Below are 57,671 nucleotides of genomic sequence, written 5' to 3'. Positions count from 1 at the left end.
AAACAGGGATACATGCAAGACCAGCAACTTTATTAGTACAAACGGCTAGCCGATTTGATTCTGAGATTCATTTAGAATATAAAGGTAAAAAAGTTAATTTAAAATCAATTATGGGTGTTATGTCTCTAGGTGTTGGCCAAGGTGCAGATATTACGATTTCAGCAGAAGGAAACGATGCAAACGATGCTTTAAATAGCCTTGAAGAGACATTGAAAAAAGAAGGATTGGCTGAATAATGACTTTTTTACATGGGATCGCAGCATCAAACGGTATCGCAATTGCGAAAGCTTACCGTCTTGTTGAACCAGATTTATCTTTTGAACAAAAAACAATTGACGATGCTGCTGCAGAGGTTGACCGTTTTCGACGGGCAATGGAAAAATCTAAAGCAGAACTCGAAGCAATTCGTGACCGTGCCAAAGTTGACTTGGGTGCGGATAAAGCAGCAATTTTTGAAGCACATTTACTTGTCCTAAGTGATCCTGAATTAAATACACCTATTGAAGAAAAAATTCAGTCTGATAAAGTGAATGCTGAATCTGCTTTAAAGGAAACGGCAGATATGTTCATTATGATGTTCGAACAAATGGATAATGAATATATGAAAGAACGTGCAGCAGATATTCGTGATGTAACGAAGCGTGTATTAGCCCATTTATTAAGTGTTCAACTGGTTAATCCAAGCATGATTGCTGAGGAAGTTATCATTGTTGCAGAGGACTTAACACCTTCAGATACAGCACAATTAAACAGACAATATGTCTTAGGATTTACAACAAATATTGGTGGACGTACCTCACATTCAGCAATTATGGCTCGCTCTATGGAAATTCCAGCAGTAGTTGGAACAAAAACGGCTACTGAGGAAATCAATAATGGGGATCTAGTTATTGTTGACGGTTTAAAAGGTGAAGTACATATAAATCCTACTCCAGAGCTTGTTGAACAATACCGTAAAGTTCATGATGAGTATGAAGTACAAAAAGCTGAATGGGCCAAGCTTGTTAACGAACCAACGGTAACGAATGATGATCATCATGTAGAATTGGTCGCCAATATTGGTACTCCCAAGGATTTAAAGGGAGTAATTGAAAATGGCGGAGAAGGAGTTGGTCTTTACAGGACCGAGTTCCTATATATGGGAAGAGACCAGCTTCCAACTGAGGAAGAACAGTTTGAGTCCTATAAAGCCGTTTTAGAAGGATTAAAAGGAAAACCTGTTGTAGTTCGTACCTTAGATATTGGTGGGGATAAAGAACTGCCATATTTGGACTTACCAAAGGAAATGAATCCATTCTTAGGCTTCCGGGCAATTCGATTATGCTTAGAAGAGCAGGATATATTCCGCACCCAGCTTAGAGCCTTGTTACGGGCAAGTACCTTTGGGAATTTAAAAATCATGTTCCCGATGATTGCAACCCTGGATGAATTCCGTGCAGCAAAAACGATTCTTGAAGAAGAAAAGCAAAAGCTTCTTGCTGAAGGTCAAAAAGTTTCCGATGAAATTGAACTTGGAATAATGGTTGAAATTCCTTCAACTGCTATCTTAGCTGATCAATTTGCAAAAGAAGTTGACTTCTTTAGTATTGGAACTAATGATTTGATTCAATATACGATGGCTGCCGACCGCATGAACCAACGTGTTTCATATCTGTATCAGCCCTATAGCCCATCCATTTTACGATTAGTAAAAATGGTTATTGATGCAGCACATGCAGAAGGAAAATGGACAGGGATGTGTGGAGAAATGGCAGGAGATGAAACGGCCATTCCGGTTCTTTTAGGTCTTGGACTTGATGAATTTTCTATGAGTGCAACTTCAATTTTAAAAGCTCGCTCACAAATCAGGAATTTGAAAAAATCTGATATGGAAAAGCTTGCTCAACAAGTTTTAAATATGCAAACAACTGCTCAGGTTATTGAAGCAGTAAATGGTGCCACAAAGTAAACACAATACTCAAAAAAGACCGGCTGATGATTAGCCGGTCTTTTTCTGTCGTTCATTTATTTTTTGATTTTTCACAGTATTTTCTTTTTTATTATGGATTTTTGAGTATAATAATAAGTGATACATAGTACCTATTTTTTGACCAGTACTTTAGAATGATAGATGGACAGGAATAGGCAAGTATTTTATTGGACATGGTAAATTTGAAATGGTGGAGGTGAATGAAAGTATGGAACAAAAACCTGTACATTTTGATGGAAGTTCACTACTAGGTCAAGCAACCAATGAAGCATTGTTAAATGAACCATTCCAGTTGACTGATGAAATGAGAATTAACATTGGTCACAACCCTTACTCTCTTGATACAAATGAATAAATGATGCATGAAAAGGATTTGTCTTCGGGCAAATCCTTTTTGATTATTTTCTCTTATTTTAACTAATAATATTATTGTCTTTATTCAAAGGAAAGGTGGAGCTTAAATGGTACGTGTTTTGTATATCACGGCACATCCTCACAATGAAACACAGTCCTATAGTATGGCGGTAGGTAAGGAATTTATTGATAGCTATAAACAAATCAATTCCAGCGATGAGGTAATACATCTAGATTTGTATAAAGAACATATACCTCACATTGATGCAGATGTGTTTAGCGGCTGGGGAAAACTTCGTTCTGGTCAAAGCTTTGATGAATTAACAGCGGAAGAAAAGCAAAAGGTTGGTCGGCTTAACGAGTTAAGTGAGCAGTTTGTTAGTGCGGATAAATATGTGTTTGTCACGCCTTTATGGAATTTCTCATTTCCGCCAATTATGAAGGCATATCTTGATTCTGTATCAGTTGCTGGCAAGACATTTAAATATACGGAACAGGGCCCAATAGGTCTTTTAACGGATAAAAAAGCATTGCATATTCAAGCCCGGGGTGGATTTTACTCAGAGGGGCCTGCAGCACAGATGGAAATGGGACACCGATATATCAGTGTGATGATGAGTTTCTTTGGAGTTCCATCCCTAGATGGGTTGTTTGTGGAAGGCCATAATGCAATGCCTGACAAGGCTGAAGAAATAAAAGAAAATGCGATGGCACGTGCAAGGGATTTTGCACATACATTCTAAAAACTCAGTATAGGTACAGAGGCAGATTAAATCTGTCTCTTTTTGTATGATTTTTTGGCAAGTATTTCCTCAATTTATCCTGTATACTAAGAATATATTTATGAAGGAGGAATTGTAAACAATGGAGTTGAATTTAACTGGTAAAACAGCTTTGGTGGTTGCTTCCAGCCAGGGCTTAGGGTTTGCAATAGCTGAACGATTAGTAAGAGAGGGAGCAAATGTTATGATTTCTGGCCGGGAAGAGGAAAAGCTGAAACATAAAGCAAGTCAGCTTGAATCTCTTGGTATGGGAAAGATAGCCTACCAAAAAACTGATATAACTAATGTAAATGATATTAATCAGCTGGTAAAAGTAACAGCAGAATCGTTTCAAAGAATTGATTTACTAGTTAATAATGCTGGAGGCCCTCCTGCAGGGGCGTTTGAGGAGTTATCAGATGAGGAATGGCAAAAGTCCTTTGAATTGAATTTATTATCATATGTTCGAATGATCCGGGCTTCATTGCCCTATTTAAAAGAGCAGGGCGGGAAAATTTTGAACATCGCCTCTACTTCGATTAAAGAACCAATTCCAGGCTTAATACTCTCGAATACATTTCGGACGGGAATAGTTGGACTAGCAAAAACTCTTGCTTCAGAACTGGCTCAATATAATATTCTTATTAATACCATTGCTCCTGGCCGGATTGCAACTGACCGCGTCAATCATTTAGATCAAGTAAATGCAGATAAACTTGGAGTCGATCGGGAAACTGTCGCATTGCAAGCAAAGGAGGGAATTCCATTAAAGAGATACGGAACACCAGAGGAATTTGCAAATGTTGCAGCTTTCCTATTATCTGATGCTAATTCCTATATGACAGGCAGTTCGTTTTTAGTAGATGGAGGGATGATCAAAGCGATATAATAAGCCAATTATTTTTTCCTATATTAACCTTTCTTTACGTTTATTACCGATGTATTTTGGCTATGGTAAAAATATTAAGGGAGTGTTATAGATGCTGAAAAATATTCGATTCATTACTGTATTGATCTTAATAGTATGCAGTTTTTCTCTGCTAAGCGGCTGTAGTTTGCTCTTTTCCAATGAATTAATTGTTAACCGCTATGCCGACGCCTTGTTAACAAAAAATAATGAACTTCAATTCCGTTTTCGAATTAACAATGAAATATTAGCAGGGCAACAATTATATAAAGTGAAAGTTACGATTCACGATGACAAATTAGCTGCCGCAATCGGTAAACGAGAAATAGTATACGGAGATGATCAAGTGTTGAACGGTGAATATTTAGAAGTAAAAGGAAAAGGTGAGAAATATATTTTTATGGAACCGTTGCCCCTAAGAGAAGATTTACATATTCTTGACCTTAAAAACATGATTGAAAAGGATAATGCTGTTTCGATTGAAGTATTTAATAATCAAGAAGTATTCGGTCGAGCTTATTTAACAAATTTTTCTTCAGAGTTATAAAAAGTGATTATGTTCTCGGTTGAAAGGGCAAAATATATTTGTGCATAATTTTGGAGATGGAGCACGAAAACCGGAGCGACTGGGACGTTCCGGTTTTTTTATGCATAATTTTTTATCAAACTAAATTTAAATGCTAAAATATATAAGGAAAATTCCAAAGAGAGGGAAGATTAATTTGCTTACTCCAGAAAATACGGTAATTGGATTTATTGGCACAGGTGTAATGGGAAAAAGTATGGCAGGACATTTATTAAAGGCGGGCTACTCTGCAGTTGTTTATTCAAGGACAAAGGAAAAAGCACAAGACCTATTGGATAATGGCGCCGACTGGGCCGCAACGCCGAAAGAGGTAGCTGAAAAAGCATCTGTAACTTTCACAATGGTCGGCTATCCAACCGATGTGGAGGAAATATATTTCGGCGAAAATGGCTTAATTCACAATGGGACATCTGGAAGCTATCTTATCGATATGACAACCTCTTCTCCGTCACTTGCCATTAAAATTTATGAACAGGCTAAAAGGAAAGGAATTCAGGCGATTGATGCACCTGTTTCTGGTGGAGATGTAGGTGCAAAGGAAGCTAAGCTCTCCATCATGGTTGGCGGTGAAAGTGAAGCGTTTGAAGGGGTTCGTCCTATATTGGAGTTGCTTGGAACTAACGTGGTCTACCAAGGCAAACCAGGTGCTGGCCAGCATACAAAAATGTGCAATCAAATTGCAATTGCTTCTAACATGATAGGTGTTTGTGAAGCAATTATATATGCTGAAAAAGCTGGGCTGGATCCAGAAAATGTCCTGAAAAGTATAACAACTGGAGCTGCTGGAAGCTGGTCTCTAAGCAATCTTGCACCAAGAATGTTAGCCGGAAATTTTGAACCTGGTTTTTACATAAAGCATTTTATAAAGGATATGAAAATAGCGATAGATGAAGCTGAACGAATGGGAATGGAAGTACCAGGTCTCTCATTAGCTAAATCTTTATACGACCAATTATCCGAAATGGGAGAAGAAAATAGCGGCACACATGCGCTTTATAAATATTGGAAGAACTAATAGTTGAATAAATTCCTCCTATCTTCTTGAAACTATAAGAGAAACCTTGAATTAGGAGGAATTGTTAATGGCTAAACGGACAAAAAAGAACGACGCGGAACAAAAAAACAAAAAGGGGTTTGATTCTGCAGTAGCGAACGAAGAATTCGCCAATGAATTTGGATCAGCTGCAGCAAATCAAGCACATAAAGAAAAGGCTAAAAAAGAAAAGGCTCCTAAAAACAATGGGAAATATAAAGGCCAATAATTTTTAAAATTAAACCCTCACCTTAAATGTGAGGGTAAAATTCGTTTAATTCCAATTTCGTAAATATTGTTCCAGCCGATTTAGGCCAAGTTCTAATAATTCCATAGAACAAGCAAACGATAACCGGAAATAGCCTTCTCCATATTCAGAAAAAGCACTGCCAGGTACGACGGCCACTTTTGTTTCTTGAACAAGCTTAAGGGCAAAGTCAAAGCTGTTTAATGCGATGGTATCAGGGATTTTCACAAAGAAATAAAACGCTCCGTCCGGTTTGACGGCATCAAGTCCCATAGCAGATAATCGCTTGAAAACATAATCCCTTCTTTTTAAATATTCCTTTTTCATCACAAGCGCATCATCAATACCTGTTGTAACGGCCGCCAAAGCTGCCTTTTGCGCAATCGAAGTGGCACAAGAAATGTTATATTGATGGACTTTTAAAATATGTTTGGTGATACCTTCAGGTGCAAATAAAAAGCCAATTCTCCATCCTGTCATTGAGTGGGACTTGGATAACCCATTTATTACGATGGTTTGTTCTTTTAGAAAGGAAGCAATCGATTGATGCGGCTGATCATAAGTAAGTTCGCTGTATATTTCATCAGCAAGGATAAAGATATCTTTATTCTTAATATATTCTGCTATTTCTATTAGCTCTGACTCTGAGAGACTGACTCCAGTCGGGTTCGAAGGGTACGGGAGTACAATGCAGCGAGTTTTCTCAGTAATAAATGGTTTGATCATTTCTAATGTAAAGCGAAACTGGTTTCGGCGAATATCGACATGCACTGGAGTTGCCCCCATCATTCGAATAATTGGTTCATAGCCTGGATAAATTGGACCAGGTAATATGACCTCGGAACCTTCTATTAAAATAGACCGAAAAGCAATATCAATTGCCTCACTTGCCCCTGCAGTAACAATCACTTCTGATTCAGGCTTATAATGCAAGCCATATTTTTTTTCTACAAAATTGCACGCCGCTTCCCTTAATTCAATCGTCCCTGCATTATGGGTATAGGAAGTAAAGTTTTGTTCAATTGCTGCAATACCTGCATTTTTTACATGTTCTGGGGTCGGGAAATCAGGTTGTCCAATTGTAAATGAAATCAGGTCATCAACATGCGCAACCATATTAAAAAACTTTCTAATTCCCGAGATTTCAATATCTTTTACTCGTTGATTAATTAAATGCTCCAATATTGTCCATCCTTCCGACAGGGTTTTATCTGTTATGAATATAATGATTATAGACTATTTTTATCTAAAGTTACCACTATGTAGAAATAAAAAACGATCTGAGTTTTTATCAGACCGCTTTTTGGGGAAAGGGAGTTTCATTCAAATTAAAGTTTTTTAATAACCATAGTCCCAATCAACTTCGTCCTCGTGCCAAAAAACGGGTGACACAGAACCAAAATTAACTATTTTACTTTCCAGCATACAAGTACAATGCTCGCAGCCACATTGCTCTTTAATTTCTTCATAAATAGAATGATCAACATCTTCAATAAATGTAACATTTTGTTCCTGAAAAAGAATCGCTGTTCCTTTCATTGGTCAAGCACCTCTTTTAAAAGTATATTCAACTAAAGATTAATTGACTTATAACTATATTGTAAATCTGCATTTATTTACCGTCTATATATTAGTGAGGTTGTTCACAAAATCATCACGAAGCATGAGCAAAAATAAGACAAATCAAAAAAGCCAAGGATGGCTTTTTTGATTTTTAAGAGTACCTTTCGCCTAATTTTTTAAAAATAGGTTTTTGGTAAGTTTTGCTCTTTTTATGATTGCTTGGGGGTTGATCGAGTTCTGAGATGCCAGTATATAGTTGAAGTAAGGCTTTTGATGAATTAAGTGAGAGTGTTGCCTTTGGATTTCGCACCCGTTCATCTAACTTTCCAAAATGAGGTAGTTCAAGAAAATCTGATTTAGTTGGAGGAATATGAAATGTGTATCTTCCACATTCAACAAGGACATCAGACTGCTGCTGACTATTGCGCGGATTTCCTGAAAAATGAAGACCAACTTTTTTTGCTTTGCCTTCTTCAATCAATTTTTTTAACGTTTCTTGTTTCAATCTGTACAATAATTTGGGATTTGTAGCCGTTTTTGCATGGCGATTCACAATAAAGATAGCTTGAGCGAGGTTTTCGATGGTTAGATTTAAATTTATTAGGGGGCCTTTCTGATCATAATTCAAAATATGTTCTCCTTTCAGTTATATAAAACATCTATATTATACCCCTTTTTTTAAGAAATAGGAATAATCCAGTGCATCTTTTTGGCTACTATGATAAGAAAATGATAAAAATTCTTCTAATCTTACGAATAAAAGAAAGTTTAGACTGTTAACCTAATCCTACACTATAAAAAGAATTAAAAGAAATTTTCGTGAAATAATCTTTATTTTCTATAAATTACTTTCTTTCAGAAAATTTAATTGTAAAATAGAAATAAAAGAAAGTAAAAACATTATTTGTATATTATAAGATCTTTTCAAGAAAGCTCTTTTTGTGAAAGCACCGATGGAATAGAATGCTAGGCTGTATAAAAAAACCTTATCTATAGCTGATAAGGTTTTTTCGTTTTCTACTTTTCTGATTTTAGAGTAAAGACAGTTAATTCAGGTTTTGACATAAAGCGAAAGGGGAGACGTGTTGTGCCAATTCCTCTATTTACATATAGTGAGAGGGGATTATGCTCGCCGATTGAATAAAGACCCTCTGGATATATTTGGCCAAAGGGAGGAGTCACAAGAGCCCCTAAAAATGGGATTTTAATCTGTCCTCCATGGCTATGACCACTTAGCTGCCATTGGACTGGATACAATGAAGCTGTTTCTGCAAGATCGGGTGCATGGGATAATAATATTTTAAACGAATTTTTAGGAACATTTTTTAAAGTCAAAGGTAAATTAGGATTCCCTAACATCGCATCATCAATCCCAAGCAGATAGATTATGCTTCCATCACTTAATTTAATTGGTGCTGAATCATTCAAAAGTACGGAAAAATCAGTTGTTTCCATAATATTCCGGTAAATATCAGACCCATAGCCGCCATGATCATGATTACCAAAAATGCAGTATTTTCCAAGCGGAGCCTGTAATTTCTTCAAAATAGGCATCAGTTTATTAATTTCTGTATATTGGTTTGGCTCGTCCATTAAATCTCCAGTAAATAAAATAATGTCTGGCTTAAGACTATTAATTTTTTTAACTAATTGATTAAATTGATGAAGATTATATTGAAAACCAAGGTGGGTATCACTAAATTGAATCATTTTTATTCCATCAAAGCTGTTAGGGATTAGTGGATGTTTGATTTGATGTTCTTGAATATCGAGTAATGAGGGTTCAATTCGATTGGCATAAAGATAGCCTCCCGAACTTAATCCGAGAACGGTAAGAAATGAACCCAATGTTCGTTTTAGAAAGGTTCTCCTCGTCTGATTTTTAGCCATTTTTTCAACCAACCTATCTTTTATTCACCTTCAAAAAAAGAAGGGTCCCTTTGTATTTTCATTAAAAACTTTCGATAATGCAAGTGAAAAGGTCCATTGTTATTTCTTATTCAATAAAAAATAAAACATGCATAAAAAGCAGCCAACAATGTGGCTGCTTTTCCTACTTATAGCTTACGGCACGGCTTTTTAATGCTTTCCAAGAAGAAATAAATTGTTGTTTACCTACTCTTACTTGTTTTTTTCCAGAAAGTGGATCGTTTAAATAGATATAATTCGTGTCATAACCAACTAAGACGACAGCATGTAGATCAAGCGGTGTTTTAATGTATTGTTTCCCGTGATACCAGCCCTCCCAACGGTCTGGAAGACGGTAATCCCCAGTTGTCCATACAACCACTGGATATCCGGCAGAAACATGCTCTAAGACCCGTTCAAAGGGCATATTTGTTAAATTAATGGCTCTTCCAGGGAGCTTTTGGTTGATTAGGGCAATCATCGGTTGGTCAAAGACTGCATACCCTGCTCTTCTGCCTGTCATATCCCCAACAAAACCATATGCTGGGTTTCCCCAACGTACTATATCTCCCTTTGGAGATCTAATGAGCGGGTCAACATCCTTCCGGATAGACCGGTATAAATCCATTTTACTTGTTTTAACACCTGCAAAATTTAGCACCATTGCTAGGCTTGTGACTTCACAGCCGTATCTAAGTTCAGGGTTTTGCTTAATTAATACCACATTTAGCATAGCAGAATTCTTTTTTGGAGTAGTACTAACCGAATCACTCTTATTGGCTTCATTTTTTCCGTAAATCACTTGTTGATTAAGTTCTTTTATTGTAAATCGTTTATTTTCAAAATCGACGGATGATGTGGATTGAGAATTCTCTTTCACGGATATCGTGGAAAGAGGCTGTTTACTTTCTGTGCTAGAATGTGTATCAGCATTAAAGTGGCTGCATCCAAGCATGGGAAGGATCGAAGCTAATAAGCAAAGTTTTTTCAATACTTATCCTCCTTATATAACAGCGTAGGTATAGGATATGATTGTTTATAAGCGACTATAATGGTATCCTTTTGGAAAAGAACGAGAAACCGTCATTGAGCGTATGGTATAATGAGAAAAAAATTTTGGAGGTACTTGGATGGACGCATTGGAAATACTATCGGATCTTGAAAATGTATTTCCCTATTTTCAACCGATTATTAGTGCCGATGAACAACGCATAATTGCTTATGAGGTATTGGGGAGATATGAATCAGAAGGGAATATTATTAGTTTAGGGAACTTTTTTCAGGATGATCAAATTCCTGATGAATATAAGTATGAAGTGGATTTGTTAATAGTCAAAATGGCACTTGAAAAAGCATTAGATCTAGATGAGGATGTAAGTATTTTTCTGAACCGGAATGCTGATTTATTAATGTATGGACATGGTGAACCTTTTTTACAAGAGCTCCTCTCATTTGAAAAAAAGGGCTTGATGTTAAATCGAATTGTTCTAGAAATTTCAGATCGAAATTATACAGGGGATTTAGACCAATTTGATCACTTATTGCAATATTATCGAACATATGGGATTAAAATAGCGATAGCAAGAATTGACAGTGAAAGTAACTATTTTGAACGAATAGGACAACTTGAACCAGATATACTGAAAATTAACCTACAGGCCTTAAAATCGACGTCAACTGGTATAAATTATCACGATGTCTTGTTTACGTTGTCTCTTTTGGCAAGGAAAATAGGTGCCACACTCTTGTTTGAAAATATTGAGATGAGTTACCAACTGCAGTTTGCATGGAAAAATGGCGGTCGTTATTATCAAGGTTATTATTTACACCCGCCAGCAGCAGAGTTCATTCAACGTGATTTCCTAAAGGATCGCTTAAAAGAGAAGTTTCATGACTTTATCTCATATGAAAAAAAGAAATTAGAAGCAGTTTATACAACTGCAGAATTTTTTCAAGCAAAAGTTCAAGAAATTGTGATTAAGAACAGAAATGCAACTTATCAAAACCTTTTTCAAGTACTAATAAAAGAATTGGATCAGATTGCCTTTAGAATGTATGTTTGTGATGAGGACGGCTTCCAGAAATCTGCCAATATATTTAAAGGAAAAGAGGGTTGGAGTATTCAATCCGAGTACATTCAAAAAAATTGGAGCTGGCGGCCTTACTTTTTAGAAAATATTATCAAAATGAGAAATGAACGAAAAGGAATCTTATCTGATTTATATTGTGATATTGATACTGGGGAAACGATTCGTACTTTTTCATTCCCAATGAATGGGGAGGATTATTTGTTTATCGATATATCCTACCAATATTTATTCCAACATGATCAATTACTTTAAAATAGACAGAAATTGCTAGCTTTTATCTTCTTTTTTAGGGAAGTGTATTAAAAAATTCCTTATTTTTTTATTTTTACTTGGACAAATGGACAGCGTTATTTTATTCTTTTAATATTGGCATAAAAATATTGCGGTTGGAAAATTATGAAAGTAATCCACTCGGATAGAAAAATGCCAAATGAGAAACATAATTGTAGATGTTTTTTTGGGTTTGAAAGGAGACGGAGCATATGTCACAGCTTCAAGGTATATTAACAAGATTAAAAAATCTTCAGGAACAAGCTAATAGTGGTGAGCCAGCACAACGCTATTTCGAGGTAAACGGTGATAGAAAGTGTCAAGTAACATTTCATCCGAAAACGGAGACATTTGAATTAGAAGTATATAATGAGAAGGAAAAACCAAAAAGATATCAATTTGATAATGTTGATATGATTACAATTGAAATTTTTGATTTGATTCAATAAGGGACCTTTTGGGTTCCTTTCTTTTTCGTGTCTACGATTGCGGAGGTTGTATTTAGGTTTCTAACTATACGTTACCAAAATTAGCACAGACTCCCGAATACTATGGTAGAATGTAACTGTAGAAAAACAAATTTTGAGGAGTTTTCGGCGATGATCAGTCTTCCCAACGGTGAATTTTTAAAATTAACGATAAAAGAATTAATGATCCCTTCCGAAAGGGTAGCGCATGTCCAAATGGGGAATAATCTCGAACATGCCTTATTAGTTTTAACTAAAAGCGGGTATACGGCTATACCGGTCTTAGACCCTCATTACAAGCTTAATGGGTTAATTAGCACCCCGATAATTATGGATTCTATCCTTGGGCTTGAAAGAATTGAATTTGAACAACTTGAGAAAAAACGAGTCGAAGAGGTAATGAAAAGCTCTATTCCACGAGTTAAAATTACTGCATCCATACAAGAATGCCTTGAATTACTTGTTAACCAGCCTTTTCTTTGTGTTGAGACTGAAGATGGTTACTTCGAAGGAATTTTGCCAAGAAGTACGTTATTAAATCAATTAAATAAGATAATAAAAAAAAATGAAAAATGATGCATTTAGGCTCCCAAGAAGGGGGCTTGATTTTTTTTAAGTTAGAGGTGTGAATATGAGTACATCTACTGAGAAGATATCCGAAGGAAAGTCCAACAGCAGGCAAACGAAAAAACCACTAGTTCTAGCCGCCGTAATGTTAGCGATGTTTATGGGGGCGATTGAAGCAACGATTGTTTCAACCGCAATGCCTGCAATTGTCGCTGATTTAGGCGGGTTTACACTATATAGTTGGGTATTTTCTGCGTACTTGTTAATGAATTCTGTAACCGTTCTTATTTATGGTAAATTATCTGACTTATTTGGTCGAAAACCAATTCTTACGATTGGAATATTAATTTTTTTATTAGGATCCATTCTTTGTGGATTCGCCACATCAATGAAAATGTTGATTATTTTTCGTTTGATTCAAGGGGTTGGAGCAGGTGCTGTCACGTCGATTGCAACAACAATAATTGGCGATATCTATACTGCAGAAGAAAGGGCTAAAATTCAGGGATACCTAGCAAGTGTATGGGGTGTTTCGGCAATTACTGGACCTGCTGTCGGTGGTTTACTTGTCCAATACGTAAGTTGGCATTATGTTTTCTGGATTAACATTCCGCTGGGGATTCTTTCTTTAGTAGGCCTATGGCTGTTTCTACATGAAAATGTCCAAAGGAAAAAACATCAAATAGATTATTTAGGTGCTGTTTTGTTAACGATGACTATTTCTTCGTTAATGTTTATCCTTGTAGAAGGGGGAAGTCGCTTTCCATGGGGATCTTGGCAGTCAATATGCTTTTTTGCTTTCAGCGCTGTCACATTAGTTGGGTTTTTACTTCAGGAAGGACGCGCTAGTGAACCGGTTATGCCATTTTCAATTTGGAAGGAACGCTCCATTCTTATTGCCAATACTACGTCGCTTACTACGGGAATCATGTTAATTGGAATATCGAGCTTTTTACCTACATTTGTGCAAGGTGTTATGGAACAAACACCCATTGTTGCTGGTTTTACGTTGACAGCTATGTCAATTGGTTGGCCAATAGCATCCACACTTGCGGGACGGTTATTGATAACGATGGGTTATCGAAAAACATCTATTATCGGTGGTGTCTCGTTAATCATTGGCAGCATTGCCTTCTTGACGATGTCAGCCGCATCAGGGCCTTTATGGGCAGCAGTGGGTTCTTTTTTCGTTGGATTAGGGATGGGCTTAACATCCACTGCCTTTATTGTCTCGATTCAAAGTACGGTAGGTTGGGAACAGAGAGGCATCGCAACTGCATCTAATATGTTTATGAGAAATCTTGGAAATACAATTGGTGCAGCATTACTGGGGGGAATCCTTAATAACAGGTTGAGTCAATATTTAAGCGAGAATGATCATTCCTTATCAATAGATGATGTCAATTTACTCTTAAAATCTGCTGAGCGAGAAAATCTCTCTGAATCAGTCCGGAGTTTCTTGCAGAATGGGCTAACCTTTTCCCTTCACTCTGTTTATTATGTTGTCTTCGCCTTGGCAATCATAAGTTTACTGTTAATATTTTTTATACCGAAAAAGAACGATAGCTCTGTGTAACTTCACAGAGCTTTTTTAAGGAGGGGAACAATCTTGTCCTCATTATCAGAATTTCAATTATTATCCGTTTTAGCTCAGGAGATGAATATGCGGAAGGCATCGGAACGGCTGTTTGTTTCACAGCCAGCCCTTTCGCAACGATTGCAAACTATCGAAAAAGATTGGGGAACGAAATTATTTATTCGCTCGCAAAAAGGTCTAGCTCTAACCCCCTCAGGTGAGCATGTCATCCAATTTGCAAATGAAGTACTAACTAAGCAAGAAAAGGTGCGTGAAACCATTCATTCCCTTCAATCAGGTGTGTCAGGTACTTTGAAGATTGCTGTTGCTTCGATTGTAGGCCAAAACTGGCTCCCACAGGTTTTAAAGAAATTTATTGATCGATATCCTCAAGCCAAAATTTCATTAGTAACTGGATGGAGCAGCGAAATTTTAAAATGCTTATATGATGATCAAGTTCATATTGGGATTATCCGTGGTACACCCGATTGGAAAGGAATTAAGGTTCATTTATTTAAAGATCCTCTTTATTTAGTTGACAGGGAAATTACCAGTCCGGAACAAGTTTTAAATACGGACCGCCCCTTCATTCAATTTAAAAGTGATTCTAATTATTTCCAAGAAATTCAAGATTGGTGGATGCGCAATTTTAAGACTTCACCCAAGAGGACCGTTGTGGTTGATCAAATTGAGACATGCAAGCAGATGGCTTTCAATGGCATTGGCTACGCCATCCTGCCCGCCATAACATTAACTAAAGCAGAAAAGGAAATTTTCAAAATACCGCTTTTAAATGAGAATAATGAACCTCTAAATCGTGATACATGGCTACTAGGCTATGAATCGGCCTTTCAATTAAAGCAAGTTTCAGCCTTTGTGGAATTAATTAAGGAGCATATCGCTGAATCTTCAGGAGATTAGGGTAGTTTTTCTTGTTTTCGTTTCTTTTGTTTGTTAAAGTATTTTTTAGTACGAATACATAGGGGGTAAAATAATGAAGATGATGGATGCAAATGAAATTATTTCTTTTATTCAAAATAGTAAAAAATCTACACCTGTAAAGGTTTATTTAAAAGGTGAATTAGCAGGAATTGATTTTGGAAACAATACAAAAACTTTTATTAATGGAAATACGGGTATCATTTTTGGTGAATGGTCTGAAATTAATGAAGTGTTAGAAGCACATAAAGAAAAAATTGAAGATCAAGTGGTTGAAAATGACCGTCGTAATTCTGCAATCCCATTGTTAGATAATAAGTATATTAATGCCCGAATTGAACCAGGTGTTACTATTCGTGACCAAGTGGAAATCGGTGATAATGCCGTTATTATGATGGGAGCCGTTATCAATATCGGTGCCGTTATTGGTGAAAAATCGATGATTGATATGGGTGTTGTTCTAGGTGGAAGGGCTACTGTCGGGAAGAATTGTCATATTGGGGCGGGAACTGTCTTGGCCGGTGTTATTGAACCACCATCTGCGAAGCCTGTTATTATTGAGGATGATGTTCTTATTGGAGCGAATGCCGTTGTTCTTGAAGGGGTTACAGTTGGAACAGGTTCAGTAGTCGCTGCAGGTGCAGTAGTCACTCAAGATGTTGCTCCTTATACAGTTGTAGCAGGGATGCCAGCAAGAAAAATTAAAGATATTGATGAAAAAACGAAGTCAAAAACTGAAATAATGCAAGAACTTCGTCAACTTTAAAAGCCCGCTTCCTTTGCCCGAAGTACTCTAGCTGCTGGGCGCTGGAGCTAGATAGTTCTCTAAGTATAAGCAGAAAAGCGTGGAGCATATCCACGCTTCTTTTTTAAAAGGAGAGTTAATAAATGAATCCATTGATTAAAATCCGCCGTGACCTTCATCAAATTCCAGAAATAGGATTTCAAGAGTTTGAGACACAAGCCTATTTATTGTCTTACCTTGAGTCTTTACCACAAGATCGTATCACGATAAAAAAATGGAAGACAGGGTTGTTTGTAAAGGTTCATGGCTTAAATCCCCAAAAAACGATTGGTTATAGAACAGACATCGATGGACTTCCAATTAGCGAAGAAACAGGATTACCTTTCTCATCGACCCACGATGAAAAGATGCATGCATGTGGGCATGATTTCCACATGAGCATCGCTCTTGGGGTACTAACTTATTTTACGAATAACCCAATTGCAGACGACCTTTTGTTTGTTTTTCAACCTGCAGAGGAAGGACCTGGCGGAGCGGAACCGATGTTAAAATCAGAAGAAATGCTTGAATGGATGCCTGACCTGATTTTTGCCTTACATATTGCACCAGAGTATCCTGTTGGAACTATCGCGCTTAAGGAAGGGTTACTATTTGCTAATACTTCTGAACTGTTTATTGATCTAAAGGGTAAGGGGGGGCATGCCGCTAGACCACACGAAACGAATGATATGGTTGTCGCAGCATGTACATTGGTAAATCAGCTGCAAACGGTTGTGTCAAGGAATGTCGACCCCTTAGATAGTGCGGTTATAACGATTGGAAAAATCACTGGCGGTACCGTTCAAAATATTATTGCTGAAAATGCAAGGCTTGAGGGAACCATCAGGACGCTTTCTGCTGAATCGATGAAAAAGGTTAAACATCGCATTGAGGCGCTTGTGAAGGGAATCGAGGCAGGTTTTGAATGTGAAGCTGTCATTGATTATGGTTCGATGTATCATCAAGTCTATAATACTGAATCTATTACAAGAGATTTTATGAAATATCTTCAAAACGAAACAAATGTTGAAGTAATCGAGTGCAAGGAAGCGATGACGGGAGAAGACTTTGGGTATATGCTTAAAGAGATTCCTGGGCTTATGTTTTGGCTGGGTGTGGATTCGCCCTATGGTTTACACCATTCAAAATTAAATCCACAAGAAGGTGCGATTGAAGTAGCTGTTAAAGTAATGACAAGCTATATCTCTAATCTAGGGAATAGATTAAATCTTAAATAAGAAGGCGTTTTATTTTGTTCTGATTAGCAATCATGATAAAATTAAAGAGAATTAAAAGGGAAATTGTTACATATCGTCGATTATTCTCACACAATTAGGGAAAACTTATGAAGGGGAAATAAGGTTATAATTAATAATAAGTATTTAATTAAATTAATTATAATTTAACATTGACTCAAAATAAGATGTGTCCTATAATTAGAATTGTGAAAAGGATAGCAAATGAGAAATGCTATAAATACTCATTTATTAATTATTTGGAGGGATTTGAATGCCAGAACGTATGGTAGGTAAACAAGCACCACGCTTTGAAATGGATGCTGTAATGCCAAACAAAGAATTTAAAAAAGTAAGTTTAGAAGAAAACATGAAAAACGATAAATGGACTGTGTTGTTCTTTTATCCAATGGACTTTACATTTGTTTGTCCAACTGAAATTACAGCGATGTCCGATCGTTTTGAAGAGTTTGATGATTTAGATGCAGTTATCGTTGGTGCTTCTACTGACACAATCCACACTCATCTTGCTTGGATTAAAACAGATCGCAAAGAAAATGGTCTTGGCGATTTAAACTATCCTCTTGCTGCAGATACTAACCACGTGGTAGCTCGTGATTATGGAGTATTAATTGAAGAAGAAGGTATCGCACTTCGCGGTTTATTCATTATCGATCCTGAGGGTGAATTAAAGTATTCTGTTGTAAATCACAACAATATTGGCCGAGACGTGGATGAAACTTTACGTGTTCTTCAAGCATTACAAACTGGCGGTCTTTGCCCAGCAAACTGGAAGCCTGGACAAGCTACATTGAATGTATAATTTGTACAAAACAGATAGACCTAACCTTTTAAAGTGTTAGGTCTTTTTAATAGGGGGATTATCGATGAAATTACGTGAACCAATGCCAGAGTTAACTGGGGCAACTGAATGGTTAAACGGTGAAGTGACAAGAGCAGACCTAATCGGAGAAAAACCAACATTGCTTCATTTTTGGTCGATAAGCTGCCATCTTTGTAAGGAAGCGATGCCTCAGGTAAATCAATTCCGGGATGATTTTAAGGACAAGTTAAATGTGGTTGCTGTTCATATGCCGCGTTCTGAAAACGACCTTAACCTAGATGAAATTAAACAAGTGGCAGCTGAGCATGGAATCAATCAACCGATTTTTGTCGACAGTGATCACAAGTTGACAGAAGCCCTTGAAAATCAATATGTACCAGCTTATTATGTATTTGACAAAGAAGGCAAGCTCCGCCATTTCCAAGCAGGCGGAAGTGGCATGAAAATGCTCGAGAAGCGTGTAAACCGAGTGTTGGATGAATTGGAAAAAACAGAATAAAAAACAACCTAAGTGCTGTCCGTTATATTCAACGGGCGGCATTTTTATTTTTTTTAACCTGTAACCTTGCCTCCTTTTAATCGTCGGTATTTATATATACCCAGCTTTAACCATTAGAGAAAAAAGGGGTGTCAAAAGTTGAAAAAGCCAAAACGTTTGTTTTCTATTTTTTTCATTATCCTATTAATTTTTATTACTGGGTGCAGTTCCAACAGCGAAGATAAAAGTGCAAAAATGAGTGAAAGTAATGATGTATCTAAGGATACAGCAGAATCTGACAGCGGGGAGCAAGCAGACTTTTACTCGGGTGAAACAGAAAAGGCTGAAAAAAGTTCCGTAACTGAAAATATAAAAATTCAAAACCAAATGGTCATTTATCAAGCTGATCTACAATTGCGAGTAAAGAAATTTGATCAGACTGTCCGTATCCTTGAAGAAAAAGTATTAAAATATGGGGGCTATATAGCAGAGTCCAATGTGTCAAAAGAGGGCAACGAGCAGGTAAGTGGCAGCATTAAAATTAGAATACCACAAAAGCACTTTCAGACCTTTTTACATGATGCTGAGAGTCAAGCGGCAGAGGTTTTGCAAAGAAGTATAACAGGGCAGGATGTAACCGAGGAATATGTTGATCTTGAGTCCAGATTAAAATCAAAAAAGGTGGTGGAAGAACGGTTACTCACTTTTATGAAAAGTGCAGTAAAAACAGAAGATTTATTGAAAATTTCTGCTGATTTAGCATCAGTACAAGAGGAAATTGAACTCATTGAAGGAAAGATGAAGTTTTTAGAAAACCAAACCTCCCTTTCGACAGTTAACATAACCCTTTACGAAAAAAGCGTAGTTGTACCTACTATTAATAAAGATAAATTAAATACTTGGGAGAAAACCAAAAAACAATTCATGAACAGCATCAATATGTTATTAGTTGGTTTATCAGGCTTGGTTGTTTTTATCGTTGGTAACCTGCCAGTTCTAGCCATATTATTTATTATAGTATTTTTACTACTTTACTATCTTAAAAAGAGGAAGTCCAGACAGAGGCAGGAATAAGAAGGGATAGCTCTCTCTATTTAAATCTGACGAATGATGCTAAAATCATAATAAGATAATGATTTTAATTTTACCGGGGGAGTTATTTATGAAGAAAAGTTTCGCAGTCATTGGGCTTGGTCGATTCGGTGGAAGTATTTGCCGAACTCTTACCGATGAGGGAATGGAAGTTCTTGCTATCGATAAAAATGAAGAACGAGTAAATGAATATGCAATGATTGCTTCTCATGCGGTTGTAGGGGATACAACAGACGAAGCAGTTTTGAAAAGCCTTGGGATTCGTAACTTCGATCATGTGATTGTAGCAATTGGCGATGATATTCAATCAAGTATACTTACAACTCTAATTCTTAAGGAATTGGGTGTAGTGCGTATTACAGCTAAGGCTCAAAACGATTACCATGAAAAAGTTTTGAGGAAAATTGGTGCAGATAGTGTTGTTCACCCAGAAAGAGACATGGGAAAACGGATTGCTAACAATATGGCTTCGAGTAATGTGGTCGACTATCTTGAACTATCTGATGAACACAGTATCGTTGAAATTGTTGCGAATGGAAAACTTAGTGGTCATACGATTATGGATTTGGATATTCGCAAGAAATATGGTTTGAATATTGTCGCCATAAAAAGAGGAGAAGAAATTATTGTTTCTCCACAAGCCAAAGAAACTTTTCAAGTTAATGATGTTTTAATCGTGATTGGAACCGACCAAGACATCAATCGATTTGAAAAAAAAGTATTAGAATAAGGAAAGCGGAAGCGCCTAGGCGCTGGCGCTAGACAATAAGAAAAGCGGAAGCGCTAGAAGCGCTTCCGCTTTATTTATTCTTACACTTCCATTATGATTGGTAAAATCATTGGTCTGCGCTTTGTTTTTTCGTATAGGAAAGGCGCTAATGTATCTGTAATTTCATTTTTAATTTCAGACCATTGGCTTGTCTTTCTTTCCATCACTTTATTTAAGTGCTTTGTGATTAGATTTTGAGCATCGTTAATTAAATCACCGGATTCTCTCATATAAACAAATCCTCGAGAAATTAGGTCAGGTCCTGAAGCAATTTTAAATTCTTTCATATTAATACTTACGACCACAACAACTAATCCTTCCTCAGAAAGAATTCTACGGTCACGTAAGACAATATTTCCAATATCGCCTACTCCACTGCCGTCGATATAAACAGAACCAGATGGAATCTTTCCAGCAACCTGAGCAGTATCCTCAGAAAGAGCTAACACTTCACCATTGTCCATAATAAAACAATTTTCTTCTTGTACTCCGCAATCAACCGCGATCTTAGCGTGCATTCTTTGCATTCGATATTCACCGTGGATTGGCATAAAGAACTTTGGTTTAATTAAACGCAGCATTAGTTTTTGTTCTTCCTGCCCACCATGACCAGAAGTATGAATATTACTTAGTTTACCGTGAATAACTTCCGCGCCGGCTCTATAGAGCATATTAATCGTTCGACTCACACTAATTGTGTTCCCTGGAATAGGTGAAGATGAAAATACCACTGTGTCACCAGGAATGATTTGAATTTGTCTGTGTGTGCCATTAGCAATTCTTGAAAGAGCAGCCATAGCTTCGCCCTGACTTCCGGTACAAAGGATCGTAACTTTATCAGCAGGAAGACGGTTTATTTGATTCGCTTCAATAAAAGTCTCTTTAGGTGCATTAATATACCCTAATTCAAGTCCGATATTGATAGCTGCTTCCATGCTTCGGCCAAAAACCGCTACTTTTCTTCCGTATTCTACTGCTGCCTCTACCACTTGCTGCAATCTATGGATATTAGATGCAAAGGTAGCAAAAATAATACGCCCGTCCACTTTGCGGAAAATATCATTGATGCTGTCGCCTACCCGACGTTCTGACATGGTGAATTCAGGTATTTCACTATTTGTACTATCTGATAGTAAACATAAAACGCCTTCTTTACCTATTTCAGCCATTTTGGTTAGATTGGCAGGTTCACCTACAGGGGTAAAATCAAATTTAAAATCTCCAGTATGGACAATTTGACCTGGCGGAGTTTTAACTACAATCCCATAAGAATCAGGAATACTGTGGGTGGTGCGGAAAAAAGTAACCGATGTTTTGCGGAATTTGATGATATCGTCTTCTTTAATGTCTATCAACTTAGCATTTCTTAATAAGCCGTGTTCTTCTAGTTTATTTTTAATTAATCCAAGAGCGAGTTTCCCACCATAAATTGGAACATTAATCTCGCGTAATAAATAGGGAATACCGCCAATGTGATCTTCGTGTCCGTGTGTAACAAATAATCCTTTTATTTTATCTTGATTCTTTACCAAATAGGTATAATCAGGAATAACATAATCAATACCTAATAGCTCATCCTCAGGAAATTTTATTCCGGCATCAATTAATATTATTTCATCCTGAAACTGAACCGCATACGTGTTTTTGCCAATTTCGCCTAAACCACCTAGGGCAAAAACCGCAGTTTGATCATTCTTAACAAATTTCATAAATTATCATTTCTCCAATACTTTATAGTCTTCATTTTGAAGTTCATATTTTAAATGAGCTCCTTTAACTTCTTGAACAAATTCAACATTAAACCCACGGTCGGCAATTTTTGAGCGGACATCTCTTACCGATTCTCCCTCAATAAATAGGGTTTTTGTATTCTCTCTGACTGGTACTTCTTTGATGTTTTCCTGATAATATACTTTAAATATCATTACAATTTCGCTCCTAACTGAATCATAACTTTTTCTATTATATAAAACATTTTCATCTTTTTCATTTATTTTCTTTGGAAACCATCAGTCTTATATGAAAAGTATGTAAAAAAGAATCGTTGTTTTTACAATTTACAATAATGAAGGAGCCCTTCGCAAGTTTGAAGGGCCCTAAAAAAATTTAGGCAATGGATTTCTTTCGCAGTAATTCTTTCCACTGTTTTAAAAGCTTCTTCCTTAGCTTCTTTAACATAGTGGATCATCTCCTTACCTCTTATTTTATACAATCCTTGTCCAAAGTAAAGTAAGCGATGGCAGATTATTGAAGTTTTTTTAAAATAAGAGTATTTTTACTATATTATATGATGAAATTGGTGATTCAATCATGGTTAAACATGGAATTACATTGACAAATTATAAATTGACTTTTTTTAATATAAAGTTTAGTGTTTTAAAGAATAAAGAACTGCGGGGAGTATATTTTCACAGTTTAGAGGATTCGACAAAAAGGAGTACATATTAAATGAAGAAAATTGTATTTTTTGACATAGATGGCACATTGCTCGATCATGAAAAAAACCTACCCGAAAGCACGTTAAAAGCCATCAATTTACTTAAGAAGAATGATGTATTTGTCGCAATTGCCACTGGCAGAGCTCCGTTTATGTTTGAAGGCCTGCGGAATGTACTTGGAATTGACTCCTATGTGAGCTTTAACGGTCAATTTGTAGTTTTTGAGAATGAAGTTATATATGAGAAACCTTTGAATGAAAATGAGCTAAATAAATTATTTAACCATACGAAGTCAAACAATCATCCATTAGTGTTTATGAATGAAAAAACAATGAAGGCAAGTGTTAAGCATCATCCATTTGTTGAAAAAAGCATGGGGAGCCTAAATTTCCCTCATCCTGAGGAAGATGATTCTTTTTATGTCAATCGAAAAATGTATCAAAGCCTACTTTTTTGTGAAAATAAAGATGAAAGTTTATATTTCTCTGACTATCCCCAATTTGATTTTATCAGATGGCATCCATTTTCTGTCGATGTTTTACCAAAGGGTGGTTCAAAAGCAGAAGGAATAAAAAAAATGATCGAACGTTTGGGGTTTGAGCTGAAGGATGTTTATGCATTCGGAGATGGTTTAAATGATTTAGAAATGTTGAAGGCAGTTGGAACAGGCGTTGCCATGGGAAATGGTGTCCCTGAAGCCAGAGAACTTGCAGATCTTATTACAAGCGATGTTTCCGAAGATGGTATCTGGAATGGGTTAAAGGAACTACAGCTAATATAAATTATGAACCGACCCAAGTAAGGGCCGGTTCTTTATACATCTGAAGCCCAAAATCAATGTAGCTCCTGTTTGATTACCTTTCGATAGCTATGGCACCTTGGATTGGTTTTAACGGGTCTTCATGATTGATATAATCATAAAACATAACACCATTTAAATGATCGATTTCGTGTTGAAAGCAGATAGAAGGAAGTCCCTTTAATCGTAGTTTCACTTCTTCACCGTTAAGGTTTGTTCCCTTTACAGTAATCCTTGCATATCTAGGGACGTATCCTGGAATGGCACTATCTACTGAAAGGCAGCCTTCACCAGCTTGTAAATACGACTTTTCAACAGAATGGCTGATAATTTTAGGATTAAATAATGCGTAACTATAAAGAGTGCCTGTGTCATCAGTAAGATGCACGGCTATCATCCGTTTTAGAACATTTATTTGTGGGGCAGCCAATCCTATTCCAGGGCGTAAACCAAATTGTACCGACTTTTCAGGATTTTGACTATTAATTACATATTCTAATAAGCTAAATAATATTTGTTTATCCTCTTCTGATGGCGGCATGGATACTTCTGCAGCCACTTTTCTAAGGGAAGGATGACCATCTCGAATGATATCTTCCATCGTAATCATGATTCCACTCACTCCTGTGCTTAAACTAAAATTATTAATAATAAATAGTCTATCAGACAATTGATAAAAAGTTAATATTTGATTCAGGTAACTGATTTGCATTCTTTTTTTATGGGGTATTGTATTGTCAAACAAACCAGGTGTCGATATAGTAGGAATTGGAATAGGTAGGAGGTTTATAATGTGTCATTAAAAGAAAAGTATGGTTTGATTTTATGTTTATCCGTTTTGATTGTTATTTTTGCTGGGTGTACGAAAGAAAAGTCTCCAGTCGAAAAAATGTATGATGTGTTAGAAAAAGTCGTTTCAGCCGAAAAAGAATTTGAGGAACAACAGAATCCCCTTGTTACACATGAAAAAAAAGAAAAAGAAATTTATGACCAGATTATCAAACTTGGCATGAAAGAATATGCTCAAATCGTAAAACTTTCAGATGAAGCAATATTATTAGCTGATGAAAGAAAAGCGCTGATGGAGAAAGAAACGAACAGCATTAAAGAATCCCAGAAAGAATTCATAAAGGCCAGGGATATTAAGGATAAATTAGAAGATCGCGATTTAACGAAATTAGCTAATGAACTATATGAGATAATGATGGAAAGATATAAAGCGCATGAAGCGTTATACCTAGAGTATAATGAAGCGCTGAAAAATGATAAAGAATTGTACGAAATGTTTAAAAATAAAAATCTTCCACTTGAAGACCTTGAATCACAAGTAAATAAGTTAAATGCAACGTATAATAGAGTCTTTAATGCCAATGAAAAATTTAATATGTTAACAGAACAATACAATGATAAAAAGTTGTCATTTTATAAGCAGGCAGGGCTTAAATCAAGCAAATAAATATTATCTCATCAAAATAATCGGCTGAATAGGCCGATTTTTTGTATATTATAACAAATAAATTAAATGAGGTTTTATATATAACAGATGTTGAAAAAAAGTAATACAGAAGAAAAAAATGTTTATAATATTAGCAATATGAACGTGGTGAAAAATATTAAAACATAGAATTTGACGTGCAAAAACTAATGATGTAAACTTAAAAAGTATTAATTAATTGTATCAATGATGTTACATAAAATAGTGGTACAGAATAAGATGATGGTAAGGTGAAAGATATTTTGTTTTAACTTTTTGTTTATGTGAAAAACTATTTGAAAGTATGTTTCATGTACAATCCTTACCAAAATCGAGTGTAATATCAAGAGTTTATCCAAATGATAAAGAAAAATGGATGACATTGTCCATCTGTCTTTTATTCTTAAGTTTTTGGGTATTCTAACTTAGTGGATAATATTTAAAAAAATTAAGTTTTGAATTGAAAGGAAGAGGTGACCTAAATGGTTTCTAAAACTCAGAACGCCAAGCTTGATGCGAAGAAAACACTAGAAGTTGTAGAGGAACAATTTCAAACACTTCAAATTCTTAATGAAGTTGGTGAAGTCGTAAACGAAGCTGCGATGCCAGACCTTACAGATGAACAGCTTCAGGAATTAATGCGCCGTATGGTTTATTCACGAATTCTTGACCAGCGCTCTATCTCTTTAAATCGCCAAGGAAGATTAGGATTCTACGCTCCCACTGCAGGACAAGAGGCATCTCAATTAGCTTCACAGTTTGCATTAGAAAAAGAAGATTTTATCCTACCGGGATATCGTGATGTTCCACAAATTATCTGGCATGGATTACCTTTATACCAAGCCTTTTTATGGTCCAGAGGTCATTTTGAAGGTGGACAAATTCCTGAGGGAGTTAATATAGCTATCCCGCAAATCATTATCGGTGCACAGTATGTTCAGACAGCTGGTGTAGCACTAGGAATGAAAAAACGTGGAGTAAAAGCAGTTGCAATTACGTATACAGGTGACGGTGGTACATCTCAAGGGGATTTCTATGAAGGAATGAATTTTGCAGGCGCATATAAAGCTCCAGCCATCTTTATTGCTCAAAATAACCGTTTCGCAATCTCAACTCCTGTTGACAAGCAAACAGCTGCCAAAACTCTAGCTCAAAAAGCAGTTGCAGCAGGTATTCCTGGTATTCAAGTTGACGGTATGGATCCTTTAGCGGTATATGCTGCAACTCGTGATGCACGTGAGCGTGCAATTAACGGTGAAGGCCCAACATTCATTGAAACATTAACTTACAGATATGGTCCTCATACCATGGCTGGTGATGACCCAACACGTTATCGTACAGCAGACCTTGACAATGAGTGGGAAAAGAAAGATCCATTAGTACGTTTCCGAAAATTCCTTGAAAACAAGGGTCTATGGACGGAAGAAAAAGAAAATGAAGTAATCGAACAAGCAAAAGAAGACATTAAAGAAGCAATTAAAAAAGCTGATGCAGCGCCTAAACAAAAGGTTACTGATTTAATGTCAATTATGTATGAAGAAATGCCGCAAAACTTAAAAGAGCAATATGAAATATATAAAGAAAAGGAGTCGAAGTAAGCCATGGCTCAAATGACAATGATTCAAGCAATTACAGATGCATTGCGTGTGGAATTAAGCAATGATCCGAATGTATTAGTTTTCGGTGAAGACGTGGGTGTAAACGGTGGTGTTTTCCGCGCAACCGAAGGGTTGCAAAATGAATTTGGCGAAGATCGTGTTTTTGACACGCCACTTGCTGAATCTGGAATTGGTGGATTAGCGGTTGGTCTTAGTTTACAAGGCTTCCGTCCTGTTCCAGAAATTCAATTCTTTGGTTTCGTTTATGAAGTAATGGATTCAATTTCTGGTCAGGCAGCTCGTCTTCGTTATCGTACCGGAGGCAAATTTAATGCTCCAGTAACATTTCGTTCGCCATTTGGAGGCGGCGTACATACACCTGATATGCACGCAGACAGTTTAGAAGGACTTATGGCACAACAGCCTGGCTTAAAGGTCGTTATTCCATCAACTCCATATGATGCTAAAGGACTTCTCATTTCATCAATCCGTGATAATGACCCAGTTATTTTCCTTGAGCATATGAAGTTATACCGTTCGTTCCGTCAGGAAGTTCCAGAAGGGGAATATACAATTCCACTAGGAAAAGCCGAAGTAAAACGTGAAGGAACTGATATTACTATCGTTACTTATGGAGCAATGGTTCACGAGTCATTAAAAGCCGCAGAGGAACTAGAAAAAGAAGGTCATTCTGCAGAAGTTATTGACTTAAGAACAGTAAGTCCTATCGATATTGAAACGATTATTGCTTCAGTTGAAAAAACAGGTCGTGCGATCGTTGTTCAAGAAGCTCAAAAACAAGCAGGAATTGCTGCAAACGTTGTTGCTGAAATTAACGACCGCGCAATTTTAAGCTTAGAAGCACCTGTATTGCGTGTGGCTGCACCTGATACCGTTTTTGCATTCCCGCAAGCGGAAGCTTCATGGCTGCCGAATTATAAGGATGTAATTGAAACAGCTAAAAAAGTTTTAACATTTTAATTAAATATGTAATTGGCCGCTCTAATTACTATAATTTCGATGCTCAAAAATACATGTAATTTAGGAGGATGAATCCTAGTGTCATTTCAATTTAAAATGCCTGACATCGGTGAAGGTATTCATGAAGGCGAAATTGTTAAATGGTTTGTAAAGCCAGGCGACAAAATTCAAGAAGATGATGTACTTTGCGAGATTCAAAATGATAAAGCAGTGGTAGAAATTCCGTCCCCAGTTGAAGGGACAGTTCTTGAAGTACTAGTTGGAGAAGGAACTGTCGCTACAGTTGGACAGGTTTTAGTCACTTTTGATGCCCCAGGGTACGAAAACCTACAATTTAAAGGCGATGAACATGCTGATGAACCGAAACAAGAAGAAAAAGCAGCAGTATCAGCTCCAGCACCTGAGGTTAAACAAGATGCAGCACCACAACCAGCTGCAGCAGCTGCAGTAGCAGTGGCACCACAAGCAGATGTTGATCCAAATCGTCGGATTATTGCTATGCCATCTGTTCGTAAATATGCCCGCGAAAAAGGTATTAGTATCAATTTAATAGCTGGAACAGGAAATAATGGACGGATACTGAAGGGTGATATCGATCTATTTGTAAGCGGTGGAGCAGCACCTGCACCACAAGCTGCGACAAATGTAGCTGTAGAAGTTGAAACAGCTAAAGTGGAGGCACCGCAAGCAACAGCCGTGGCTATTCCACAAGGTGAATATCCAGAAACTCGCGAAAAAATGAGTGGGATCAGGAAGGCAATTGCTAAAGCAATGGTTAATTCCAAACACACTGCTCCTCACGTTACATTAATGGATGAAATCGATGTAACTAAACTTGTTACACACCGGAAGAAATTCAAAGAAGTGGCAGCTGCTAAAGGCATTAAGCTTACCTTCTTACCATACATCGTTAAAGCATTAACAAGTGCATTACGCGAATTCCCAGCTTTAAACACTTCACTTGATGATGCTACTAGTGAAATCATTCATAAACATTATTATAATATTGGAATTGCAGCAGACACAGAAAAAGGCTTGATGGTTCCTGTAGTAAAAGATGCAGACCGTAAGTCAGTATTCTCAATTTCAAATGAAATTAATGAATTAGCTGTAAAAGCACGTGACGGCAAACTTGCACCTAACGAAATGAAGGGCGCATCTTGTACAATTTCAAACATCGGTTCAGCTGGCGGGCAATGGTTTACACCAGTTATTAACCATCCTGAAGTAGCAATTTTGGGCGTTGGCCGGATTGCAGAAAAACCAATCGTTAGAAACGGTGAAATTGTTGCTGCACCGGTTTTAGCACTTTCATTAAGTTTTGACCACCGCATGATTGACGGTGCAACAGCACAAAATGCATTAAATCATATTAAACGTTTATTGAACGATCCAGAACTATTGTTAATGGAGGCGTAATATAATGGTCGTTGGAGATTTCCCAATTGAAACAGATACTATAGTCATCGGAGCAGGCCCAGGGGGATATGTTGCAGCTATTCGTGCAGCGCAGTTGGGACAAAAAGTAACAATTGTTGAAAAAGAATATGTTGGCGGCGTTTGTTTAAATGTTGGATGTATCCCTTCTAAAGCACTAATTTCAGCAGGTCACCGCTATGAAACAGCGATGCATTCTGAATCCTTCGGGATTACTGCTGAAAATGTAAAAGTGGATTTCACAAAAGTTCAAGAGTTTAAATCAGGAATTGTAAATAAATTAACTGGCGGCGTTGAAGGATTATTAAAAGGAAACAAAGTAAACATTGTCCGTGGTGAAGCATATTTTGTTGATGCCAATACGCTGCGTGTAATGGATGAAAATTCAGCTCAAACTTATACCTTTAAAAATGCTATTATTGCTACTGGATCCCGTCCGATTGAGTTGCCTGCCTTTAAATATTCAAAACGTGTTTTGAATTCTACTGGGGCACTTAACTTAAATGAAATTCCTGAAAAAATCGTCGTTATTGGCGGCGGAGTAATCGGGATTGAGCTTGGCGGTGCATATGCAAACTTTGGCAGTCAGGTTACCATTTTAGAAGGTGCAGAAGAAATATTAGGTCTTGGTGTTTTTGATAAGCAAATGGCTGCTCTCGTAAAACGAAGCATGAAGAAAAAAGGTGCAGACTTCTTTACAAAGGCGTTTGCCAAGGGCGTTGAAGAAACTGAAAATGGCGTGGTAGTAACGTTTGAAACAAAAGGCGAAGAAAAGAAAATCGAAGCTGATTACGTTTTTGTAATGGTCGGACGACGTCCTAACACAGATGAAATGGGCTTAGAACAAGTTGGTGTTAAATTAACTGAGCGTGGACTAGTTGAAATCGATAAACAATGTCGCACAAATCTTAGCAATATTTATGCTATTGGTGATGTAGTTGCTGGCCCTCAATTGGCACATAAAGCTTCATATGAAGCTAAAATTGCCGCAGAGGCAATTGCTGGTCACACGTCTGAAATTGATTACTTAGGTATTCCTGCTGTTGTCTTCTCTGATCCTGAATTAGCTTCAGTTGGATATACAGAAGCCCAAGCAAAAGAAGAAGGAATTGTTGTAAATGCGGCTAAATTCCCATTTGCAGCTAATGGTCGTGCATTATCACTCGACAGTGGTGATGGATTCATGAAATTAATTACTCGTAAAGAGGATGGACTTGTCATCGGGGCGCAGATTGCCGGAACAAATGCATCAGATATGATTGCAGAATTGGGACTTGCGATTGAAGCTGGAATGACTGCTGAAGATCTTGCCATGACTATTCATGCTCATCCAACACTTGGAGAAATCACAATGGAAGCGGCGGAAGTTGCCTTAGGAAGCCCAATCCACATTATGAAATAATTCATAAATATATAGTCCTTTTCGTTAACTAACGGAAAGGACTTTTACTATTTTTACCGAATTGTATTTATACAAAGATAAAAGCAAAAAAATCCTTGTCAACTTAAAAACAAAATATATCTCTCGCTTTTAGAACATATACTTAAGAACGAGCATTCTGAAAAGAAGTGAATGTATTAAGAGTGGTGATAAATATGAGGGTCTATATTGTGGTGATACTGCAATTTATCATTTGGAGCGGATATACATTTATTGAATGGTTATCAAAGCATGACCAGCTAATTTATAAAGTCATTATGTTTTTTGTGTTCTTTTATTTAGCATTTTTAATAGGAAACCAGGTCACAAAATCAGTGCGTAAAACGCTTTTTATCACTACTTTAAGCCTTGTTATATATACTTCGATTCACTATACCATGGAATTGTTTATTCACTAAAAAAAGCCCCTGAAGGAGCTCTTCTTGCTGTCGAAAAACTTTCGATAGCCCTTTTATTTTATTCTCTTTCTTTAATAATACACCGCATTAATTTGTTAGGATCACATTGATTAATAGGATTTTCAACTTGTCTGTTGATTTGCGCTCCAGGCGCGTACGGTTCGCGGGCGTGCCGGGGAGCCTCCTCGTCGCTTCGCTCCAATCAACAGGGCAGTTAGCAGGGACAATTAATTAATAAAAATCGGGATTTTGGATCAGACAAAATGAAAAATTGTCGAGAAAATGAACCTTTCTCGACAATCTGAGCAGCCCCAACAGGAGCTTTTTTTATTTACGAGGATAATAATACATGATTCTCTCATTAAAAAGGTGGAGTTCCCCTTGCAGCTTTTTCGCAAGGTATTTACAAAATTCATTTGCTTTACCCTTATCTCCATAGGTAGATTGTTCGGGTAATGTCACTTGTATGTATGTTTGTTCTAGTTCTTGTCCTTCTTCATTTAGAATAGTTTCCCGGTCTACACCTAATAAAATGGCATAGTAGCGGTCATCGTTTGAGTGTAAATAGAACCATTTTCCGTCCGCTTCTGCTGTTTCTTTAATTACATAGGGAAAAGCTGACTCTCCATATTGCCAACCTATTTGATTACCAGTTTTTGTAGTGTTATTTTTATACTCATGAAATAATTCTTTAACTTCTTCAATTGTTACTGTTTGTTTAGCAGATGAAGGCACTAGCTTAATATATGCATTAACAGCCATCATCATTCCCCCCTATTAGTCCATTATATATGCCCCTCTATTCTAGCATTTAATAAAATCTTATGACAACTATAGCTTTAAATAAAAGTAGAAGTATTCTTGTTTCTTTAGTAAAAATGAATTATAATAATATTCTAAACATTCTCAGAAAAAAGGAGGAGCCTTATGGAATTATTTGATAAGCTCTATGATGAACATGAAAATGCGAAGGTAAGGTTTATTGGATTTACAACGGAACATACCCGTTATGATTTCGGCATAATTTACACCAGCATGTTTTTCGGAAAACCTCTAGTTGTCTGCATGCAGACTGGCCGTTCCACTCTCCTCGACCCAAAAGACATCGAAGATATTGATTACCTTCAAACCGTATTCCGTATCCCTGATCAACAGCAAGCAGCAGATTTAGCTGAGTTTTTCAGCGAAACACTACCAACCATCCCGTTTGAGACTCAGTACGAATAATTTATCAAAAGAAGGCCCTATAGGGTCTTTTTTTTTATTATTTTTTTAAATGTGACATACAATTTAGGCTTGATATTTCTAATGTGATATATTATTATTACATTAATGATATATAAATACTTCGTTTTGTGATTATTCAATGATGAAAAGGGGGTTGAACAAATGGGTACTTTAGTATGTCAAACTTGTAACTCTACTATTGATCATTTTGAAGATGAAAAGGTAACGGTGCTTTATTCTAAATGCAATTGTTGCGTGGATCATCATACAGAGGAAGATTTATAATAACTAAACATAAATTAAAACAGGATTCCGATATCGGAATCCTGTATTTTTGTTGTTTTATTTTATTGCCTTGTACTCTTTAATGACAAGGATTGACTTAATTTCATCATCTTCTGGACCTTGTACAGGTAAACCTGCCTCAAGGTTTTTTCGAATGTAATGGAGGTTTTCCTTAGTAATAATCTCACCAGGAATAAAAATTGGGATACCGGGTGGGTATACCATAATAAATTCTGCAATAATTCTTCCTTCAGATTCTTCAAAAGGAATAACTTCTGTTTCAGAATAAAACGCATCTCTTGGTGTTAAGGCAAGGACAGGAATTTCAGGAAGAAGAACTTCAACAGGTTCAATTCTTTCGGTGCGATGTTCACACTCGTCTGCCAATTCTTTTAAGGCATTAATTAACAAGTCGGCTTCCACATCTGTGTCTCCAAGCGTGATGATACAAAGAATGTTATAAAGATCAGAAAGTTCCACTTCAATATTGTGTTTTTCTCTTAACCATTTTTCAACATCGTATCCAGTTAATCCTAGTTCTTTAACCGAAATGATAAGCTTGGTTGGATCATAATCAAAGGTAGCTTCTGACCCTAGAATTTCCTCACCGATACAATGCAGATTTTCAATCTCATTAATTCTTTTCCGCATGGATTGCGCTAAATTGATGGTTTTATCGATCAAATCCCTTCCTTTCGTAGCCAATTGCTTCCGTGCGACATCAAGTGATGCAAGTAATAAATACGAAGTGGAGGTAGTAGTAAGCATGCTTAGAATCGACTGAACATGTTTTGCGGAAACAAGTCCTTCTTTCACATTTAGAATCGAGCTTTGGGTCATCGATCCACCTAGTTTGTGGACACTAGTAGCCGCCATATCTGCACCGGCTTGCATAGCTGAAAGTGGAAGGTCATCATGGAAATGAATATGAACACCATGGGCTTCGTCAACTAGAACAGGAATATGATAGGAATGAGAAATTTCAACAATCTTTTTTAAATCTCCGGAGATGCCAAAATATGTTGGGTTGATTACTAAAACAGCTTTGGCGTCTGGATGTTGCTCTAGAGCCCTTCCTACTGCATCGGGTGTTATTCCGTGAGAAATTCCTAATTCCTTATCAATCTCAGGCTGGATAAATACAGGGATGGCACCAGAAAAGACAATAGCAGACATAATTGACTTATGAACATTTCTTGGAACGATAATTTTATCATCTGGACCACAAACAGCCATAATCATGGCAATGATTGCTCCGCTTGTTCCTTGTACTGAAAAAAATGTTCGATCAGCTCCGAAGGCCTCAGCTGCTAAATCCTGAGCCTGCTTAATGATTCCTTTTGGCTGATGAAGGTCATCTAGTGGACCAATATTAATTAGGTCAATAGACAGGGCGTTATCACCGATAAAGTTTCGAAACTCAGGGTCAATCCCAGCTCCTTTTTTATGACCAGGAATATGAAATTGAATTGGGTTCTTTTTCGCATGTGCTAATAAACCGCTAAATAGCGGTGTTTGATTTTGAGACAATTTATAACCACACCTCTTTATAAAAAATACTCTAATAATGTCATCCAAAAACATAAAAACAAAGGAATTATAGCACTAATACCTTTCATTGCAAAGAAATAAATGTTTTTACTTAGTCGGTTTACGATAGTTTCCCATTTAGAAAGGAAAATTACCCTAAAGAGACGAAATAACAAATAGAAAGTTTTTAGGAGGGTTTAAAATGGAATGGAAAACACGTGTTACTGAATTATTAAATATACGATTTCCTATTGTTCAAGGGGGTCTAGCTTATCTAGCCTATTCTGAATTGGCCGCAGCGGTATCTAATGCCGGAGGTCTTGGTCAAATCACAGCTATGTCTTTAGGTGAACCTGAACAGCTTAGAGCCGAAATACGAAAGGTGAAGCAGTTGACGAAAAATCCTTTTGGGGTTAATTTTGCGATTGGACAGCATGGGAGGCCATTTGCTGATTTTCTCCAAGTGGCTATTGATGAAAAGGTCCCGGTTGTTTCAATGACAGGAGGGAATCCTGCCCCCATATTTGAACAATTAAAAGGCACGCAGATTAAAACGCTTGTCCTTGTAGCGGCAAGAAGACAGGCTGTGAAAGCAGAAGAACTCGGTGCAGATGCAGTTATGGTCGTCGGTCAAGAAGGGGGAGGCCACCTAGGACGAGATGATGTCGGCACGATTGTTTTAGTTCCTCAAGTGGTAGATGCCGTTTCTATACCTGTTATTGCATCTGGGGGAATAGGTGATGGCAGAGGGCTCATGGCAGCCCTTAGCTTAGGTGCTGAAGGGATTGAAATGGGTACGAGATTTATTGCGACTAAGGAATGTGTTCATGCCAACGAGATATATAAGAAGACTTTAGTGGAAGGAAATGAATCTGGAACGGTTGTCATCAAGAGAACTCTAGGAGCTCCCGCCAGGGCACTTGCTAACAGCTGGACAGAAAAAATTCTCGAGTTAGAAAAGAACAATGGAGGTTATGGTCAGTTAAAAGATTTTATTAGTGGAATGGCTAACCAACGCTACATATATGATGGTGTTCCTGAAGAAGGCTTTGCGTGGGCAGGGCAAGTGATGGGATTAATTAAAGATGTCCCTTCGGTTCATGAGTTATTCGATCGAATGATGAAAGATGCTGAACAAATTCGTGCAAAGTGGGGAAATTAAATGTATGATTCATTTTAGTTAAAATAGTTAGTAGGTGAAAGAATGGAATACCAATATCCCATTGATTATCATTGGAGCACAGATGAAATTGTTGATGTAATTGCATTTTTTGAAACCATTGAGAAGGCGTATGAAAACGGTGTTGAACGTGATGCGGTAATGAAGTCGTATCGTCGCTTTAAAGAAATCGTCCCAAGCAAGGCGGAAGAAAAAACTATTTGTGGTGAATTTGAAGAAATGAGTGGCTATTCGTCTTATCGGACCATAAAAAAAGCAAAAGAGGCTTCATCTGGGGATAAAATTAAAATGAAATAAGAAGAAGCTCCCGAACTATTTGGTCTGGGAGCTTCTTCTTATTACTTTTTATTAAGAGAGATTTTATAGAGTGTGGCTACTTTATTAAAAACGTCCTCAATTTGTTGAATTAGCCCATCTGAACCTAATTGGATGACTTGTTCCCTATCGATTGTATAGCCGCATAACAATTCTGCTTTCTTAACGTTTTGCAGCCGATCAAACAGCGAATGAAGATCATCCTTTGTTAGTTGACGGTGTTCAATTGTTTCTGGTTTTGTATGATCAATAGACCAAACAAAATCTTTTGGTGTATCTTTGAAAATTTTAGTGATTTTTTTTGAAAATCTTGCAGCAATCTTATCTTTTTGGGGTGCTTCATAAATAACGGCAAACCATATAAATAAATGGGTATTCCACAAGCCAATTTGAAAATGCGGAAGCATTTTATAACCTCGAGGACTATTTGAAAATGCGACCCAAGTATCCTTTGGTGGATTAATAGTGCGCCTTGCATGTTTGGCGACATGGACAAACATTTCATCATCTGATAATAAAGATATTGAAGGGGCAAAGTATTCTCCCAAATCTTCTAATTTTGGACGAATTATTTCTTTAAGAGCTGCCATTCTAGCCTCTAAACCATCTATTAAAAAAACATCAAAATCCTCATTTGTAAATCCCTTAAAGCTCATTTACTAAACCTCCAACAAAACAATTGTACTTAATTGTAGCATACCGCTTACCAGACGAGTAGTGAGATGCTTTCTAGGTTAAAGCACATATTTGTTGCAACATATCTCCCTGACTCATATTATACAGTAAAAAAAACAATCTGAAAAAATAGTTAAATTTAGGAAGGGGAGGAGAAACGTGAAACAACTTATGAATACCTCACTTAAAAAAGCAGGCGAAAAGGAAAGAACTGCAGTTTTGCGATTGGAAATGGATTATGAATTAGCTACATTATTCGAAGCGATTGAGGAAAAGAACGAGAAAAAAATGAAGGATTGCAAACAAAAATTAGAAAAAATCCGCCAAGAATTATTACGATTAAAAGCTCTTTGATAAATAAGACGGTTTTTTTATCCAAGGAGAAATAAATAAGAATGAATCGAAATAGAATACATCCTGAACTTATCTAAAACGAACTCCAGCAAAAAAGAGGGGGGTTCGTTTATTATTGTCCTTTTCTATAATTGGAACTTATAATACGCCAAAAAGTTGCTGTGTTACAACAATTTGATTAAGCTAAAGGTACATCATCTAATTTGTCAAGCATCAAACTACATACATGAAATCTAATGAGGAAATAAGATATTTGGAGGAGAATTATGAATTGGGATCAAATATATGCTCATGCAAATGAATGGGTAAATGAGGCAGGGGTTAAAATCAGGTTATCTTTTAATGAAACATTAAGTATTGAAACAAAAACGAACGCTAATGATCTTGTGACAAATATCGATAAAGAAATTGAACAATTTTTTATTAGTAAAATTAGAGAAGTGTATCCAGATCATAAAATAATGGGCGAAGAGGGATTTGGTGATTCACTTGATAGTCTTGAGGGAATTGTTTGGATGATTGATCCAATCGATGGGACGATGAATTTCGTCCATCAACAAAGAAATTTTGCTATTTCCGTTGGCGTGTATGAAAATGGTGTTGGAAAGATAGGACTCATATATGATGTGGTTTATGACGAATTGTATCATGCTAAAAGAGGAAATGGGGCCTATTTAAATGAAAAGCCTCTAGATGTACTAAAGGAAACAACCGTTAAGGAATCCATCATCGCACTCAATGCCACATGGGTGATGGAAAATCATCGGATCGATCACAATTTAATGATTCCACTTGTTAAAGCAGCGAGAGGAACAAGGTCTTATGGTTCTGCTGCGCTCGAAATGGTTTTTGTGGCAACAGGAAGAGTGGATGCCTATATTTCTATGCGTTTATCACCATGGGATATTGCTGCTGGTGCAGTAATAATTGAAGAACTAGGTGGTATAGTGACAAATTTAAAGGGAGATAAGCTGAATTTCCTTTCGCAGGATTCATTACTAACAGCTAAACCTGGCCTACACCAATCAATCTTAAAGGATTACTTAAAAGAGGGAAAATGGTAAAAAAGAAGCCAATCGAGGCTTCTTTTTATAACTCACCGTTCTCGCGCATTTTTCTTTTTGTTTTAAAGCCCATTCCCATTATTACAATAATTGCAACGAAACAACCGATTGCTCCTACTAAGCTTTTTTCGCTTATTGCGATTCCAATCCCCATTATACTTGCGGCTGCAAGGATGGCATACACAAGTAAAGGCCACTTTACGTTTTTCATTATTTTATACCCCTTATCATTGAAATACAGCTAGTTAAAGGCCCACTGTTTTAAGTATATTTTTATTCTACAATAAAATGGTTAGGGGTTTCCACTTTATTTGTGGTATAATGTTTTAGTTATAAATGAGAAACTATAAATAGTTTAATTTTTAAAATATAGGTAGGAGTGGAATTGTTTGAAATTAAGAGATGATATACGTAATATTGCAATTATTGCCCACGTTGACCACGGTAAAACAACATTGGTTGACCAATTGTTAAAACAGTCAGGTACATTTCGTACTAATGAACATGTAGAAGAACGTGCAATGGATTCCAATGATTTAGAAAGAGAACGCGGAATCACCATTTTGGCGAAAAACACAGCTATTCAATACAAAGATAAACGAATCAATATATTGGATACACCGGGACACGCTGATTTTGGCGGAGAAGTTGAACGGATTATGAAAATGGTTGATGGTGTATTGTTAGTAGTTGATGCCTATGAAGGCTGTATGCCACAAACTCGTTTTGTTCTTAAAAAGGCGTTAGAGCAGAATTTAACTCCAATTGTTGTTGTTAATAAAATTGACCGTGACTTCGCTCGACCTGCAGAGGTAATCGATGAAGTGATCGATTTGTTTATCGAACTTGGCGCAAATGAAGATCAGTTAGAGTTCCCAGTTATTTACGCGTCAGCGATTAATGGTACTGCAAGTACTGATCCTGAAAAGCAAGACGAAAACATGCAATCCTTGTATGATGCAATTGTTGAATATATCCCTGCCCCTGTTGATAATCGTGAAGAACCGTTGCAATTCCAGGTTGCCCTTCTCGATTATAATGATTATGTTGGCAGAATCGGAATTGGACGTGTATTCCGTGGGACAATGCAAGTTGGCCAACAAGTAGCACTAATGAAAATAGACGGTACGGTTAAACAATTCCGTGTAACTAAAATTTTTGGTTTCTTTGGATTAAAACGCCAAGAAATACAAGAAGCAGTAGCTGGGGACTTAATCGCTGTCTCTGGCATGGAGGACATTAATGTTGGTGAAACAGTTTGTCCTGTTGAACATCAGGAAGCACTACCAATTTTACGAATTGACGAACCGACACTACAAATGACTTTTGTTGTAAACAATAGCCCATTTGCTGGTAGAGAAGGTAAGTATCTAACTTCAAGAAAAATTGAAGAAAGACTTCTTGCCCAATTGCAAACAGATGTCAGCTTACGTGTTGAAAATACAGATTCACCAGATGCATGGATCGTTTCTGGCCGTGGGGAACTCCATTTATCAATTCTGATTGAAAACATGCGCCGTGAAGGCTATGAGCTTCAAGTTTCAAAACCTGAAGTAATTGTTAGGGTTGTTGATGGTGTTCGCAGCGAACCAGTTGAAAGAGTTCAAATAGATGTCCCAGAAGAACATACTGGTTCAGTGATGGAATCAATCGGTGCCCGTAAAGGTGAAATGATTGATATGATAAACAATGGTTCTGGTCAAGTTCGCTTAATCTTTAATGTACCAGCACGTGGGTTAATTGGTTACACAACCGAGTTCTTAACAATGACTCGCGGTTATGGAATTATTAATCATACCTTTGACAGCTATCAGCCAATGTTGCCAGGTCAAGTCGGCGGAAGACACCAAGGTGTTCTAGTGTCAATGGAATCAGGAAAAGCTTCGACTTATGGTATCATGCAAATTGAAGACCGCGGAACCATTTTCGTTGAGCCAGGTACGGAAATTTACGAGGGGATGATCGTTGGCGAAAACACTCGTGAAAATGACATCACCGTTAATATTACAAAAATGAAACAGGCGACAAATGTTCGTTCAGCTAACAAAGACCAAACATCTGTTATTAAAAAACCACGTATCATGACATTAGAAGAGTCATTAGAATATTTAAATGATGACGAATATTGTGAGGTTACTCCAGAATCGATTCGTCTTCGTAAAAAAATTCTTGATAAAAACGAACGTGAAAGAGCAGCTAAAAAGAAAAAATATGCTGAACAGAGTTAAGTAAAAGGAGTGCAAGAAGATGGAAGGATTCTCTCCTAGTCTTAGATTTTTCATTGAACTAACAGATGTAAAAACTGCTGTGTGGTTACAGTATTTATATATTGTAATTTTAGCGGCAATTGTATATAAGTTAGGCTTTGCAAAAAAACTGCCTCTTTTGAAAAACATCGTGATCTATATTTGCCTCTTAATTGGATGCTTTGTAATGCTTATTTTTTCTTATGCCTTACCAATTGCAGAAGGACTTGCAGGTGCGGCGGTGTTATTGATCATCTATAAAATACGATTACATCAAACGAAAAAGCATCAGGCTGAAGCGAAATAACGGGGGTTTAATTAAATGAAATCCGTACAGGATACACTATATAATTGGCTTACTATTAAGGTTGTATGCGACGCAAGGCCTGATGACACAGCAGCACGAGATACACTAAACCTTTTTGAAGAAATGATAGCTGATCTTCAGCTCTTAAACATTGAGGTAACAAAAGATGATGTCATGTATTATGTTTCCTATCAGCAAGGAGAAGAAACAAAAAAAACGCGTTATCCTCAGGAATTAATTGAGGTTATGCTAAACCAAATCAATCAAGAGCCAGAAAAGTACGAGAATTACCCAATCGAAGATTAAAAAAACCATCATGTTCATTCCACTTTGGAATGAGCATGATGGTTTTTTCTTGTCCAGCACCAGCGCCTAGGGACGCTTCCGCTATTCGTTTTACCAATCATCTTCTTCAGATTTAGCACGATATAATCGAAAATTGCCTGTTTCAAATCTGGCATTTGTTTTTTCAGTTATTCTTGTCTTACATTCTTTACACATATATGTATGGATGGGACGATTACGTAGACGCTTGGCCTCAAACGATTCATCTTCAATCGCTTCAATTTTATCGCAAATTACGCATTTAACTCTCATTAAGACACCTCTTTAACTATTTCTAATAACCGACTGTTTCCTCTAGTATATCATGGCAGAAAGTTTGAATGTAATCAATTGGTTTAATTTGATGAAAGCATGGGATAGTAGTAATATGAGAATATCTGTTTTTTAACAGGGTGAAGGAATAAGTAAAGGGGATGTTTTAATGGCAAACCAAGTGGAACCAAGGCTAATCAAGCCTTTATATGATGAACTGCAAAAGGAACGTTTCGTGACAGTGGCAACCGTAGATCATGAAACAGGGGGCCCAAATATTAGTTCTATTTCTTGGGTATTAGCGAAAGATGAAAGTACCATTTATTTTGCAGTAGATAATCGTTCCAGAATTCTTGAAAATTTAATTAATAACAATCAAGTCGTTATTAATATAATTGCTAATGAATCTACATACGCAATTCATGGGACAGCCCAAATAATAGAAGAGAGACTTAAAGATGTACCATTAAAGCTGGCTTTGATACAAGTAGCGATAACAGCAGTAAGGGATGTTATGTTTTATGGATCTAAAATAGTCTCTGAAGTTCAATATGATAAAACATATGATAAAAACGCTGCCCAAAAGTTAGACAATCAAGTTATGGAAGCAATGAGAAAAGCTTAGGAATCCCTAAGCTTTTCTCATTTTTACTTATAGTGATTAGATTGGTCTTCTTGTTCCTTTTCTAGTTTCTTTTTATCCTTTTCAGGAAGCTTTTTATCAGGTTTTTCGGTGGCATTCTTAGGGCTTGGAGTAATTAAATCTCCAGGTATCTCTGGCATTAATCGACCTGCTACATCTGCTAGTTCCTCCATAATGCCCTGAATAGGCCTGCCTTTATTTATATCTACTTGTATTTCTTTTAAACGCTGTGTTGTATCAGCGTCAGCAACAACCACTGCTTTTGCCCCGTAAGGATCCTTTTTTAAGCTTTCTGCTACAGAATATTTTATGGATCCAACTTGGGAACGATCAATTTTCGCATTTACATCAATTCCGACAATTGCATATCTTCCTAATACCACTGCAGTTGCATCGTTAACATTTGGAATACTTGTCGCCAGCTTAACTAAACGTTTGGAGATTTCCTGCCCCGTTTTTCTGTCAACACTTTCAATGTAGCTGTTTTTTACCTTAACATATGATGCGTTCTCATTGTTTGTTAGTTCCCTTTTTGTACTGCAGCCGGTTAGGATCAGACATAACGCAGTAATAATTAAGGTTTTCTTCATTTATTATCCACCTCCGCATTACTTATAAATAATTGAAATTAAACCTCTTCATACGAATTATTGAATGGTCTCACTAACATTTATTGTGCGGAACTCCTTCTATCTTTATTCCAATAAACATATATTTTACCAAAGTCCAATCTAGCAAAAGGGTTGTTCCGCAATTTAACAAACCTAACAACAAGGAAAGCAGGAGGCGTTGCTTTGAGTAAGATATACGTGTTAGATACAAATGTTTTGTTACAAGACCCGTATTCCCTCTTCTCCTTTGAAGATAATGAAGTTGTTATTCCTGCAGTGGTTCTTGAAGAAGTGGACTCAAAGAAAAGATATATGGATGAAGTTGGGAGAAATGCAAGACATGTTTCGAGATTAATTGATGGCCTAAGGGCCTCAGGAAAACTCCACGAGAAAATCCCGCTTGAAAACGGTGGAACCATCAGAATTGAATTGAATCATCGTACCTTTCATGAGCTTCAGGATATATTTGTTGAAAAAACAAATGATAATCGTATTCTTGCTGTGGCAAAAAATTTATTTTTAGAAGAACAAACAAAGGAAAATGGAAAGCCAGTCATTCTCGTTAGTAAGGATGCCCTAGTTAGGGTAAAAGCAGATGCCATAGGTTTAGATGCTGAAGATTTTTTAAATGACCGTGTTGTAGAAATCGATCATATTTACACAGGTTTTTTTGAAGTATTTCTTCCAATAGAATTACTAGGTCGTTTTTATGAAAAAGGGGAGTTAAATCTTTCTGAGATCGCCAATCACCCATTTTATCCAAACCAATTTCTAGTAATGAAAGATGCTCTAGGTAGTTCTGCTTCAGCGATAGGAATGGTAGATAAAACGAGTAAGAAGGTAAAAAAATTAGCATTAAACCAAGAGCATGTTTGGGGGATCCATTCAAGAAATGTACAACAAACAATGGCTATTGAATTATTACTTCGTAAGGATATTCATCTAGTTACATTAACGGGGAAGGCAGGCACAGGGAAAACGCTTCTTGCTTTAGCCTCAGGATTAATGCAAACGGAAGATTTCAGGGAATATAAAAAACTATTAGTGGCTAGACCAATTGTACCTGTGGGAAAAGATTTAGGGTTTTTACCGGGAGAAAAACAAGAGAAATTAAGACCATGGATGCAGCCAATCTTTGATAATCTAGAATATCTTTTCAATACTAAAAAGCCTGGTGAACTTGATGCGATTTTAGCAGGAATGGGTTCGATTGAGGTAGAGGCATTAACGTATATTCGAGGCAGAAGTTTGCCAAAGCAGTTTATCATTATTGATGAAGCACAAAACTTAACGAAGCATGAAGTAAAGACCATCCTTACCCGTGTCGGAGAAGGAAGTAAAATTGTTTTAATGGGTGACCCAGAACAGATAGATCATCCATATCTTGATGCCTATAACAACGGTTTAACGTATGTTGTAGAAAAGTTCAAGGATCAAGTCATTTCCGGACATGTTAAATTAATGAAAGGGGAAAGGTCAGGATTGGCACTGTTGGCAGCTGATTTGCTGTAAATAATCCTTAAAAGTAAAACGGGCGCCCAAGGCACCCGTCTTATTTTATGATAAAACTCTTTATATTTTTAATGGGACTTTGTTGATTTGAACCATCACCTAAATAGACATGAACGGGACCATCTAACGTAAGTGGTTTACCTTTATCGGAGAAACCCAATATAAAATCATAGGCTGTTTCAAGAGGGTATTCATACTCACCCTCAGTGCTCTGAATTACAAAAGTGTGAGCATCACGAGCAGGCTCGGAATTTAATAAAAAAGGCTTCAATGGAATACCAAAGGTACCAGTTAACACCTTTTCCTTCTCGAATTTCTTTTCAGATTTCAATGTAGGAGGATAAATTGCACCCTCCATAATTTCACGGTCCCAATGCTTAGAAACAGCTTTAGTGTATTCATCTAATGGATTGGTACTCTCTAATTTTGTTGAAAAAAAGGTCGTTAAATCAACTCGTCGGTCGTCGAAAATCCACACACCTGGATCAAGCGTGATCGAATATTTCACTTTTCCAGATATGATAATGATATTTTCCATTTTTCATTCCCCCTAAACCCTTGCATAATAAGTATAACTTTTTTTGGGCAAAATGTCATAATAGTAAAAGCAGGTTCCGTAAGAAGATAGAACTTGTCTGAATAGCTGCCGTTTTAAACAAACTCCTTTGTGCAATCCACTTCATAGTTCTTGCAATTTTCCTTTGTAAACGGTAAAATTTATAGATAAGTTGAATTATCGCTCTGAAATGGGGGGATCAATGTTGGCGTCTGAAATGATCGTGAATCACCAGGAAAAAGCATATGCCATACTTCAGGCTGACGCTGAAAAAATATTAAAGCTAATCAAAGTGCAAATGGACAATCTCACGATGCCTCAATGCCCTCTTTATGAAGAGGTATTGGATACACAAATGTTTGGTTTATCAAGAGAAATAGATTTTGCTGTTCGGTTAGGCTTAATAGATAGTAAAGACGGTAAGGCAATTCTAGATACATTAGAAAGAGAATTATCAGCGCTTCACGATTCATCGTTAAGGAAATAGTAGCAAAGAACTCAAACAATCCATGTTTATTGTTTGGGTTTTTTATTATTTCAAGAAAACAAAAACGGGCTCAATCACCTTCCTTATTTCAGAATATTCTTTATTAAATTGTTGTAACAAATTAACTTTTCCTCAAGTAAAATTGTTTATTTTCTATTATAATAGAGTGATATAAATCAATATTGAAAATGAGGACTTTTTAAATGCTGAAAAAAATATTGAAATCATATGATTATTCATTAATTATTGCCACCATCCTTTTGTGTTTATTTGGACTTGTTATGATCTATAGCTCAAGCATGGCTTCCGCAGTTCAAAGGTATGGTTATCCACCTGATTATTTTTACCAAAAACAAAAAGTATGGCTGATGATTTTTACTGTGATCTTCCTTATCGCAGCAATTATTCCATATAAGATCATGATGTTCAAAAAAGTTCTGGTATTGATAGTGCTATCATCTATTTTATCTCTATTAGGATTATTTGTATTTGGGGTAGAAAAAAATAATGCGCAAAGCTGGTACTCAATTGGCACTTTCTTATTCCAACCATCGGAGTTTGTCAAGCTTGCAGCCATCATTTATTTAGCAGCCGTTTATGCGAAAAAGCAAGCCTATATCAATCAATTCAACAAAGGTGTTCTCCCGCCTTTAGTATATCTTTTTATCATATGTGCACTTATCATTTTTCAACCTGACTTCGGTACAGCATCTATTATCATAGCCATAGCTTGTATGATTGTTTTATGCTCTGGGATGAATTTTAAAAGTATCGGTAAATTACTTATTTTGGCGCTTATCGTCCTTCTGCCGCTTATTCTAGTTTCCTGGGGGAAGTTTTTTTCAGACGAACAACTAAGTCGTTTTGCTGTATTAGATAATCCATTTAATGATAAATATGTAAATAATGAAGGTTTTCACTTGGCAAACTCCTATATCGCCATCGGTTCTGGTGGAATAAATGGTTTGGGACTCGGGAAAAGTATTCAAAAGCTTGGTTATCTGCCGGAATCACATACGGATTTTATTATGGCTGTAATTGCGGAAGAATTAGGGATTTGGGGTGTAGGATTCGTTCTCATTCTCCTTTTTTATATTGTATTAAGGGGAATTTATATTGGCTTACAATGTAAGGACCCTTTTGGTAGTCTGCTTGCTATTGGTATTTCGAGTATGATTGGGATTCAGACCTTTATCAATCTAGCAGGAGTTTCTGGGCTAATTCCACTGACTGGTGTACCGCTGCCATATATTAGTTACGGAGGATCATCACTCTTGATGCTTGCGGGAGCGACAGGAATACTTGTAAATGTTTCTATGTTCACGAAATATGAAAAAAAATATAAAAATAAACAGGATCAAGTCACTAATAGGAATCAATCAAAAGATGGCAAGGTTTTCTATATTTAATCAAAACGCGAAGGACAATATTTGCTTCTTCGCGTTTTTAAAAATACATAGAATATGAGGTGCATTAAATGACAAGACAGATAAATAAAGTATTGGTTGCCAATAGGGGAGAAATAGCGATAAGGGTTTTTCGCGCGTGTACTGAACTGAATATTCGAACAGTTGCAATTTATTCGAAAGAGGATTCTGGGTCCTATCATCGTTATAAGGCGGATGAGGCTTATTTGGTTGGGGAAGGGAAAAAACCAATCGATGCCTATTTAGACATTGATGGCATAATTGCTATTGCCAAAAAAAGCGGTGCAAATGCCATACATCCAGGTTATGGGTTTATGTCAGAAAATATTCATTTTGCCAAGCGCTGTGAAGAAGAAGGAATTATTTTTATCGGTCCGTCCATTACACAACTTGATATGTTTGGAGATAAGGTAAAAGCGAGGCATCAAGCAGAGCTTGCTGGAATTCCAGTGATTCCTGGTAGTCCTGGTCCCGTAACTGAGGTAAGTGATGTTGAAGACTTTGTGGAAGTACACAAGCTACCAATAATCATAAAGGCCTCTCTTGGCGGAGGCGGGCGCGGGATGAGAATTGTTAAACGCATAGAGGAAATCCGAGAATCATTTGAACGAGCAAAGTCGGAAGCGAAAGCCGCTTTTGGGAATGATGAAGTTTATCTTGAAAAATTAATTGAAAGTCCTAAGCATATCGAAGTGCAAATCATTGGTGATCGGCATGGGAATATTGTTCATCTTTTTGACCGCGATTGTTCTGTTCAAAGACGCCATCAAAAGGTAGTGGAAGTTGCTCCAAGTGTATCTATTTCTGATGAGTTGCGAGAAAGGATTTGTGCATCGGCCGTAAAATTGATGAAAAATGTTGATTACCTAAATGCAGGTACGGTAGAGTTTCTGGTTTCAGGAAATGACTTTTATTTTATAGAAGTAAATCCACGTGTACAAGTGGAACATACTGTAACAGAGATGATAACAGGAGTCGACATCGTGCAGACGCAAATTTTGGTATCAGAAGGGCACGAATTACATGGTCCAATTATCGGTATACCACCGCAAGAAAAAATTCAAATGAATGGATTTGCTATACAGTCAAGGGTAACAACAGAAGACCCGCTTAATAATTTTATGCCTGATACCGGTAAAATTATGGCCTATCGCTCAGGGGGTGGCTTTGGGGTGCGTCTTGATGCTGGAAATGGATTTCAAGGTGCTGTTATTACACCGTATTATGACTCTTTATTAGTAAAGCTTTCTACATGGGCGTTAACCTTTGAACAAGCTGCATCAAAAATGGTTCGAAATTTACAGGAATTCAGGATTAGAGGGATCAAAACAAATATCCCGTTCTTAGAGAATGTTGTGAAGCATGAGAAGTTTAGGAATGGCGAATATGATACTTCATTCATTGATACAACACCGGAACTGTTCATTTTCCCATTCCGAAAGGACCGCGGAACTAAAATGCTGTCATACATCGGCACGGTCACTGTTAATGGGTTTCCAGGTATTGAAAAGAAGAAAAGACCAGTATTTCCGAAGCCAAGAATTCCTAATTTACCCTATGATTTAACGTATCAAGAGGGGACGAAGCAAATTCTTGATAAGTATGGTGCCAATGGACTTGTGGAATGGGTCAAGAATCAAAAGCAGGTCTTATTAACGGATACAACATTTCGAGATGCTCATCAGTCACTATTAGCAACCCGTATGCGGACGACCGATATTCTTCATATAGCTGAGCCCTCTGCAAAACTTTTACCTGATTTATTCTCTTTTGAAATGTGGGGCGGAGCAACTTTTGATGTTGCCTACAGGTTTTTAAAAGAAGATCCTTGGGACAGATTGGTAACTCTACGCAGGAAAATTCCAAATGTACTGTTCCAAATGTTAATACGTGGGGCCAATGCTGTGGGATATAAAAATTATCCTGATAATTTGATTCGTGAATTTGTTGACCAATCTGCTTCAGCTGGAATTGATGTTTTTCGAATTTTCGATAGCTTAAACTGGGTAAAAGGTATGGAAGTTGCAATTGATGCGGTACGTCAAAGCGGTAAAATTGCCGAAGCATCGATATGTTATACAGGGGACATTTTAGATGAGACAAGGACGAAATATAATCTTCACTATTATAAAAGCTTGGCCAAAGAGCTGGAACAACAAGGTGCCCACATCCTAGGAATTAAGGATATGGCAGGCTTATTGAAGCCTGAAGCAGCGTACAGACTGGTTTCTGAGTTAAAGGAAACCGTCGATATTCCTATACATCTCCATACTCATGACACAAGTGGAAATGGTCTCTATACCTATGCTCGTGCAATTGATGGTGGAGTGGATATTGTTGATACAGCATTGGGTACAATGGCAGCCTTAACTTCTCAGCCTAGTGCTAATTCGTTATTTTATGCACTTGAAGGGAATCCTCGGAAACCAAAAGTAAATATCCAAGCACTGGAAAAATTGTCGTATTATTGGGAGGATGTCCGTAAGTATTATCAGGATTTTGAAAGCGGAATGATTTCCCCTCACACTGAAGTATATCAACATGAAATGCCGGGTGGGCAATATAGCAATCTCCAACAACAAGCAAGAGCAGTAAGCCTTGGTGAGCGTTGGGATGAAGTTAAAGAAATGTATTCACGAGTTAATATTATGTTCGGTGATATTGTAAAAGTGACGCCTTCATCAAAGGTCGTAGGTGATATGGCTTTATTTATGGTTCAAAATGATTTAAGTGAGAAAGATGTGCTTTTAAAGGGGCACATGTTAGATTTCCCTGATTCTGTCGTTGAATTATTTGAAGGATTTCTTGGCAGGCCATATGGAGGTTTTCCAGCGGAACTTCAAAAAATTATATTAAAAGGTAAAAAACCACTCGAAGTTCGTCCGGGTGAATTGCTTGAACCGGTTGATTTTGAAAAATTGAAGGAAAAATTGTATAAAGAACTTGGCAGACAGGTAACGGCTTTTGAGATTATTTCGTATGCTTTATATCCAAAGGTATTTATGGAGTACATTAAAACGGATGAACAGTATGGAAATATTTCAGTACTAGACACTCCTACGTTTCTTTATGGAATGCGATTGGGTGAAGAAATAGAGGTAGAAATAGAAACGGGAAAAACATTAATTGTTAAACTTGTCTCTATGGGTCATCCTCAAGCTGATGGCACAAGGGTCGTTTATTTTGAGTTAAATGGTCAACCGCGTGAAGTCTTCATTAAAGATGAGAATATAAAATCTACGGTGGTATCTAGGCTGAAGGCAGACCCCAAAAACGAAAATCACCTTGCTGCATCGATGCCGGGAACTGTGGTCAAAGTTGTCGTTGAAAAAGGGGAAAAGGTTGAACGTGGCGATCATCTAATGATTACTGAAGCGATGAAAATGGAAACTACGGTTCAAGCACCTTTTTCAGGCGTTGTAAAGGATATCTATGTCACAAGTGGTGAGGCAATATTAACCGGTGACCTTTTAATTGAATTAACAAAAGCGTAATAAAAAAAGCTGCCAGGGAGTGGGTATCCCTGGCAGTTTTTTTATAGATTATTTTTTTTAGATCTAGAATATAACAAAAGAAAATAACTTAGGACGCCAAACAAACAAGTAATAAAGAAGGCGTGCAGCAGGGCGATATACAGATTTAAGCTGCTAAAAATAATCAATGCTCCTGCAATCACTTGTAATGAAACAAGGATGAATGAAATAATCCAGCCCCAATAAAGAACTTTTTGGTTTTTGTAATGGCGAACAGTCAAATAAAGAATATAAGTAATCCAGATAAAGATTAATCCAGCAGCGGCTCTGTGTCCCATTTGCACCCATTCGTACATGTTAGTAGGCAAGGAAGGAGAGTCATTTAAACAAAGCGGCCAGTCTCGACAAACAAGACTTGACTTAGTGTGGCGTACTAGTGCGCCAGTGTAGATGACAAGATAACTATAAATGGAAACACCAACAATATGAAATCCCATTCTCTTATCGATATATAGTTTCTCTGCATCAAACCTTTTATCAATTTCAAAAATTAGAAGTGTTAATAATAACACTGCAGAAAAAGATATAAGTGAAATACCAAAATGTAAAGCGAGTACAAAACCAGATTGTCCCCATTTTACTGCAGCAGCCCCGATTAATGCTTGTAAAAGCAAAAAGAAAAAGGAAAGGAAGGAAAGAAATTTCGTTTCTCTAATATGTCCTATCGCCTTCCATGACCAAACAGAAAGAACGAGAACCATCATTCCTACTACTCCAGTAACAAGTCTATGGGCAAGCTCAATAACTAATTCTGGAGTGATTTCCAACGGAAGAAATTTTCCGTTACAAAGTGGCCAAGATCTCCCGCATCCCATTCCAGAACCAGTCTTTGTGACTAGTGCTCCGCCAATTAAGATAAATATCATTCCGATGGTAGTAGCAACAGCCAACCATTTCAAAGATCGTCGCAAAAAATTCACCTCTTAAAAAAGTACAATAATTTGTCATTGGATAAACCTGACAGTATAATAGATTGGAAAGTAATTTGATTATTAAATTCCCTATTAATCATAACGAATAAAGTTGAAAAAGAACAGAAATTAAGTATAGATTTTAAGATAACTAAAATCAATAAAAACAGATGCGGAATAATAAATAGTTTTCACTATTATTATTGTGAAAACCGTAGAAACTTAGCAAATGGTCTGTTAGAAATATATTAGTGGTAGTTTAATTTGAATTATTCCTTTTTTGGTGTAAGAGGAATTAACTTTAAATCATGTGAATACAAGGATTTTTTATAAATTTAGGGGATAATTTGTATAAATGGAACTTTAAATCCATAAAAATCTAAGATAGTAACGATAAAATGAACTTTGTAACAATTTAGTCTAAAATTATTCAAAAAAAGTTCACAAAAATATCTAAAAGTGTGATTTAATATACAGAGAAAGTGTTTTAATTATCACTATCTTTTTAAGTTATTGTTTATTAAATCGAAAAAAATTAATATAACTTTTCTATCATCGTTCCTTTTTTTTACAAATGAGGGCATATATAAATTAAGTATCAATTATCACTTACTTAAATGATGAATATTTGTTATTTAGGTTTAGGAGGAGAAACCAAATGTCGAACTCTAAGGCCTTCGGAGAAGCTGCTATTGATAATGGCGCTGCGAGCTTGCAAGCCAATATAAAAACCTCTGCATGGAAAGACTTTATGGCTCTTATCAAAATTGGAATTGTAAATTCCAACCTTATTACTACCTTTACGGGGTTATGGCTTGCGCTTCACTTTTCAGGACAAAGCTTTCTAAATAATTTAGATATCGTGTTTTTTACTGTAGCAGGATCTTCACTGATCATTGCAGGCTCATGTGCAATCAATAATTATGTTGATCGTGACATTGACCATTTAATGGAAAGAACAAAAGAAAGACCTACTGTAACCGGGAAAGTAGTTCCGATAAAAGTTCTCGTATTAGGTATTTTACTTATTGGACTGGGAACACTGTCTTTATTCTTTACTACGTTGACTGCAACAGTAATTGGACTGCTTGGAGTTTTTAGCTATGTTTTCCTGTACACATTATGGTCAAAGCGGCAATTGGTGTCCAACACTATTATTGGGAGCATATCAGGAGCAGTTCCACCACTAATCGGATGGGCAGCCGTAGATGCTAATCTTGATATCATGGCGTGGTCATTGTTTGTGCTAATGTTTGTTTGGCAGCCTCCGCATTTTTATGCGCTTGCGATGAGAAGGGTTAAAGAATATAAAGCAGCTGGGATCCCAATGTTACCAGTAGTGAAAGGTTTTAAAACCACAAAAATTCACATCATCCTTTGGGTTGCAGCACTTCAGCCAATCCCATTTTTTCTTACCAAATTAGGAATCCCATTTCTAATACTTGCTATCGTACTAAATATCGGGTGGCTTGCATTAGGGATTTATGGATATAGAATCAAAGATGACATAAAGTGGGCAAAACTAATGTTTGTTTACTCTTTGCAATATTTAACTATTATTTTTGTAGCAATGGTTATAGTTACATTAATTTAGTTTTGCATATGATTGTTTCTTGCTTAAATGGAAGCAATCATACTACATACTTCTTTGATCAACCAAATGTTTTAAATAATTTTATTAGTGAAAGAGGGGTTTGATTAAGCTATGAAAAGGCTTGCAAAGTGGCGTTTAATATCGTTATTTGCGATTTTAGCGCTTGTACTCTCCGGATGTGGCGAACCGTTCCTTTCCACGTTAAGTCCTGCCGGTGAAGTTGCGGAAACGCAATATGATTTAATGAAGTTAAGTACTTTAATCATGGTTGGGGTTATTGTTATTGTTGCGATTATTTTCGTTTTGATTTTGGTTCGTTTTAAAAGAAGGGATGACAGAATACCAAAACAAGTAGAAGGAAGTCACAAATTAGAAATTATTTGGACTGTTGTGCCGATTCTTTTATTATTAATTCTTGCTGTTCCGACTGTGGCCGCAACATTTAAACTTGCAGATGTATCTCCAATGGACAAGAAAAATACAAAGGCACTTGTAATTAATGTTCGGTCACACTTATATTGGTGGGACTTTGAATATCCAGGTAAAAAGATTGTTACAAGCCAGGAACTTGTTGTTCCTACAAATGAAAAGGTATATTTTAACTTGAAGTCATCTGATGTGAAACACTCATTTTGGATTCCAGCAGTGGGTGGAAAGTTAGATACTAATACTGAGAATATTAATAAATTCTGGTTAGAGTTTGACGATAAAAAAGCAAACGAAGCAGGAAATCTTTTCTATGGAAAATGTGCAGAACTTTGTGGTCCATCCCATGCTTTAATGGATTTTAAAGTAAAAGCTATTAGCCGGGACAAATTTGATGCTTGGGTAACTTCGATGCAGAATGTTAAAGAACCACAAAAAGCCCAGACAGCTTCTGCGGCACAAGGACAAGAACTATTTAATAAAAGCTGTATTGGCTGTCATGCTGTAACACCATCAAACAAAATGCCTGAAACAGCACGTCTAGCACCAAACTTATCAAACTTTGGTGAACGATCTCGTGTAGCCGGTGTTTTGGATCATAATAAAGAAGAGTTAAAAAATTGGATTCGTAATCCAGAAACATACAAACCAGGTAACATGATGACAGGAAAATACCCGGAAATGTCTGAAAAACAGCTAGATGCTTTAGCAGACTATTTAATGGGCTTAAAGGCCCAGCAATAAATGGGGAATTGGTTGAAAGGGAGGTAAAATTGTGAGTACCTATGCTCAAAAAAAGGGATTTGGCGCAACTTTATGGGACTTTTTAACAACTGTTGACCATAAAAAAATTGCCATCCTATATCTCATTGCAGGTGGATTTTTCTTCTTAGTGGGCGGACTTGAAGCAGTATTTATCCGTATCCAACTTGCAGTGCCTAATAATGATTTTGTGAGTGCCGGATTATTTAATGAAATTATAACAATGCACGGAACAACAATGATTTTCTTAGCTGCGATGCCGCTGGTTTTCGCTTTTATGAATGCAGTAATGCCATTACAGATTGGAGCACGCGATGTAGCGTTTCCATTTGTTAATGCATTAGGATTTTGGTTGTTCTTTTTTGGAGGAATATTCCTAAACCTCTCTTGGTTCTTAGGAGGAGCACCTGATGCAGGATGGACATCTTACGCGTCACTTGCACTTCATTCACAAGGACATGGTGTAGACTTTTATATCTTAGGTTTACAGATATCTGGTATTGGAACCTTGATTGGTGGTATTAACTTCCTAGTCACTATCATTAACATGCGTGCACCAGGTATGACCTATATGAGAATGCCGTTGTTTACTTGGACAACTTTTGTCACTTCAGCACTCATTTTGTTTGCATTTCCTCCATTAACAGTTGGTTTAGTTTTAATGATGTTTGACCGTTTGTTTGGAGCGAATTTCTTTGATCCTACTCTGGGTGGAAATACAGTTATTTGGGAACATCTTTTCTGGATCTTCGGTCACCCAGAAGTATATATTTTAATACTTCCAGCTTTCGGGATTTTCTCTGAGATTTTCCCAATTTTCTCAAGAAAGCGTTTATTTGGATACTCTTCCATGGTATTTGCAACTGTATTAATCGGTTTCTTAGGCTTCATGGTATGGGCTCACCATATGTTTACAACAGGTTTAGGTCCTGTTGCAAATGCCATTTTCGCAGTTGCTACAATGGCGATTGGTGTACCGACTGGAATTAAAATTTTTAACTGGCTTTTAACAATGTGGGGAGGAAGTGTAAAATTTACCACTCCTATGCATTGGGCAATGGCGTTTATTCCATCATTTCTTGCTGGTGGGGTAACAGGGGTAATGCTTGCCTCCGCAGCAGCCGACTATCAATATCATGATACTTATTTCGTTGTTGCACACTTCCATTATGTAATTGTGGGTGGTGTGGTATTTGCAGTCTTTGCAGGTACACATCTATATTGGCCAAAAATGTTTGGAACAATGTTGAATGAAGTTTTAGGTAAAATTACTTTCTGGTTGTTCTTCATCGGGTTCCACTTAACATTCTTTATCCAACATTTCTTAGGTTTATGGGGAATGCCGCGACGCGTTTTCACATACCTTCCTGGTCAAGGATTTGACACTGCTAACATGGTTAGTTCTATAGGTGCTGCGTTTATGGGCTTAGGTGTTATCGTAATGTTATATAACATCATTATTACTTCTGTGAAAAATGTCAAAGTTGGAAATGATCCATGGGGAGACGGAAGAACACTTGAATGGGCAATCCCTTCTCCACCACCGTTTTATAATTTTAAGCAACTTCCACTCGTTCGCGGTTTAGATGCTTACTGGTTAGAAAAAATGGATGGTAAAAAAGGGATGACTCCGGCAGAGCCGCTTGGTGATATTCATATGCCAAATTCATCATTTTTACCGTTTATGATGGCACTAGGATTATTCATTGCAGCCTTTGGTGCAATGTACCATGTGAATGATAAGGCTTGGGCTTTACCAGTATTGATCATCGGATTATTAGTAACCTTTGGCTCCATGTTCTTACGTTCAGTGAAGGATGATCATGGATTCCATATTCATAAAGAGGATTTAATTGATGAGGATGATAAGGGGGTTAAGGCATAATGCACGCAGATGAAAAATTTACTTATGAAACATGGCCTGCTGCGCCGGAAAAATCAACCCTTGAATCAAAAAACAAATTCTTAGGTTTTTGGTTTTTCTTAGGGGGAGAGACTGTTCTTTTTGCCTCCCTATTTGCTACTTACCTTGCATTGAAGGATAAAGTTCCTGATTCAAGTCACCATCTAGCTAAGGATTTATTTGAATTACCATTAACATTTGTAGCGACAATGCTCCTTTTAACGAGTTCATTAACAAGTGTTTACGCAATGTACCACATGAAGAACTTTGCCTTCAAAAAAATGATGGTCTGGCTCGGTCTTACTGCTCTATTAGGTGCAGGTTTCTTAGGACTTGAGGTTTACGAGTTTTCCCATTATGTTCATGAAGGACATACATTTACAAGCAGTGCTTTCGGATCTGCCTTCTACACACTAGTTGGTTTTCATGGAGGCCACGTTGCATTTGGTTTACTTTGGTGTTTAACATTAATGTTTAGAAATTCCAGACGAGGCTTAGACCTTTACAACGCTCCAAAATTCTATGTATTTAGTTTATACTGGCATTTTATCGATGTTGTTTGGGTATTTATCTTTACAGTAGTATATTTAATGGGAATGGTGGGATAAACTGATGGCTAATCAACAACTAAATTCAGGTAACCCAAGAGTTGACATTGAATATCGTCGCAAGAAAAATGCAGAAGAGATGAAATATCAAGTGGTTTCTTTTGCATTGATGATTTTTTTAACTCTCATTGCGTTTGCAGCCGTAGCTATTAAAGGGTTTACTGCATGGTTTACTGTTCCATTTATCATCCTTTTAGCAGTGGTCCAAGTAATATTCCAACTATATTATTTCATGCATATGAGTCATAAAGGTCATGAAGCTCCATCGTTATTTCTTTACTCTGGAGTATTGGTAGGAGCAATAACCATCCTTGCCTTTACTACAATTATTTGGTGGTAATATGTTCAAAAAAGAAAATCGGCTTATGGCCGATTTTCTTTTTTAGACCTATCTAAGGGTTGTTTCCATTTTCTTTGCGTTTCGTTTTGGACAAGGGTATAATTTAGCGAATAATACTTTTAAATCATAATGAGGTGATTTGGGTGCTTGCATTAGATATATTCGGTTTTAAAGCACTTTGGAGCCCGTATTTTTTACTAATCTTAATAGTCATAACTGTAGGGTATTTTGTCCTTACCACAAAATACAGAAGTTTGTTTCCAGATAGTGAACCATTAAAGAAAACACAAAGTGCTTTGTTTATTTTATCGATGGTTCTCCTTTATGCCATTAAAGGATCTCCTCTTGATTTATTAGCACACCTAATGTTTTGGGTCCATATGATTCAAATGGCTGCTTTAGTTTTAGCCGTTCCACCTATTTTTATCATAAGTATCCCTACCTGGGTTTGGAGAAAATTTTTTAGTATCGGAGCAATTAATTCCGTATTTACTGTATTAACAAAGCCACTTATTGCATTGGTAGTCTTTAATGGATTATTTTCCTTTTATCATGTACCTATTATTTTCGATCATGTTATGCAAAATGGGTGGATGCATGCTGGCTACTCTATCCTTTTATTTGTTGTAGCAACCTTTATGTGGTGGCCTTTACTTAATCAGCTCCCAGAACATCAGACCTTAAGCGGACTGAAAAAGGTTGGTTATATTTTTGCGGATGGGATTCTGTTAACACCAGCTTGTGCCTTAATCATTTTTGCAGATACACCTATGTATGCAACTTATTCTGATCCCCATGTTTGGGGACAAGTGATGAGCCTATGTGTTGGACCAGCTAACTTCGATAGCTTAAATTTGAGTGGTCCACAACTTTTTAGTTCGATGTCATTACTACATGATCAGCAGCTTGGTGGAGTTTTGATGAAAATTATTCAAGAAATTATATATGGTGTCATTCTTGGTCATGTTTTCTTCGAATGGTATCGTAAAGATCAATCAGACTCTGAAAAGGAAATGAAGCAACCATTAAATCCGTTGCTCATTAAATAATCTCCCATACTCCTGGGAGATTTTTTTACTGATAAGCCTTAATTTCTTGGGTATCGTTTGAAAAATAAGGATCGTTGAACTACTATTATTGTAGAATAAAAGAAAAGAGAGGACGCCTAAATGAATTCCTTACCTATTTTACCTACTATTAGTACCTCATTTATTGTTTTAAGTGCTATAACTGTTGCTATTGGATGGTGGCAAATTAAGCAAAGACATATTGAGGCCCACAAAAAGACAATGTTTTTGGCAGCTATTTTTGCTGTAATCTTTTTTGTTATCTATGCTTCTAGAACCCTCTTTATTGGAAATACTTCGTTTGGTGGGCCAGATAATATTAAAATTTATTATACAATATTTTTAATCTTCCATATTACACTTGCGACGACTGGAGCTGTATTCGGCATAGTCTCTATCCTGACAGGATACAAAAACAAACTTTCTATCCATCGTAAGCTGGGCCCGATAACTAGTTTCATTTGGTTTTTTACTGCGATCACGGGTGTTGCCGTATACTTATTGCT

Annotated in this window: 62 protein-coding genes (2 of these 62 cut by a window edge); 46 read left to right on the top strand and 16 right to left on the bottom strand. The window is 36.8% G+C overall.

Annotated features, from left to right (window positions below):
- The 8 genes from AB7942_RS01615 to AB7942_RS01580 form a co-directional block, all read left to right on the top strand.
- Positions 1-236, top strand: partial view of a phosphocarrier protein HPr gene (locus tag AB7942_RS01615; protein ID WP_088086214.1) — the 3' portion only. It extends 31 nt beyond the left edge of the window; the window shows 236 of its 267 coding nt (coding positions 32-267); its start codon lies beyond the left edge, outside the window; the stop codon is at positions 234-236.
- A complete protein-coding gene (gene ptsP / locus AB7942_RS01610) occupies positions 236-1,948 on the top strand; it encodes a phosphoenolpyruvate--protein phosphotransferase (protein ID WP_098933093.1) in 1,713 nt (570 codons plus the stop codon). Before AB7942_RS01615 ends, ptsP begins: the two co-directional genes overlap by 1 nt.
- A 229-nt stretch (positions 1,949-2,177) precedes the next feature.
- Positions 2,178-2,324, top strand: a complete 147-nt coding sequence (locus AB7942_RS01605) for a hypothetical protein (RefSeq protein ID WP_179195749.1) — start codon at positions 2,178-2,180, stop codon at positions 2,322-2,324.
- 106 nt (positions 2,325-2,430) lie between these two features.
- The gene (locus AB7942_RS01600) at positions 2,431-3,066 is read left to right on the top strand and encodes an FMN-dependent NADH-azoreductase (protein ID WP_369445545.1); all 636 of its coding nucleotides are present in this window, start codon (positions 2,431-2,433) and stop codon (positions 3,064-3,066) included.
- A gap of 121 nt (positions 3,067-3,187) precedes the next feature.
- The gene (locus AB7942_RS01595) at positions 3,188-3,973 is read left to right on the top strand and encodes an SDR family oxidoreductase (RefSeq protein WP_369445544.1); all 786 of its coding nucleotides are present in this window, start codon (positions 3,188-3,190) and stop codon (positions 3,971-3,973) included.
- Positions 3,974-4,064: 91 nt separating this feature from the next.
- Positions 4,065-4,538, top strand: a complete 474-nt coding sequence (locus AB7942_RS01590) for a hypothetical protein (RefSeq protein WP_369445543.1) — start codon at positions 4,065-4,067, stop codon at positions 4,536-4,538.
- Positions 4,539-4,713: 175 nt separating this feature from the next.
- Positions 4,714-5,592: an NAD(P)-dependent oxidoreductase gene (locus tag AB7942_RS01585; protein ID WP_369445542.1), complete on the top strand. Its 879-nt coding sequence runs from the start codon at positions 4,714-4,716 to the stop codon at positions 5,590-5,592.
- Between the two features lie 67 nt (positions 5,593-5,659).
- Positions 5,660-5,839, top strand: a complete 180-nt coding sequence (locus AB7942_RS01580) for a hypothetical protein (RefSeq protein WP_088086220.1) — start codon at positions 5,660-5,662, stop codon at positions 5,837-5,839.
- 45 nt (positions 5,840-5,884) lie between these two features.
- Here AB7942_RS01580 and AB7942_RS01575 read toward each other — a convergent pair whose 3' ends face one another.
- From AB7942_RS01575 to AB7942_RS01555, 5 genes are all read right to left on the bottom strand, one after another.
- Entirely contained in the window at positions 5,885-7,039 is a 1,155-nt protein-coding gene (locus tag AB7942_RS01575) for an aminotransferase A (protein ID WP_369445541.1), read from the bottom strand.
- A 156-nt stretch (positions 7,040-7,195) separates the two neighbouring features.
- A complete protein-coding gene (locus AB7942_RS01570) occupies positions 7,196-7,396 on the bottom strand; it encodes a hypothetical protein (RefSeq protein ID WP_098933088.1) in 201 nt (66 codons plus the stop codon).
- Positions 7,397-7,571: 175 nt separating this feature from the next.
- Positions 7,572-8,048 (bottom strand): YkyB family protein, encoded by a 477-nt coding sequence (locus AB7942_RS01565; protein WP_088086223.1) that lies wholly within the window; start codon positions 8,046-8,048, stop codon positions 7,572-7,574.
- A 389-nt stretch (positions 8,049-8,437) separates the two neighbouring features.
- Entirely contained in the window at positions 8,438-9,310 is an 873-nt protein-coding gene (locus AB7942_RS01560; RefSeq protein ID WP_369445540.1) for a metallophosphoesterase, read from the bottom strand.
- A 163-nt stretch (positions 9,311-9,473) separates the two neighbouring features.
- The gene (locus AB7942_RS01555; protein WP_369445539.1) at positions 9,474-10,319 is read right to left on the bottom strand and encodes a C39 family peptidase; all 846 of its coding nucleotides are present in this window, start codon (positions 10,317-10,319) and stop codon (positions 9,474-9,476) included.
- A 139-nt stretch (positions 10,320-10,458) separates the two neighbouring features.
- Here AB7942_RS01555 and AB7942_RS01550 point away from each other — a divergent pair, with 139 nt between their 5' ends.
- The 11 genes from AB7942_RS01550 to AB7942_RS01500 all read left to right on the top strand — a co-directional run bounded on the left by AB7942_RS01550 (position 10,459) and on the right by AB7942_RS01500 (position 20,400).
- On the top strand, positions 10,459-11,670 hold the full coding sequence (locus AB7942_RS01550) for an EAL domain-containing protein (protein ID WP_088086225.1): 1,212 nt from the start codon (positions 10,459-10,461) through the stop codon (positions 11,668-11,670).
- 230 nt (positions 11,671-11,900) lie between these two features.
- Positions 11,901-12,137, top strand: coding sequence for a YkuJ family protein (locus AB7942_RS01545; RefSeq protein WP_066252435.1), 237 nt, complete (start codon positions 11,901-11,903; stop codon positions 12,135-12,137).
- A 150-nt stretch (positions 12,138-12,287) separates the two neighbouring features.
- Positions 12,288-12,731 carry a cyclic-di-AMP-binding protein CbpB gene (cbpB, locus tag AB7942_RS01540; RefSeq protein ID WP_335711774.1) on the top strand — a complete coding sequence of 148 codons (444 nt, stop codon included), beginning with the start codon at positions 12,288-12,290 and terminating at the stop codon, positions 12,729-12,731.
- A gap of 55 nt (positions 12,732-12,786) precedes the next feature.
- Positions 12,787-14,298: an MDR family MFS transporter gene (locus AB7942_RS01535; RefSeq protein WP_369445538.1), complete on the top strand. Its 1,512-nt coding sequence runs from the start codon at positions 12,787-12,789 to the stop codon at positions 14,296-14,298.
- A gap of 33 nt (positions 14,299-14,331) precedes the next feature.
- On the top strand, positions 14,332-15,219 hold the full coding sequence (locus AB7942_RS01530) for a transcriptional regulator CcpC (protein WP_369445537.1): 888 nt from the start codon (positions 14,332-14,334) through the stop codon (positions 15,217-15,219).
- 73 nt (positions 15,220-15,292) lie between these two features.
- A complete protein-coding gene (gene dapD, locus AB7942_RS01525; protein WP_088086229.1) occupies positions 15,293-16,003 on the top strand; it encodes a 2,3,4,5-tetrahydropyridine-2,6-dicarboxylate N-acetyltransferase in 711 nt (236 codons plus the stop codon).
- A gap of 122 nt (positions 16,004-16,125) precedes the next feature.
- The gene (locus tag AB7942_RS01520) at positions 16,126-17,259 is read left to right on the top strand and encodes an N-acetyldiaminopimelate deacetylase (RefSeq protein WP_369445536.1); all 1,134 of its coding nucleotides are present in this window, start codon (positions 16,126-16,128) and stop codon (positions 17,257-17,259) included.
- A gap of 271 nt (positions 17,260-17,530) precedes the next feature.
- Positions 17,531-18,079 (top strand): peroxiredoxin, encoded by a 549-nt coding sequence (locus AB7942_RS01515; protein ID WP_168242649.1) that lies wholly within the window; start codon positions 17,531-17,533, stop codon positions 18,077-18,079.
- 64 nt (positions 18,080-18,143) lie between these two features.
- Positions 18,144-18,599 carry a TlpA disulfide reductase family protein gene (locus tag AB7942_RS01510; RefSeq protein ID WP_088086232.1) on the top strand — a complete coding sequence of 152 codons (456 nt, stop codon included), beginning with the start codon at positions 18,144-18,146 and terminating at the stop codon, positions 18,597-18,599.
- A gap of 138 nt (positions 18,600-18,737) precedes the next feature.
- Entirely contained in the window at positions 18,738-19,652 is a 915-nt protein-coding gene (locus tag AB7942_RS01505) for a DUF4349 domain-containing protein (protein ID WP_369445535.1), read from the top strand.
- 88 nt (positions 19,653-19,740) lie between these two features.
- Entirely contained in the window at positions 19,741-20,400 is a 660-nt protein-coding gene (locus tag AB7942_RS01500) for a potassium channel family protein (protein WP_098933084.1), read from the top strand.
- A gap of 80 nt (positions 20,401-20,480) precedes the next feature.
- Here AB7942_RS01500 and rnjA read toward each other — a convergent pair whose 3' ends face one another.
- Together rnjA and AB7942_RS01490 are read right to left on the bottom strand one after the other, a co-directional pair.
- On the bottom strand, positions 20,481-22,148 hold the full coding sequence (gene rnjA / locus AB7942_RS01495) for a ribonuclease J1 (RefSeq protein WP_369445534.1): 1,668 nt from the start codon (positions 22,146-22,148) through the stop codon (positions 20,481-20,483).
- Positions 22,149-22,154: 6 nt separating this feature from the next.
- A complete protein-coding gene (locus tag AB7942_RS01490; RefSeq protein WP_088086236.1) occupies positions 22,155-22,364 on the bottom strand; it encodes a DNA-dependent RNA polymerase subunit epsilon in 210 nt (69 codons plus the stop codon).
- A gap of 523 nt (positions 22,365-22,887) precedes the next feature.
- Between AB7942_RS01490 and AB7942_RS01485 the strand changes: the two genes are divergently transcribed.
- On the top strand, positions 22,888-23,658 hold the full coding sequence (locus tag AB7942_RS01485) for a Cof-type HAD-IIB family hydrolase (protein ID WP_369445533.1): 771 nt from the start codon (positions 22,888-22,890) through the stop codon (positions 23,656-23,658).
- Positions 23,659-23,731: 73 nt separating this feature from the next.
- Here the strand turns inward: AB7942_RS01485 and def are convergent, their stop codons facing one another.
- Complete coding sequence (gene def / locus AB7942_RS01480; RefSeq protein WP_335713543.1) at positions 23,732-24,286, bottom strand: peptide deformylase; 555 nt, start codon at positions 24,284-24,286, stop codon at positions 23,732-23,734.
- A gap of 183 nt (positions 24,287-24,469) precedes the next feature.
- Between def and AB7942_RS01475 the strand changes: the two genes are divergently transcribed.
- The 5 genes from AB7942_RS01475 to lpdA all read left to right on the top strand — a co-directional run bounded on the left by AB7942_RS01475 (position 24,470) and on the right by lpdA (position 30,568).
- Positions 24,470-25,132 (top strand): YkyA family protein, encoded by a 663-nt coding sequence (locus AB7942_RS01475; RefSeq protein ID WP_369445532.1) that lies wholly within the window; start codon positions 24,470-24,472, stop codon positions 25,130-25,132.
- Positions 25,133-25,632: 500 nt separating this feature from the next.
- Positions 25,633-26,748 (top strand): pyruvate dehydrogenase (acetyl-transferring) E1 component subunit alpha, encoded by a 1,116-nt coding sequence (gene pdhA, locus AB7942_RS01470; RefSeq protein ID WP_088086239.1) that lies wholly within the window; start codon positions 25,633-25,635, stop codon positions 26,746-26,748.
- Positions 26,749-26,751: 3 nt separating this feature from the next.
- The gene (locus AB7942_RS01465) at positions 26,752-27,729 is read left to right on the top strand and encodes an alpha-ketoacid dehydrogenase subunit beta (RefSeq protein WP_088086240.1); all 978 of its coding nucleotides are present in this window, start codon (positions 26,752-26,754) and stop codon (positions 27,727-27,729) included.
- A gap of 78 nt (positions 27,730-27,807) precedes the next feature.
- The gene (locus tag AB7942_RS01460; protein ID WP_369445531.1) at positions 27,808-29,148 is read left to right on the top strand and encodes a dihydrolipoamide acetyltransferase family protein; all 1,341 of its coding nucleotides are present in this window, start codon (positions 27,808-27,810) and stop codon (positions 29,146-29,148) included.
- Positions 29,149-29,152: 4 nt separating this feature from the next.
- The gene (gene lpdA, locus AB7942_RS01455; protein WP_369445530.1) at positions 29,153-30,568 is read left to right on the top strand and encodes a dihydrolipoyl dehydrogenase; all 1,416 of its coding nucleotides are present in this window, start codon (positions 29,153-29,155) and stop codon (positions 30,566-30,568) included.
- Positions 30,569-31,332: 764 nt separating this feature from the next.
- Here lpdA and AB7942_RS01450 read toward each other — a convergent pair.
- Positions 31,333-31,767 carry a DUF1885 family protein gene (locus AB7942_RS01450; protein WP_179195750.1) on the bottom strand — a complete coding sequence of 145 codons (435 nt, stop codon included), beginning with the start codon at positions 31,765-31,767 and terminating at the stop codon, positions 31,333-31,335.
- A 165-nt stretch (positions 31,768-31,932) separates the two neighbouring features.
- On the opposite strand from AB7942_RS01450, the gene AB7942_RS01445 reads away from it, so the two are divergent.
- Both AB7942_RS01445 and AB7942_RS01440 read left to right on the top strand, forming a co-directional pair.
- Complete coding sequence (locus AB7942_RS01445; RefSeq protein WP_088086245.1) at positions 31,933-32,232, top strand: DUF3055 domain-containing protein; 300 nt, start codon at positions 31,933-31,935, stop codon at positions 32,230-32,232.
- A gap of 162 nt (positions 32,233-32,394) precedes the next feature.
- On the top strand, positions 32,395-32,517 hold the full coding sequence (locus tag AB7942_RS01440; RefSeq protein WP_335719146.1) for a GapA-binding peptide SR1P: 123 nt from the start codon (positions 32,395-32,397) through the stop codon (positions 32,515-32,517).
- 57 nt (positions 32,518-32,574) lie between these two features.
- Here the strand turns inward: AB7942_RS01440 and AB7942_RS01435 are convergent, their stop codons facing one another.
- Positions 32,575-34,047: an aminotransferase class I/II-fold pyridoxal phosphate-dependent enzyme gene (locus AB7942_RS01435; RefSeq protein WP_369445529.1), complete on the bottom strand. Its 1,473-nt coding sequence runs from the start codon at positions 34,045-34,047 to the stop codon at positions 32,575-32,577.
- Positions 34,048-34,249: 202 nt separating this feature from the next.
- Here AB7942_RS01435 and AB7942_RS01430 point away from each other — a divergent pair, with 202 nt between their 5' ends.
- Positions 34,250-35,209, top strand: a complete 960-nt coding sequence (locus tag AB7942_RS01430) for an NAD(P)H-dependent flavin oxidoreductase (protein ID WP_369445528.1) — start codon at positions 34,250-34,252, stop codon at positions 35,207-35,209.
- A 42-nt stretch (positions 35,210-35,251) separates the two neighbouring features.
- Positions 35,252-35,524: a UPF0223 family protein gene (locus AB7942_RS01425; protein ID WP_369445527.1), complete on the top strand. Its 273-nt coding sequence runs from the start codon at positions 35,252-35,254 to the stop codon at positions 35,522-35,524.
- 41 nt (positions 35,525-35,565) lie between these two features.
- On the opposite strand, the gene AB7942_RS01420 is transcribed toward AB7942_RS01425, so the two are convergent.
- Positions 35,566-36,198 (bottom strand): YktB family protein, encoded by a 633-nt coding sequence (locus AB7942_RS01420; protein WP_335719142.1) that lies wholly within the window; start codon positions 36,196-36,198, stop codon positions 35,566-35,568.
- Between the two features lie 178 nt (positions 36,199-36,376).
- Between AB7942_RS01420 and AB7942_RS01415 the strand changes: the two genes are divergently transcribed.
- Both AB7942_RS01415 and AB7942_RS01410 read left to right on the top strand, forming a co-directional pair.
- Complete coding sequence (locus AB7942_RS01415; RefSeq protein ID WP_088086251.1) at positions 36,377-36,571, top strand: hypothetical protein; 195 nt, start codon at positions 36,377-36,379, stop codon at positions 36,569-36,571.
- Positions 36,572-36,834: 263 nt separating this feature from the next.
- On the top strand, positions 36,835-37,635 hold the full coding sequence (locus AB7942_RS01410) for an inositol monophosphatase family protein (RefSeq protein ID WP_369445749.1): 801 nt from the start codon (positions 36,835-36,837) through the stop codon (positions 37,633-37,635).
- Between the two features lie 25 nt (positions 37,636-37,660).
- Here AB7942_RS01410 and AB7942_RS01405 read toward each other — a convergent pair whose 3' ends face one another.
- The gene (locus AB7942_RS01405; RefSeq protein ID WP_098933072.1) at positions 37,661-37,846 is read right to left on the bottom strand and encodes a YlaF family protein; all 186 of its coding nucleotides are present in this window, start codon (positions 37,844-37,846) and stop codon (positions 37,661-37,663) included.
- A gap of 178 nt (positions 37,847-38,024) precedes the next feature.
- On the opposite strand from AB7942_RS01405, the gene typA reads away from it, so the two are divergent.
- From typA to AB7942_RS01390, 3 genes are read left to right on the top strand one after another with little or no spacing between them, the layout of a single operon-like run.
- Positions 38,025-39,863, top strand: coding sequence for a translational GTPase TypA (gene typA, locus AB7942_RS01400; RefSeq protein WP_088086254.1), 1,839 nt, complete (start codon positions 38,025-38,027; stop codon positions 39,861-39,863).
- A gap of 19 nt (positions 39,864-39,882) precedes the next feature.
- Positions 39,883-40,188: a YlaH-like family protein gene (locus tag AB7942_RS01395; RefSeq protein ID WP_088086255.1), complete on the top strand. Its 306-nt coding sequence runs from the start codon at positions 39,883-39,885 to the stop codon at positions 40,186-40,188.
- Between the two features lie 15 nt (positions 40,189-40,203).
- Entirely contained in the window at positions 40,204-40,494 is a 291-nt protein-coding gene (locus AB7942_RS01390) for a hypothetical protein (RefSeq protein WP_369445526.1), read from the top strand.
- 90 nt (positions 40,495-40,584) lie between these two features.
- Here AB7942_RS01390 and AB7942_RS01385 read toward each other — a convergent pair whose 3' ends face one another.
- Positions 40,585-40,785 carry a YlaI family protein gene (locus AB7942_RS01385; RefSeq protein ID WP_088086257.1) on the bottom strand — a complete coding sequence of 67 codons (201 nt, stop codon included), beginning with the start codon at positions 40,783-40,785 and terminating at the stop codon, positions 40,585-40,587.
- Between the two features lie 169 nt (positions 40,786-40,954).
- On the opposite strand from AB7942_RS01385, the gene AB7942_RS01380 reads away from it, so the two are divergent.
- A complete protein-coding gene (locus tag AB7942_RS01380; protein ID WP_088086258.1) occupies positions 40,955-41,410 on the top strand; it encodes a pyridoxamine 5'-phosphate oxidase family protein in 456 nt (151 codons plus the stop codon).
- Positions 41,411-41,433: 23 nt separating this feature from the next.
- Here the strand turns inward: AB7942_RS01380 and AB7942_RS01375 are convergent, their stop codons facing one another.
- Positions 41,434-42,018: a YhcN/YlaJ family sporulation lipoprotein gene (locus AB7942_RS01375; protein ID WP_098933071.1), complete on the bottom strand. Its 585-nt coding sequence runs from the start codon at positions 42,016-42,018 to the stop codon at positions 41,434-41,436.
- A gap of 204 nt (positions 42,019-42,222) precedes the next feature.
- Here AB7942_RS01375 and AB7942_RS01370 point away from each other — a divergent pair, with 204 nt between their 5' ends.
- A complete protein-coding gene (locus tag AB7942_RS01370; RefSeq protein ID WP_088086260.1) occupies positions 42,223-43,551 on the top strand; it encodes a PhoH family protein in 1,329 nt (442 codons plus the stop codon).
- 40 nt (positions 43,552-43,591) lie between these two features.
- On the opposite strand, the gene AB7942_RS01365 is transcribed toward AB7942_RS01370, so the two are convergent.
- Positions 43,592-44,089, bottom strand: coding sequence for a peptidyl-prolyl cis-trans isomerase (locus AB7942_RS01365; RefSeq protein ID WP_369445525.1), 498 nt, complete (start codon positions 44,087-44,089; stop codon positions 43,592-43,594).
- Positions 44,090-44,312: 223 nt separating this feature from the next.
- On the opposite strand from AB7942_RS01365, the gene AB7942_RS01360 reads away from it, so the two are divergent.
- From AB7942_RS01360 to pyc, 3 genes are all read left to right on the top strand, one after another.
- Positions 44,313-44,594: an Fpa/YlaN family protein gene (locus AB7942_RS01360; protein ID WP_369445748.1), complete on the top strand. Its 282-nt coding sequence runs from the start codon at positions 44,313-44,315 to the stop codon at positions 44,592-44,594.
- Between the two features lie 203 nt (positions 44,595-44,797).
- On the top strand, positions 44,798-46,003 hold the full coding sequence (locus AB7942_RS01355; RefSeq protein ID WP_369445524.1) for an FtsW/RodA/SpoVE family cell cycle protein: 1,206 nt from the start codon (positions 44,798-44,800) through the stop codon (positions 46,001-46,003).
- 68 nt (positions 46,004-46,071) lie between these two features.
- Complete coding sequence (gene pyc, locus AB7942_RS01350) at positions 46,072-49,515, top strand: pyruvate carboxylase (RefSeq protein ID WP_369445523.1); 3,444 nt, start codon at positions 46,072-46,074, stop codon at positions 49,513-49,515.
- Between the two features lie 41 nt (positions 49,516-49,556).
- Here the strand turns inward: pyc and AB7942_RS01345 are convergent, their stop codons facing one another.
- A complete protein-coding gene (locus AB7942_RS01345; RefSeq protein ID WP_369445522.1) occupies positions 49,557-50,465 on the bottom strand; it encodes a COX15/CtaA family protein in 909 nt (302 codons plus the stop codon).
- Between the two features lie 658 nt (positions 50,466-51,123).
- Between AB7942_RS01345 and cyoE the strand changes: the two genes are divergently transcribed.
- The 7 genes from cyoE to AB7942_RS01310 all read left to right on the top strand — a co-directional run.
- Positions 51,124-52,059, top strand: a complete 936-nt coding sequence (cyoE, locus tag AB7942_RS01340; protein ID WP_369445521.1) for a heme o synthase — start codon at positions 51,124-51,126, stop codon at positions 52,057-52,059.
- A gap of 111 nt (positions 52,060-52,170) precedes the next feature.
- A complete protein-coding gene (coxB, locus tag AB7942_RS01335) occupies positions 52,171-53,229 on the top strand; it encodes a cytochrome c oxidase subunit II (RefSeq protein ID WP_369445520.1) in 1,059 nt (352 codons plus the stop codon).
- A gap of 31 nt (positions 53,230-53,260) precedes the next feature.
- On the top strand, positions 53,261-55,132 hold the full coding sequence (ctaD, locus tag AB7942_RS01330) for a cytochrome c oxidase subunit I (RefSeq protein WP_369445519.1): 1,872 nt from the start codon (positions 53,261-53,263) through the stop codon (positions 55,130-55,132).
- The gene (locus AB7942_RS01325; protein ID WP_369445518.1) at positions 55,132-55,758 is read left to right on the top strand and encodes a cytochrome (ubi)quinol oxidase subunit III; all 627 of its coding nucleotides are present in this window, start codon (positions 55,132-55,134) and stop codon (positions 55,756-55,758) included. The genes ctaD and AB7942_RS01325 overlap by 1 nt, the downstream gene beginning before the upstream one ends.
- 4 nt (positions 55,759-55,762) lie before the next feature.
- Positions 55,763-56,098: a cytochrome c oxidase subunit IVB gene (gene ctaF / locus AB7942_RS01320; RefSeq protein ID WP_369445517.1), complete on the top strand. Its 336-nt coding sequence runs from the start codon at positions 55,763-55,765 to the stop codon at positions 56,096-56,098.
- A 143-nt stretch (positions 56,099-56,241) separates the two neighbouring features.
- Positions 56,242-57,147, top strand: a complete 906-nt coding sequence (gene ctaG, locus AB7942_RS01315) for a cytochrome c oxidase assembly factor CtaG (protein ID WP_369445516.1) — start codon at positions 56,242-56,244, stop codon at positions 57,145-57,147.
- A gap of 120 nt (positions 57,148-57,267) precedes the next feature.
- Positions 57,268-57,671, top strand: partial view of a DUF420 domain-containing protein gene (locus tag AB7942_RS01310; protein WP_369445515.1) — the 5' portion only. Its footprint extends 61 nt past the window's final position; only the first 404 of its 465 coding nucleotides appear in the window; its start codon is at positions 57,268-57,270; the stop codon falls past the right edge of the window.

Source organism: Neobacillus sp. BF23-41, assembly GCF_041106275.1.
The sequence above is the reverse complement of the archived record's forward strand: the minus strand, read 5'-3'. Positions and strand labels throughout refer to the sequence as shown.

Excerpts from the sequence above, each read along its gene's own strand:
- AB7942_RS01605 (WP_179195749.1), top strand. The coding sequence starts at position 2,178 with ATGGAACAAAAACCTGTACATTTTGATGGAAGTTCACTACTAGGTCAA.
- AB7942_RS01510 (WP_088086232.1), top strand. The coding sequence starts at position 18,144 with ATGAAATTACGTGAACCAATGCCAGAGTTAACTGGGGCAACTGAATGG.
- AB7942_RS01465 (WP_088086240.1), top strand. The coding sequence starts at position 26,752 with ATGGCTCAAATGACAATGATTCAAGCAATTACAGATGCATTGCGTGTG.
- pyc (WP_369445523.1), top strand. The coding sequence starts at position 46,072 with ATGACAAGACAGATAAATAAAGTATTGGTTGCCAATAGGGGAGAAATA.
- AB7942_RS01430 (WP_369445528.1), top strand. The coding sequence starts at position 34,250 with ATGGAATGGAAAACACGTGTTACTGAATTATTAAATATACGATTTCCT.
- lpdA (WP_369445530.1), top strand. The coding sequence starts at position 29,153 with ATGGTCGTTGGAGATTTCCCAATTGAAACAGATACTATAGTCATCGGA.
- AB7942_RS01445 (WP_088086245.1), top strand. The coding sequence starts at position 31,933 with ATGGAATTATTTGATAAGCTCTATGATGAACATGAAAATGCGAAGGTA.
- AB7942_RS01550 (WP_088086225.1), top strand. The coding sequence starts at position 10,459 with ATGGACGCATTGGAAATACTATCGGATCTTGAAAATGTATTTCCCTAT.
- AB7942_RS01395 (WP_088086255.1), top strand. The coding sequence starts at position 39,883 with ATGGAAGGATTCTCTCCTAGTCTTAGATTTTTCATTGAACTAACAGAT.
- AB7942_RS01485 (WP_369445533.1), top strand. The coding sequence starts at position 22,888 with ATGAAGAAAATTGTATTTTTTGACATAGATGGCACATTGCTCGATCAT.
- rnjA (WP_369445534.1), bottom strand. The coding sequence starts at position 22,148 with ATGAAATTTGTTAAGAATGATCAAACTGCGGTTTTTGCCCTAGGTGGT.
- AB7942_RS01490 (WP_088086236.1), bottom strand. The coding sequence starts at position 22,364 with ATGATATTTAAAGTATATTATCAGGAAAACATCAAAGAAGTACCAGTC.
- AB7942_RS01375 (WP_098933071.1), bottom strand. The coding sequence starts at position 42,018 with ATGAAGAAAACCTTAATTATTACTGCGTTATGTCTGATCCTAACCGGC.
- AB7942_RS01425 (WP_369445527.1), top strand. The coding sequence starts at position 35,252 with ATGGAATACCAATATCCCATTGATTATCATTGGAGCACAGATGAAATT.
- ptsP (WP_098933093.1), top strand. The coding sequence starts at position 236 with ATGACTTTTTTACATGGGATCGCAGCATCAAACGGTATCGCAATTGCG.
- pdhA (WP_088086239.1), top strand. The coding sequence starts at position 25,633 with ATGGTTTCTAAAACTCAGAACGCCAAGCTTGATGCGAAGAAAACACTA.
- AB7942_RS01420 (WP_335719142.1), bottom strand. The coding sequence starts at position 36,198 with ATGAGCTTTAAGGGATTTACAAATGAGGATTTTGATGTTTTTTTAATA.
- AB7942_RS01365 (WP_369445525.1), bottom strand. The coding sequence starts at position 44,089 with ATGGAAAATATCATTATCATATCTGGAAAAGTGAAATATTCGATCACG.
- AB7942_RS01595 (WP_369445544.1), top strand. The coding sequence starts at position 3,188 with ATGGAGTTGAATTTAACTGGTAAAACAGCTTTGGTGGTTGCTTCCAGC.
- coxB (WP_369445520.1), top strand. The coding sequence starts at position 52,171 with ATGAAAAGGCTTGCAAAGTGGCGTTTAATATCGTTATTTGCGATTTTA.
- AB7942_RS01390 (WP_369445526.1), top strand. The coding sequence starts at position 40,204 with ATGAAATCCGTACAGGATACACTATATAATTGGCTTACTATTAAGGTT.
- AB7942_RS01450 (WP_179195750.1), bottom strand. The coding sequence starts at position 31,767 with ATGGCTGTTAATGCATATATTAAGCTAGTGCCTTCATCTGCTAAACAA.
- ctaF (WP_369445517.1), top strand. The coding sequence starts at position 55,763 with ATGGCTAATCAACAACTAAATTCAGGTAACCCAAGAGTTGACATTGAA.
- AB7942_RS01500 (WP_098933084.1), top strand. The coding sequence starts at position 19,741 with ATGAAGAAAAGTTTCGCAGTCATTGGGCTTGGTCGATTCGGTGGAAGT.
- AB7942_RS01355 (WP_369445524.1), top strand. The coding sequence starts at position 44,798 with ATGCTGAAAAAAATATTGAAATCATATGATTATTCATTAATTATTGCC.
- AB7942_RS01440 (WP_335719146.1), top strand. The coding sequence starts at position 32,395 with ATGGGTACTTTAGTATGTCAAACTTGTAACTCTACTATTGATCATTTT.
- AB7942_RS01520 (WP_369445536.1), top strand. The coding sequence starts at position 16,126 with ATGAATCCATTGATTAAAATCCGCCGTGACCTTCATCAAATTCCAGAA.
- AB7942_RS01380 (WP_088086258.1), top strand. The coding sequence starts at position 40,955 with ATGGCAAACCAAGTGGAACCAAGGCTAATCAAGCCTTTATATGATGAA.
- AB7942_RS01405 (WP_098933072.1), bottom strand. The coding sequence starts at position 37,846 with ATGAAAAACGTAAAGTGGCCTTTACTTGTGTATGCCATCCTTGCAGCC.
- AB7942_RS01580 (WP_088086220.1), top strand. The coding sequence starts at position 5,660 with ATGGCTAAACGGACAAAAAAGAACGACGCGGAACAAAAAAACAAAAAG.
- AB7942_RS01325 (WP_369445518.1), top strand. The coding sequence starts at position 55,132 with ATGCACGCAGATGAAAAATTTACTTATGAAACATGGCCTGCTGCGCCG.
- AB7942_RS01385 (WP_088086257.1), bottom strand. The coding sequence starts at position 40,785 with ATGAGAGTTAAATGCGTAATTTGCGATAAAATTGAAGCGATTGAAGAT.
- AB7942_RS01570 (WP_098933088.1), bottom strand. The coding sequence starts at position 7,396 with ATGAAAGGAACAGCGATTCTTTTTCAGGAACAAAATGTTACATTTATT.
- cyoE (WP_369445521.1), top strand. The coding sequence starts at position 51,124 with ATGTCGAACTCTAAGGCCTTCGGAGAAGCTGCTATTGATAATGGCGCT.
- dapD (WP_088086229.1), top strand. The coding sequence starts at position 15,293 with ATGAAGATGATGGATGCAAATGAAATTATTTCTTTTATTCAAAATAGT.
- cbpB (WP_335711774.1), top strand. The coding sequence starts at position 12,288 with ATGATCAGTCTTCCCAACGGTGAATTTTTAAAATTAACGATAAAAGAA.
- AB7942_RS01535 (WP_369445538.1), top strand. The coding sequence starts at position 12,787 with ATGAGTACATCTACTGAGAAGATATCCGAAGGAAAGTCCAACAGCAGG.
- AB7942_RS01600 (WP_369445545.1), top strand. The coding sequence starts at position 2,431 with ATGGTACGTGTTTTGTATATCACGGCACATCCTCACAATGAAACACAG.
- AB7942_RS01545 (WP_066252435.1), top strand. The coding sequence starts at position 11,901 with ATGTCACAGCTTCAAGGTATATTAACAAGATTAAAAAATCTTCAGGAA.
- def (WP_335713543.1), bottom strand. The coding sequence starts at position 24,286 with ATGATTACGATGGAAGATATCATTCGAGATGGTCATCCTTCCCTTAGA.
- AB7942_RS01515 (WP_168242649.1), top strand. The coding sequence starts at position 17,531 with ATGCCAGAACGTATGGTAGGTAAACAAGCACCACGCTTTGAAATGGAT.
- AB7942_RS01590 (WP_369445543.1), top strand. The coding sequence starts at position 4,065 with ATGCTGAAAAATATTCGATTCATTACTGTATTGATCTTAATAGTATGC.
- AB7942_RS01560 (WP_369445540.1), bottom strand. The coding sequence starts at position 9,310 with ATGGCTAAAAATCAGACGAGGAGAACCTTTCTAAAACGAACATTGGGT.